Annotated in this window: 57 protein-coding genes, 1 tRNA gene, 2 pseudogenes and 1 riboswitch (1 of these 61 only partly in view); of the genes and pseudogenes, 34 read left to right on the forward strand and 26 right to left on the reverse strand. The window is 63.9% G+C overall.

The window, feature by feature from the left end; translation table 11 throughout:
- Positions 1–81: 81 nt before the first annotated feature.
- Positions 82–270, forward strand: a pseudogene (locus OU426_RS12380) (IS6 family transposase); the annotation flags it as partial.
- A gap of 75 nt (positions 271–345) precedes the next feature.
- Here OU426_RS12380 and OU426_RS12385 read toward each other — a convergent pair.
- The 5 genes from OU426_RS12385 to OU426_RS12405 are packed head-to-tail and all read right to left on the reverse strand — an operon-like array spanning position 346 to position 5,083.
- Positions 346–1,125 (reverse strand): SDR family NAD(P)-dependent oxidoreductase, encoded by a 780-nt coding sequence (locus OU426_RS12385; RefSeq protein ID WP_267634338.1) that lies wholly within the window; start codon positions 1,123–1,125, stop codon positions 346–348.
- A 3-nt stretch (positions 1,126–1,128) separates the two neighbouring features.
- Positions 1,129–1,950, reverse strand: coding sequence for an ABC transporter permease (locus tag OU426_RS12390; RefSeq protein ID WP_267634339.1), 822 nt, complete (start codon positions 1,948–1,950; stop codon positions 1,129–1,131).
- A 9-nt stretch (positions 1,951–1,959) separates the two neighbouring features.
- On the reverse strand, positions 1,960–2,811 hold the full coding sequence (locus OU426_RS12395; protein ID WP_267634340.1) for an ABC transporter permease: 852 nt from the start codon (positions 2,809–2,811) through the stop codon (positions 1,960–1,962).
- A 4-nt stretch (positions 2,812–2,815) separates the two neighbouring features.
- Positions 2,816–3,976 (reverse strand): ABC transporter substrate-binding protein, encoded by a 1,161-nt coding sequence (locus OU426_RS12400; protein ID WP_267634341.1) that lies wholly within the window; start codon positions 3,974–3,976, stop codon positions 2,816–2,818.
- Between the two features lie 21 nt (positions 3,977–3,997).
- Positions 3,998–5,083 (reverse strand): ABC transporter ATP-binding protein, encoded by a 1,086-nt coding sequence (locus OU426_RS12405; RefSeq protein ID WP_267634342.1) that lies wholly within the window; start codon positions 5,081–5,083, stop codon positions 3,998–4,000.
- Between the two features lie 146 nt (positions 5,084–5,229).
- Here OU426_RS12405 and OU426_RS12410 point away from each other — a divergent pair, with 146 nt between their 5' ends.
- Complete coding sequence (locus OU426_RS12410) at positions 5,230–5,997, forward strand: helix-turn-helix transcriptional regulator (RefSeq protein ID WP_267634343.1); 768 nt, start codon at positions 5,230–5,232, stop codon at positions 5,995–5,997.
- Between the two features lie 81 nt (positions 5,998–6,078).
- Here the strand turns inward: OU426_RS12410 and OU426_RS12415 are convergent.
- Positions 6,079–7,430 (reverse strand): annotated as a pseudogene (locus OU426_RS12415) (IS3 family transposase).
- 88 nt (positions 7,431–7,518) lie between these two features.
- Here OU426_RS12415 and OU426_RS12420 point away from each other — a divergent pair.
- Positions 7,519–7,743 carry an MDR/zinc-dependent alcohol dehydrogenase-like family protein gene (locus OU426_RS12420; protein ID WP_267634344.1) on the forward strand — a complete coding sequence of 75 codons (225 nt, stop codon included), beginning with the start codon at positions 7,519–7,521 and terminating at the stop codon, positions 7,741–7,743.
- Positions 7,744–7,782: 39 nt separating this feature from the next.
- On the opposite strand, the gene OU426_RS12425 is transcribed toward OU426_RS12420, so the two are convergent.
- Positions 7,783–8,703, reverse strand: coding sequence for a LysR family transcriptional regulator (locus OU426_RS12425; RefSeq protein ID WP_267634345.1), 921 nt, complete (start codon positions 8,701–8,703; stop codon positions 7,783–7,785).
- A gap of 108 nt (positions 8,704–8,811) precedes the next feature.
- Here OU426_RS12425 and OU426_RS12430 point away from each other — a divergent pair, with 108 nt between their 5' ends.
- The gene (locus tag OU426_RS12430; protein WP_267634346.1) at positions 8,812–9,294 is read left to right on the forward strand and encodes a YybH family protein; all 483 of its coding nucleotides are present in this window, start codon (positions 8,812–8,814) and stop codon (positions 9,292–9,294) included.
- A 33-nt stretch (positions 9,295–9,327) separates the two neighbouring features.
- Positions 9,328–10,305 carry a zinc-binding alcohol dehydrogenase family protein gene (locus OU426_RS12435; protein ID WP_267634347.1) on the forward strand — a complete coding sequence of 326 codons (978 nt, stop codon included), beginning with the start codon at positions 9,328–9,330 and terminating at the stop codon, positions 10,303–10,305.
- A gap of 160 nt (positions 10,306–10,465) precedes the next feature.
- Here the strand turns inward: OU426_RS12435 and OU426_RS12440 are convergent, their stop codons facing one another.
- Together OU426_RS12440 and OU426_RS12445 are read right to left on the reverse strand one after the other, a co-directional pair.
- Complete coding sequence (locus OU426_RS12440; protein WP_267634348.1) at positions 10,466–11,278, reverse strand: SDR family oxidoreductase; 813 nt, start codon at positions 11,276–11,278, stop codon at positions 10,466–10,468.
- A gap of 10 nt (positions 11,279–11,288) precedes the next feature.
- Positions 11,289–12,158, reverse strand: coding sequence for an SDR family NAD(P)-dependent oxidoreductase (locus tag OU426_RS12445; RefSeq protein WP_267634349.1), 870 nt, complete (start codon positions 12,156–12,158; stop codon positions 11,289–11,291).
- 157 nt (positions 12,159–12,315) lie between these two features.
- Between OU426_RS12445 and OU426_RS12450 the strand changes: the two genes are divergently transcribed.
- A complete protein-coding gene (locus OU426_RS12450; protein ID WP_267634350.1) occupies positions 12,316–13,206 on the forward strand; it encodes an AraC family transcriptional regulator in 891 nt (296 codons plus the stop codon).
- Positions 13,207–13,343: 137 nt separating this feature from the next.
- Here OU426_RS12450 and OU426_RS12455 read toward each other — a convergent pair whose 3' ends face one another.
- Positions 13,344–14,138, reverse strand: a complete 795-nt coding sequence (locus OU426_RS12455) for a hypothetical protein (RefSeq protein ID WP_267634351.1) — start codon at positions 14,136–14,138, stop codon at positions 13,344–13,346.
- A 52-nt stretch (positions 14,139–14,190) separates the two neighbouring features.
- On the opposite strand from OU426_RS12455, the gene OU426_RS12460 reads away from it, so the two are divergent.
- The 6 genes from OU426_RS12460 (at position 14,191) to zapE (ending at position 21,218) form a co-directional block, all read left to right on the forward strand.
- Positions 14,191–14,790 carry a TetR/AcrR family transcriptional regulator gene (locus OU426_RS12460; RefSeq protein WP_267634352.1) on the forward strand — a complete coding sequence of 200 codons (600 nt, stop codon included), beginning with the start codon at positions 14,191–14,193 and terminating at the stop codon, positions 14,788–14,790.
- 164 nt (positions 14,791–14,954) lie between these two features.
- Positions 14,955–17,429: a heavy metal translocating P-type ATPase gene (locus OU426_RS12465; RefSeq protein ID WP_267634353.1), complete on the forward strand. Its 2,475-nt coding sequence runs from the start codon at positions 14,955–14,957 to the stop codon at positions 17,427–17,429.
- Positions 17,426–17,845 carry a Cu(I)-responsive transcriptional regulator gene (cueR, locus tag OU426_RS12470; RefSeq protein WP_267634354.1) on the forward strand — a complete coding sequence of 140 codons (420 nt, stop codon included), beginning with the start codon at positions 17,426–17,428 and terminating at the stop codon, positions 17,843–17,845. The genes OU426_RS12465 and cueR overlap by 4 nt, the downstream gene beginning before the upstream one ends.
- A 118-nt stretch (positions 17,846–17,963) precedes the next feature.
- A complete protein-coding gene (locus OU426_RS12475) occupies positions 17,964–19,706 on the forward strand; it encodes a DNA polymerase III subunit gamma/tau (protein WP_267634355.1) in 1,743 nt (580 codons plus the stop codon).
- A gap of 8 nt (positions 19,707–19,714) precedes the next feature.
- On the forward strand, positions 19,715–20,065 hold the full coding sequence (locus tag OU426_RS12480) for a YbaB/EbfC family nucleoid-associated protein (RefSeq protein ID WP_267634356.1): 351 nt from the start codon (positions 19,715–19,717) through the stop codon (positions 20,063–20,065).
- A 67-nt stretch (positions 20,066–20,132) separates the two neighbouring features.
- On the forward strand, positions 20,133–21,218 hold the full coding sequence (zapE, locus tag OU426_RS12485; RefSeq protein ID WP_267634536.1) for a cell division protein ZapE: 1,086 nt from the start codon (positions 20,133–20,135) through the stop codon (positions 21,216–21,218).
- Here the strand turns inward: zapE and OU426_RS12490 are convergent.
- A complete protein-coding gene (locus OU426_RS12490) occupies positions 21,209–22,321 on the reverse strand; it encodes an alcohol dehydrogenase family protein (protein ID WP_267634357.1) in 1,113 nt (370 codons plus the stop codon). The two genes, zapE and OU426_RS12490, sit on opposite strands and share 10 nt — an antisense overlap.
- A 76-nt stretch (positions 22,322–22,397) precedes the next feature.
- Positions 22,398–23,429: an LLM class flavin-dependent oxidoreductase gene (locus tag OU426_RS12495; RefSeq protein ID WP_267634358.1), complete on the reverse strand. Its 1,032-nt coding sequence runs from the start codon at positions 23,427–23,429 to the stop codon at positions 22,398–22,400.
- A 229-nt stretch (positions 23,430–23,658) separates the two neighbouring features.
- Between OU426_RS12495 and OU426_RS12500 the strand changes: the two genes are divergently transcribed.
- Complete coding sequence (locus OU426_RS12500) at positions 23,659–23,853, forward strand: hypothetical protein (protein WP_267634359.1); 195 nt, start codon at positions 23,659–23,661, stop codon at positions 23,851–23,853.
- 42 nt (positions 23,854–23,895) lie between these two features.
- Here the strand turns inward: OU426_RS12500 and OU426_RS12505 are convergent, their stop codons facing one another.
- On the reverse strand, positions 23,896–24,765 hold the full coding sequence (locus OU426_RS12505; protein ID WP_267634360.1) for a branched-chain amino acid aminotransferase: 870 nt from the start codon (positions 24,763–24,765) through the stop codon (positions 23,896–23,898).
- 159 nt (positions 24,766–24,924) lie between these two features.
- Here OU426_RS12505 and OU426_RS12510 point away from each other — a divergent pair, with 159 nt between their 5' ends.
- From OU426_RS12510 to OU426_RS12530, 5 genes are all read left to right on the forward strand, one after another.
- Positions 24,925–25,437: a MarR family winged helix-turn-helix transcriptional regulator gene (locus OU426_RS12510; RefSeq protein WP_267634361.1), complete on the forward strand. Its 513-nt coding sequence runs from the start codon at positions 24,925–24,927 to the stop codon at positions 25,435–25,437.
- The gene (locus OU426_RS12515) at positions 25,434–26,135 is read left to right on the forward strand and encodes a response regulator (protein WP_267634362.1); all 702 of its coding nucleotides are present in this window, start codon (positions 25,434–25,436) and stop codon (positions 26,133–26,135) included. Before OU426_RS12510 ends, OU426_RS12515 begins: the two co-directional genes overlap by 4 nt.
- A 100-nt stretch (positions 26,136–26,235) precedes the next feature.
- Positions 26,236–27,165, forward strand: coding sequence for a histone deacetylase family protein (locus OU426_RS12520; protein ID WP_267634363.1), 930 nt, complete (start codon positions 26,236–26,238; stop codon positions 27,163–27,165).
- The gene (locus OU426_RS12525) at positions 27,162–27,398 is read left to right on the forward strand and encodes an exodeoxyribonuclease VII small subunit (protein ID WP_267634364.1); all 237 of its coding nucleotides are present in this window, start codon (positions 27,162–27,164) and stop codon (positions 27,396–27,398) included. The genes OU426_RS12520 and OU426_RS12525 overlap by 4 nt, the downstream gene beginning before the upstream one ends.
- Positions 27,399–28,259 carry a polyprenyl synthetase family protein gene (locus OU426_RS12530; RefSeq protein ID WP_267634365.1) on the forward strand — a complete coding sequence of 287 codons (861 nt, stop codon included), beginning with the start codon at positions 27,399–27,401 and terminating at the stop codon, positions 28,257–28,259.
- Here the strand turns inward: OU426_RS12530 and OU426_RS12535 are convergent.
- Positions 28,256–29,038, reverse strand: a complete 783-nt coding sequence (locus OU426_RS12535; protein WP_267634366.1) for a hypothetical protein — start codon at positions 29,036–29,038, stop codon at positions 28,256–28,258. The genes OU426_RS12530 and OU426_RS12535 overlap by 4 nt on opposite strands.
- A gap of 279 nt (positions 29,039–29,317) precedes the next feature.
- On the opposite strand from OU426_RS12535, the gene dxs reads away from it, so the two are divergent.
- The 8 genes from dxs to OU426_RS12575 all read left to right on the forward strand — a co-directional run bounded on the left by dxs (position 29,318) and on the right by OU426_RS12575 (position 36,933).
- Positions 29,318–31,243, forward strand: a complete 1,926-nt coding sequence (dxs, locus tag OU426_RS12540) for a 1-deoxy-D-xylulose-5-phosphate synthase (protein WP_267634367.1) — start codon at positions 29,318–29,320, stop codon at positions 31,241–31,243.
- 141 nt (positions 31,244–31,384) lie between these two features.
- Entirely contained in the window at positions 31,385–32,731 is a 1,347-nt protein-coding gene (locus tag OU426_RS12545) for an SPFH domain-containing protein (protein ID WP_267634368.1), read from the forward strand.
- A 124-nt stretch (positions 32,732–32,855) separates the two neighbouring features.
- A complete protein-coding gene (locus OU426_RS12550; RefSeq protein WP_267634369.1) occupies positions 32,856–33,485 on the forward strand; it encodes a L,D-transpeptidase in 630 nt (209 codons plus the stop codon).
- A complete protein-coding gene (locus OU426_RS12555) occupies positions 33,485–34,252 on the forward strand; it encodes a nitrilase-related carbon-nitrogen hydrolase (RefSeq protein WP_267634370.1) in 768 nt (255 codons plus the stop codon). Before OU426_RS12550 ends, OU426_RS12555 begins: the two co-directional genes overlap by 1 nt.
- Before the next feature lie 3 nt (positions 34,253–34,255).
- Positions 34,256–35,326, forward strand: coding sequence for a tRNA 2-selenouridine(34) synthase MnmH (mnmH, locus tag OU426_RS12560; protein WP_267634371.1), 1,071 nt, complete (start codon positions 34,256–34,258; stop codon positions 35,324–35,326).
- Between the two features lie 66 nt (positions 35,327–35,392).
- The gene (locus OU426_RS12565) at positions 35,393–35,761 is read left to right on the forward strand and encodes a hypothetical protein (protein ID WP_267634372.1); all 369 of its coding nucleotides are present in this window, start codon (positions 35,393–35,395) and stop codon (positions 35,759–35,761) included.
- A complete protein-coding gene (locus OU426_RS12570) occupies positions 35,680–36,603 on the forward strand; it encodes a hypothetical protein (RefSeq protein ID WP_267634373.1) in 924 nt (307 codons plus the stop codon). The genes OU426_RS12565 and OU426_RS12570 overlap by 82 nt, the downstream gene beginning before the upstream one ends.
- Positions 36,604–36,645: 42 nt before the next feature.
- Positions 36,646–36,933 (forward strand): hypothetical protein, encoded by a 288-nt coding sequence (locus tag OU426_RS12575; RefSeq protein WP_267634374.1) that lies wholly within the window; start codon positions 36,646–36,648, stop codon positions 36,931–36,933.
- A 118-nt stretch (positions 36,934–37,051) separates the two neighbouring features.
- On the opposite strand, the gene OU426_RS12580 is transcribed toward OU426_RS12575, so the two are convergent.
- Complete coding sequence (locus OU426_RS12580) at positions 37,052–37,186, reverse strand: hypothetical protein (RefSeq protein WP_267634375.1); 135 nt, start codon at positions 37,184–37,186, stop codon at positions 37,052–37,054.
- 436 nt (positions 37,187–37,622) lie between these two features.
- Here OU426_RS12580 and OU426_RS12585 point away from each other — a divergent pair, with 436 nt between their 5' ends.
- The 5 genes from OU426_RS12585 to OU426_RS18135 all read left to right on the forward strand — a co-directional run bounded on the left by OU426_RS12585 (position 37,623) and on the right by OU426_RS18135 (position 41,205).
- Positions 37,623–38,843, forward strand: a complete 1,221-nt coding sequence (locus OU426_RS12585) for a tyrosine-type recombinase/integrase (RefSeq protein ID WP_267634376.1) — start codon at positions 37,623–37,625, stop codon at positions 38,841–38,843.
- A gap of 216 nt (positions 38,844–39,059) precedes the next feature.
- Positions 39,060–39,233 (forward strand): helix-turn-helix transcriptional regulator, encoded by a 174-nt coding sequence (locus OU426_RS12590; protein WP_267634377.1) that lies wholly within the window; start codon positions 39,060–39,062, stop codon positions 39,231–39,233.
- A 111-nt stretch (positions 39,234–39,344) separates the two neighbouring features.
- Positions 39,345–39,653: a winged helix domain-containing protein gene (locus OU426_RS12595; RefSeq protein ID WP_267634378.1), complete on the forward strand. Its 309-nt coding sequence runs from the start codon at positions 39,345–39,347 to the stop codon at positions 39,651–39,653.
- 198 nt (positions 39,654–39,851) lie between these two features.
- Positions 39,852–40,307: an IclR family transcriptional regulator gene (locus OU426_RS12600; protein WP_267634379.1), complete on the forward strand. Its 456-nt coding sequence runs from the start codon at positions 39,852–39,854 to the stop codon at positions 40,305–40,307.
- A 415-nt stretch (positions 40,308–40,722) separates the two neighbouring features.
- Positions 40,723–41,205: an HGGxSTG domain-containing protein gene (locus OU426_RS18135; protein ID WP_420712597.1), complete on the forward strand. Its 483-nt coding sequence runs from the start codon at positions 40,723–40,725 to the stop codon at positions 41,203–41,205.
- A gap of 851 nt (positions 41,206–42,056) precedes the next feature.
- On the opposite strand, the gene OU426_RS12605 is transcribed toward OU426_RS18135, so the two are convergent.
- The 8 genes from OU426_RS12605 to gcvT form a co-directional block, all read right to left on the reverse strand.
- Positions 42,057–42,132: transfer RNA gene (locus OU426_RS12605), tRNA-Ala, on the reverse strand.
- 83 nt (positions 42,133–42,215) lie between these two features.
- Complete coding sequence (locus OU426_RS12610; RefSeq protein ID WP_267634380.1) at positions 42,216–42,668, reverse strand: thioredoxin domain-containing protein; 453 nt, start codon at positions 42,666–42,668, stop codon at positions 42,216–42,218.
- Positions 42,669–42,725: 57 nt separating this feature from the next.
- Entirely contained in the window at positions 42,726–43,043 is a 318-nt protein-coding gene (locus tag OU426_RS12615) for a DUF3775 domain-containing protein (RefSeq protein WP_267634381.1), read from the reverse strand.
- 71 nt (positions 43,044–43,114) lie between these two features.
- Entirely contained in the window at positions 43,115–43,450 is a 336-nt protein-coding gene (locus OU426_RS12620) for an AzlD domain-containing protein (RefSeq protein WP_267634382.1), read from the reverse strand.
- On the reverse strand, positions 43,440–44,183 hold the full coding sequence (locus OU426_RS12625) for an AzlC family ABC transporter permease (RefSeq protein WP_267634383.1): 744 nt from the start codon (positions 44,181–44,183) through the stop codon (positions 43,440–43,442). Before OU426_RS12625 ends, OU426_RS12620 begins: the two co-directional genes overlap by 11 nt.
- 98 nt (positions 44,184–44,281) lie before the next feature.
- Positions 44,282–47,131: an aminomethyl-transferring glycine dehydrogenase gene (gcvP, locus tag OU426_RS12630; RefSeq protein WP_267634384.1), complete on the reverse strand. Its 2,850-nt coding sequence runs from the start codon at positions 47,129–47,131 to the stop codon at positions 44,282–44,284.
- Between the two features lie 86 nt (positions 47,132–47,217).
- Complete coding sequence (gene gcvH / locus OU426_RS12635) at positions 47,218–47,583, reverse strand: glycine cleavage system protein GcvH (protein ID WP_267634385.1); 366 nt, start codon at positions 47,581–47,583, stop codon at positions 47,218–47,220.
- Positions 47,584–47,600: 17 nt separating this feature from the next.
- A complete protein-coding gene (gene gcvT, locus OU426_RS12640) occupies positions 47,601–48,728 on the reverse strand; it encodes a glycine cleavage system aminomethyltransferase GcvT (RefSeq protein ID WP_267634386.1) in 1,128 nt (375 codons plus the stop codon).
- Positions 48,729–48,875: 147 nt separating this feature from the next.
- A riboswitch (glycine riboswitch) is annotated at positions 48,876–48,977 on the reverse strand.
- A gap of 119 nt (positions 48,978–49,096) precedes the next feature.
- On the opposite strand from gcvT, the gene OU426_RS12645 reads away from it, so the two are divergent.
- Complete coding sequence (locus tag OU426_RS12645; RefSeq protein ID WP_267634387.1) at positions 49,097–49,669, forward strand: gamma-glutamylcyclotransferase family protein; 573 nt, start codon at positions 49,097–49,099, stop codon at positions 49,667–49,669.
- 7 nt (positions 49,670–49,676) lie between these two features.
- On the opposite strand, the gene OU426_RS12650 is transcribed toward OU426_RS12645, so the two are convergent.
- From OU426_RS12650 to OU426_RS12660, 3 genes are all read right to left on the reverse strand, one after another.
- A complete protein-coding gene (locus tag OU426_RS12650; RefSeq protein WP_267634388.1) occupies positions 49,677–50,513 on the reverse strand; it encodes a 4-(cytidine 5'-diphospho)-2-C-methyl-D-erythritol kinase in 837 nt (278 codons plus the stop codon).
- Positions 50,503–52,221, reverse strand: coding sequence for a tetratricopeptide repeat protein (locus tag OU426_RS12655; RefSeq protein WP_267634389.1), 1,719 nt, complete (start codon positions 52,219–52,221; stop codon positions 50,503–50,505). The genes OU426_RS12650 and OU426_RS12655 overlap by 11 nt, the downstream gene beginning before the upstream one ends.
- 134 nt (positions 52,222–52,355) lie before the next feature.
- Positions 52,356–54,008, reverse strand: a complete 1,653-nt coding sequence (locus OU426_RS12660; RefSeq protein ID WP_267634390.1) for an electron transfer flavoprotein-ubiquinone oxidoreductase — start codon at positions 54,006–54,008, stop codon at positions 52,356–52,358.
- A 254-nt stretch (positions 54,009–54,262) separates the two neighbouring features.
- Here OU426_RS12660 and greA point away from each other — a divergent pair, with 254 nt between their 5' ends.
- Entirely contained in the window at positions 54,263–54,733 is a 471-nt protein-coding gene (gene greA / locus OU426_RS12665) for a transcription elongation factor GreA (protein WP_267634391.1), read from the forward strand.
- 18 nt (positions 54,734–54,751) lie between these two features.
- Positions 54,752–55,104: the 5' portion of a hypothetical protein gene (locus OU426_RS12670; protein ID WP_267634392.1), read on the forward strand. 676 nt of this gene lie beyond the right edge of the window; only the first 353 of its 1,029 coding nucleotides appear in the window; the start codon lies at positions 54,752–54,754; its stop codon lies beyond the right edge, outside the window.

Here is a 55,104-nt window from a genome sequence, read left to right on the forward strand (position 1 = left end):
CAAGACCTTCCTGTCCGCTGTCGCCCTCGCCGCTACCGTCATGTTCTGGCTTTGACGGTCAATGAGTCTGGACCCTAACGCCTGCCGTTCCGACGACGAGAGCAGGCGATGCTTCGCTTCCGGCGGATGCGAAGTCTTCAGAAATTCGCCACCGTCCACGCTTCCGTGACCAACCACTTCAACCAGGAACGCAGCCTCACCAGCCGACCCCCTTTCAAGCTCAACCGCGCCGCCGCTCTCGCCGTGTGGCGCGGTCTCTGCGCGGGATAAGGGACAGCTTCACTGTCTTTGTGGAGACTGGTTCGAATTCGTCTGGCAGCACCCCTGGGGGCTGTGCGGCCAGGATTAAAGGCTCTCGCCCCCGTCAATCACCAGCGCATGGCCGGTCATGAAGGATGACCGGTCCGAGGCGAGATAGACGATACTGTCGGCGATCTCCTCCGCCAGCGCCCAACGGCCCATCGGTATCTGCCCCGCAACATAGCCTTCCAGGGCCGTGCGGCCGCCCATCTGACGCTCGAAACCAGCGTTGAAACTGGTATCGACGAACCCCGGACAAAGCGCATTGCAGCGCACGCCGAAACGGCCATAGTCGGCGGCAATCTGGCGGGCCATGGCGATGACCGCATGTTTCGTCGTCGCATAGGCGATCATTTCCCGGTCATACTGCACGCCAGAATTCGACGCGGTGATAATGATGGAACCTCGTCCACGCGGCCTCATGTGGGCCATCGCCGCCCGCGCTGCGACGAAATGGGCGCGCACGTTCAGCCGCCATGAAAGGTCCATGTCGTCGGCCGTAACCTGCTCCAGCGCTCCGGGGATCTGAATACCCGCGTGCGAATGCAGGATATCAAGCCTCCCATGGCGAACAGCGGCAGCGTCGATCGCAGCGATCAGTGCCAGATCGTCGGACGCGTCGAGGCCCAATCCCTTTGCCCGCCCGCCAAGCTCCGTGATTTCATCGGCCACACGGATGGCGCGGTCCGGGTCAAGGTCGCTAACGATGACAAAGGCCCCGGCTCGCGCCAGCGCTAGCGCACCCGCCCGGCCTATGCCTGCGCCCGCACCGGTGACGAAGGCGACACGTCCCTGCAGCATGTCGCGTTCGGCCCCGGCACGCATCGCTCAGGAACCCCGGCCTGCGCGACCGCGCTGCAGGATGGTCTGCGCGGTGATCAGAAGCACAAGCGATGCCGCGAGCACCATGGCGCCGATGGCGTTGATTTCCGGCGTCACGCCCCGCCGGATCGAGGAAAATACATAGATCGGCAGGGTTGTTTCTGACCCCGCAACGAAGAAGGCGACGATGAAATCATCGAAGCTGAAGGTGAAGGACAGAAGGAACCCCGCAAGGATCGCCGGAAAAATCTGCGGCAGCGTCACCTGACGGAACGTGCCCCAAGGTGTCGCGCCCAGGTCGGCCGATGCCTCGATCAGGCTGCGATCCATCCCGGCTATCCGCGCCCGGACAATGATGATGACCAGCGCCATTGCGAAAAGCCCGTGCGCGGCGACAAGCGAAATTTTTCCCATTTGCAATTGCGGCGCGCGCTCGGACACCGGCCAGAGCGACGCCAGGATCGGATTCAGCCAGTCAAACAGCGTGACCAGCGCGATCAGAGTCGCGATGCCGATGACGATCCCCGGTACCATCACGGCGACATAGATAAGCGCGTCGAACAGCGCCCTGACCCGACCCTTGACGCCCTGCAGGGCCAATGCCGCCAGCGTACCTGCGACCACCGCGAGAAGCGCCGACAGGAACGCGACGGTCGCGCTCGTCTTCAGCGCCTCCATCACGAAAGGGTTGGACAGGGCCTTGCCGTACCACTGGACGGAAAAGCCCTGCAGCTGTGCCGCATGGCGCCCGGAATTGAACGAGAAGACCGCAATGATGGCGATCGGTGTGTAAAGGAACAGATAGACGGCGAGGGCATAGATGCGCATGTCCGCCCCCTACATCAGTGACACGTCATCGCGCCCACCCGCCCATCGGCGCGTAAGACGCATGTAGGCGGTTACGGTGACAAGCATGATGGCAACCAGCGCAACCGCCACGGCCGCACCGTAGGGCCAGTTGCGCGATTGCAGGAAGAGATCGACAAGCGCGTTGCCCACAAAGAACACCTTGCCGCCGCCGAGCATCTGCGGGATCAGATATTCCCCCATCAGCAGAATGAAGACCAGCATGCAGCCGGTCGCGACGCCCGGCATTGACAGGGGCAGCGTCACCTGCAGAAAACTGCGCCAGGGCGGCGAACCGAGGTCTGCCGAAGCCTCCAACAGCCTTTTGTCGAGCCGTTCGAGGCTGACGTAGATCGGAAAGACCATCAGCGGCAGATAGCCGTAGACGATGCCTAAGAGGACGGCGAAGGGTGTGTTGATCAGGCGTGGGCTGCCAAGTCCCAGAAACTCGATGAAGCGCGGCAGGCCCTGGCCGCCCAACAGGAATATCCAGGCGTAGGACCGGATCAGGATCGATGTCCAGAAGGGCACGATGACCAGGATCAGAAGGAGCGTTCGCCAGCGCGCGCTGGCGCGTATCGCAAGGAAGTAGGCCAGTGGATAGGCGATGACGAGGCAGAGGAAGGTACCCACCGGCGCCAGCGTCAACGTGTTCTTGAACGCCGTCCAACGGGCGCCAAGGTTGAGAAAGTTCTCCAGCGACAAGGCGGCGGCATATCCTCCGGCCGCCGCCCTTTCGCCGAAGGAAAAGATCAGGACAACGATCAAGGGCAGCACAAGCATGGTCACGAACCATGCCGCTGCCGGCAGTAGAAAGAGCGTAATCCTGAGCCTTCCCTGCATGGCCTCAGGCCGACTTGAACCGCGCCATCAGCTCTGCCCGGTTCGGATCGGTCAGCGTCACCGCCGCCCCGAATTCAAGCGCGCTGAGAAGCTCTGCCGCCGGATAGAGGATCGGGTCCGCCAGCACCTCGGGCGGCAACAGCGCATCGACGCGGGTATCGGCTGTCGGATAGCCGTGGAACATCTGCTCCCTCTCGTTGACCGCCGGATCCAGCAGGAAGTTGATCAGCGCATAGGCCGCGTCCAGATGCGGAGCATCCTTCGGAATGGCGTAGAAATCGGACCAGATCTCGCCGCCTTCCTTGCCGAGCACATATTCGATCTCGGGCATGTCGCGGTTCAGCTGCTTGCCGTCGCCGGTCCAGCAGACCGTCATCCAGGCATCGCCGGACCGCATCGAGGGCTGATAGTCCGAATTGATGGCAAAGAGATGCGGTTTTGCATCCAGAAGCAGCCTCTCGGCATCCGCCAGTTCGTTCGCATCGACCGAATTGAAGGAATATCCGTAGTACTTCAGCGCATTGCCGATCGTCGTCAGCTGATAGTCGTGCACCATCGTCCGGCCGGTGAACTCCGCCCGCGTCATGTCCCAGAATTCCTTCCAGGACGTGGGCTTGGCGAGGTCACCCAGATGGCTGGTATTGACCGCAAAGCCCGTCGTCCCCCAGTCCTTGGAAAGCGCATAGACCTTGCCATCGACCGTTCCGGCCTCGGCGAAACGCGGATTGAAGGCCCCGGCGTCGAAATTCGGGATACGGCTCAGGTCGATCGGCTGGATGAGGTCGAGCGAAACATAGGTCGTGATCGTGTAGTTCGTCGGCACGAACACATCCCAGCCGGTGCTGCCCGCTTGCAGCTTCGCGAGCATTTCCTCGTTCGAGCCGAAGACACTGACATCGACCGCCGCCCCGGTCGCAGCCGTGAATGCCTCGAAATTAGCTGGGTCATGGTAGTTTGGCCAGGTGCACAGCGAAACCCTGTCTCCGATGTTGGCCTGTGCCCATGCAGCGCTGCGCGGGCCCGGCATGGCCGAACCCAGCACCGAGGTCGCGAGCCCCAGTCCTGTGACGCCAAGGAAATGGCGGCGGCTGACCGAGCCCTTCCGGTAGCGCTCCAACTCCTCGATGAACTTCTTGCGCGAGATGAAGTCATTACGATCCGTCATGTTCATTCTCCCCGTTGGTTGTCAGTCGTTGGTCAGTATCCGTGCAGCATTTTCGGGCCAGCGGGCAAAACCCGTTTGACCCGGCTCGAAATTGCCCTCCCCGGCTTCCGCTTGGCGTGAGGCTAGGATCAGGAATTCACCGACATCAGGGTTCCGGACGAGATATTCGGTGTGCTCGCCCAGAAAGATGCGGTTGACGACGCTCACCTGTAGCCCCGGACCCGATCGCGCCAGGACGATCTGTTCGGGTCTGATGCTGGCCGTCGCAGCCGTATCCACCCTCACACCATCACCTACCGACCCCGAAAACACCAGCCCGCCCGCGCCTTCAAGCCGCGCCTGTCCGTCGGTCAGAGCGGTCACGCGACCCGTGAAGAAATTCGATTTCCCCACAAAATCCGCGACATAGCGGTTACGCGGCTGATCATACAGCTCGCGCGGGCTGCCGATCTGAACGATGCGTCCCTCGCGCATAATGCAGATACGGTCCGACATAGACAGCGCCTCTTCCTGATCGTGCGTGACCAAGATGAATGTGATGCCCAGACTGCGCTGCAGATTCTGCAATTCGATCTGCATGTCATGGCGCAGCTTCTTGTCGAGCGCCGCCAGTGGCTCGTCCAGAAGCAGGATCTTCGGCTGGTTGATGATCGCACGGGCGAGCGCCACGCGCTGCTGCTGACCGCCCGACATCTCCCAGATGCGGCGCAGGCCGAACCCGGGTAGGCGCACAGTGTCAAGCGCGCGCTCGACCGCCACAGAGATTTCCAGCGCGGAAGGCTGGGGACGCAGCTGGCGCAGCCCGTAAGAGATATTGCCGGCGACGTTCAGGTGCGGAAACAGCGCATAATGCTGGAACACCATATTGACCGGGCGCTGATGGGCGGGAACCTCGTTGACCACTACGCCATCGATGAGAACCTCGCCGAAGGTCGGCTGCTCGAACCCCGCGAGCATTCTCAGCGCCGTTGTCTTGCCGCAACCGGACGGCCCGAGGAAAGACAAGAATTCACCGCGCCCGATGGCAAGCGACAGATCGTCGGCCGCGACGACCGTGCCAAACCTTTTCCCGACGCCGCGGAATTCGGCGATCGGCGCCTGCACCACTGGGTCGGCGTTGGAATCCATCCTAGGTCTCTATGCTTCAAAACCATAGAAATCGTATGAACTTGGCCGTTTGTTGTATATATCACAAACTGCATAGTCCCAGAGAGGCCGAGGCGCCCGTGAACAGGCCTTATGAAATTCAGCTCATGGGTGAGTTGATCGCCGATCTGGGGCAGGAAACCCTTCCCCCGAGGCTCGCAAGCCTCGTGCGCGCCATCGCCTCCTTCGACTACATGGTGATCTTCGGTTATCGCGGCGCCGCGCGCCCCATCGACCTTTTTGACGATTTCCCGGCGGACAAGCGGCAGGTCTTCGTAACCGACTATCAGGACGGGCCCTACATGCTCGATCCCTTCTGCCTCGCCGCTGCGCGGCCGGTCGAGCCCGGTCTTTACCGCATGCGCGATCTCGCGCCTGACCGCTTCTATCAAGGCGAATATTTCCGCAACTATTATGTCCGTACCGGTCTTGCGGAAGAAATCGGTTATTTCGTCGACCTGCCGGGCGGCGCGATGGCTGTGGTTTCGCTAATGCGTGCCGCCCGTAGCTTTACGACGCGCGAAGTTGCGCGCCTGGCCGAGATGTTTCCGGTGATTGCCGCGATCGTGCGACGGCAATGGCATGACCTCTCCTCGCGGTTCGATCTGGGCGCGCGGGGCAACGGGCCGCGTGGGTTTGATACCCACGTTGAGAAATCTTTCCACAGTTTTGGCGGCGATCTTCTGACGCGCCGTGAACGAGAGATCGCGGAGTATACACTGAAGGGCCATTCCGCCGATGCGATCGGCCGCCTTCTAGATATTTCGCCCGGAACGGTGCGCATTCACCGCCGCAACATCTACGGCAAGCTGCGCATCTCCTCACAGGGCGAGCTGTTCTCGGCCTTCATCCGCACGCTGTCGGGTCAGGCCTAGGATCGAGGCTGTCCGTCGTCGAATGCTTTGGAACGGGTGGCCAAATTTTGGAGCGGAGAGCTCGGGCTCATCGGGTTCAGGTTATGCTGCTTGACGCTGATGGTTCAAGCGGCGGTTTTGGATGGTCTGCTGTTTGATGCGCCTCCTTTGAGCCAGGATGGTTTCGCCGCGCCCGAAGTAGACGTCAGCGGGGGTCAGGTTGCCGATGCTCTCGTGGTAGCGGTGATTGTTGTAGTGGTCGATGAAGGCAGCGATGGCGGCCTCAAGTTCGCCCTCGAGGAAGTAGTTTTCCAAGAGAATGCGGTTCTTCAGGGTCTGGTGCCAGCGTTCGATCTTGCCTTGGGTCTGGGGATGCATCGGCGCGCCGCGGACATGTGCCATGCCTTTGTCCTCGAGGTATTTGGCCAGATCCTCGGCGATGTAGGACGAGCCATTATCGCTGAGAAGCCGCGGTTTGTGCAGAACCTTTGCGCTGTCGCAGCTCTGCCGCGGCCAGGGCGATGTCGAGCGTATTGGTGACGTCCTCGGCCCGCATGGTGCCGCAGAGCTTCCAGCCGACGACGTATCGCGAGTAGTCATCGAGGATCGTAGACAGGTAAAACCAGCCCCATCCAATGACCTTGAGGTAGGTAAAATCGGTCTGCCACATCTGGTTCGGCGCCGTGGTCTTGTCATTGAACTCATCTGCCGCCTTGATGACGATGTAGGCCGGGCTGGTGATCAGATCGTGGGACTTGAGTAGGCGATAGACGGAAGCCTCTGACACAAAATACTTTTTCGTGTCGGTGAACCGAACCGCCAATTCGCGCGGCGACAGTTCGGGCTCCTCGAGCGCCAGGGCCACGATCCGATCCCGCACCGCGTCGGGGAACGGTTCCAGACTCGGGAAGTTGAAGAAGACCGGTCCTCCAGACCCTCGGGCCCGTGTTCGACGAGCCGGTCATACCACCGGTAGAACGTCGTGGGCGGGATACCGATCTTTGCCAGCGTGCGCCGGACAGGAAGATGCGATTGCTCCACGAGCCGGATGATTTCGAGCTTTTCAGCTGCTGGGTATCTCATTCTTGGTCGCCCCCAGCCCCGCTCATGCTTTTTTTGAGCAAGCGGTTTTCCAAGGTCGGGTCAGCCACGAGTTCCCTCAGCGCAGTGGCCTCGGCGCGCAGCTCCTTGACCTCGCCCGTGCTGGCTTGGCGGGCGGTGTCGCCAGCCAGCCGCTTCTTGCCAGCGTCAAGGAACTCCTTGGACCAGCTGTAGTACAGGCGTTGGGCAATGCCCTCCTTGCGGCACAGCTCGGCGATGCTGTCTTCGCCACGAAGACCGGACAAGACAATCCGGATCTTCTCCTCAGACGAATGCAGATTGCGCGTCGCGCGCCGGATGTCCTTCACTACCTGCTCGGCAGGCGCCTTCGTCGCCACGGGGTTCTTTCTCATCTCCACCTCCATGTGGGGTCACGATGAGCTGCAAACCCTCCGCTACGCAATCATGCTAAACTGTTCCATGGGCGCTGATGGCGGACAGATGGACATCCCCAACACCGTGAAGCTCAGTTTCTTCAACGGCCAGATGCTGGGTTCGGACGCGCTCCTTCTCAAGGATGCACCGCTGGATGCGGTCGCCAACGGAATTGCCGGCGCTATTGTTCCAAGCAGTCTGGCCAGGGTGTTCCCGGTCGAGGGCATCCGGGAAGCGCATCATCTGCTGGACGGGGGGGCCGCCGGCGGCAAGATCGTCGTGACCAGGTAGGGGTCAGCTGAAACGTCCAAGCAGCGGTTGCCGATGCGCCTATACTTCAGCCTGCGCCAGCATTCCCGGAAGAGTTGCAGCGCAATGATCGAGGAAGAGGCGATTGAGCCGGGACATGTTGCGGGTTCCGGGCGTCACGGCCGAGATCGTCACCGGATCGAACGTCCAGCCGGACAGGACGCGTGACAGCCGACCCTCCCGCAGGGGCGACGCACACAGGATGGAGGGTATCCGGGCGATCCCGCACCCGGCGATCGTCGCAGCAAGGACGCCCGCGAAGTCGTTCATCGACAGATGCGGCACCAATTCGACGGCTACCGCGTTGTCCGGTTTCGCGGCCGATTGCTGCCTCAGGCTCCAGGTCACGGGGCCGGGTCCAACCTCGAAGGCGACGAACCGGTGCGACGACAGGTCCGCAGGCGCCGCCACCGGCGGCTGCCCTTTCAGGTAGGACGGCGCCGCCACCAGATACATGGCGTAGCTTGCAATGCGCCTGATGGTCATCTGGCTGTCCTTCAGCGGGCTGATTCGGAAGGCGACGTCGATACGGTCGTGCAGCAGGTCCACGTAGCGCTCGGTGCTCAGGATCGCGACGCGCGCGTTGGGATATTGCGCTTGGAACGCGACCACGGCCGGCAGGAAGAACGGCTCGACCAGACTGGGCGGCACCGTGATCCTCAGCAGGCCTGAGACGGCAGATTGCTGGTCCCGAAGGGCAAGCGTTCCTGCATCGAACTCCTGCAGCCCACGCCGGCAATAGTCGAAATAGGTCTCGCCAAGATCTGTCAGCCTGACCTTTCGGGTCGATCGTTCCAGCAGCCTGACGCCAAGGCTCTGCTCCAACTCGGCGACACGGCGGCTGATCGTGGACAGGGGTTCGGACAGATGACGCGCGGCCGCTGAAAATCCGCCCTGTTCGACGACGTGGACGAAATAGGCCATCGCGGCGAAGTCCTGCATCTATTATCCCTCAAACGAGATTATGATTCTCGAATTCTACGGCTAATTCCAAAAAAAGGGATAGTGGCAAATTCCTTTGGCTGAGACCAGCCAACAGAGGAAACGCACATGTCTATTCTCGAAAAGATGGGACGGCCGGCCCGGACAGGGCATCTGCGGGCCCCGGCAGACGGCGCTCGCGGCCCGGGGGCGGGTGCAGCCGCCGCGATCACCGACACTCTGCGCCGGTACGAAATGGCGCTCAACGCCAGAGACACCGAAGCTGTGATGGAACTCTACGCAGACGATGGCGTGTTCATGCCGCAGCACTTTCCGTCCGCGGTCGGAGCGGCGCAAGTGCGGGCGGCCTATGACGGCGTCTTCGCCACCATCCGGCTGTCGGTTGCCTTCGACATCGTCGAGGCCGTGCCGGTTGCAGAGGATTGGGCCTTCGCGCGCACCAACTCGACCGGTACGGTGACCGTGCTGGCGACCGGCGAAAGCGGCCCGGAGGCCAACCAGGAGCTGTTCGTGATGCAGCGTATCGAAGGGGCGTGGAAGATCGCGCGGTATGCGTTCTGCACCACGAACCCGCCGCGCGGCGCGGCATGATGCAGGCAGTAACACCATCAGGAGGGCGGCAGCATGAACACGATGAAAGCGGTGGTGATCCACGAGGCCGGCGGCCCCGAGGTCCTGAAACTGGAAGAACGCCCGATCCCTGAGCCAAGGCGCGGCTGGATCCTGATCCGCGTACGGGCCTTCGGGCTCAACCGATCAGAGCTGTTCACCCGGCAGGGCCATTCTCCGAACGTGGCATTCCCGCGTGTCCTGGGCATCGAGGCGGTGGGCGAGGTCGCGGCCGATCCGGACGGCAGGTTCAAAGTCGGGGACCGGGTGGCGACAGCTATGGGCGGCATGGGTCGCGTCTTCGACGGCGGCTATGCCGAATACACCCTGGTCCCCGCCGGACAGGTCCAGAAGCTCGACACGGGCCTTGCCTGGCCCGTGCTCGGGGCGCTGCCCGAAATGGTGCAGACGGCGTGGGGCTCACTCCACACGGCCTTGCGCATCACCGCAGACGAAACGCTCCTGATCCGAGGCGGGACGACCTCGGTCGGGCTGACGGCCGCGATCCTGGCGCGGCAGGCCGGACTTCGCGTGCTGGCCACGACGCGCCGGGCGGACCGGCGCGAGATGCTGCTGGCCAATGGCGCCGACGAGGTCTTCGTCGATGACGGGCAGATCGCCGAGGCGGTGAAGGCCGCACATCCCCGCGGCGTGCAGCGCGTGCTGGAGCTTGTCGGCACGACGACGCTGCTCGACAGCCTACAGGCGGCAGCGCCCGGCGGGGCGGTCTGCATGACCGGCATGGTCGGCAATGCCTGGGAGTTCGAGCGCTTCAGCCCGATGGGGGCGATCCCAACAGCCGTGAACCTGACCACCTACGCCGGCGGCGCCGACGACTTCATCGCGACGCCGCTGCAGCAGGTGATCGACGCGGTCGAGGCGGGTACGTTCCGCGCTCCGATCGGCCGCATGTTCCCCATCGACGAGATCGTCGAGGCGCACCGGACAATGGAAGGAAACGCGGCCGGCGGCAAGATCGTGGTGACGACCTGACAGCGCTGCCAAGCAACAATGCGTGTTGGAACATTGGGGGGAAGAAGTGGCAAGGAATCGGCCACTTTCGGTGTCCGGCGCTGAGACCCACGGGGAAACTCTTTCGAATTCTGAGGAACCGACGGCGATCACACTTTGCCCATCGCCTGATACTGCGCGTTCAGTCCTTCATCAGCTCCTTGAGCCCGCCGATGAAGGCCGCGTCGTCCTTGGCCTTTCGGTCGTCAAGCAAGGCATGGGCATCGGCACCGGCCCGGAAGCGGAGACGGTCTCCGGTTTCGGTCACCGCCTGCCAGATCACCCCGGCAACGATCTCGGGTGCCGACGGGTCGGTGGCCAGCTTGCCGAAGAGGCGCCCCATGGCCTCGGCGGTCGGGGCGTAGTCGGTGAGCGTTTCGTCCATTGCAAAGTCGAAGGACCTGCCACCGAAGTCTGTCCGGACCATGCCCGGCTCGACGATGCGCACCCGGATGCCGAGCGGCTCCAGCTCGTAGTGCAGCGCCTCCGACAGCCCTTCGACGGCGAACTTGGTGCCGTGGTAGAGCGTGCCGAGCGGGAAAGTGATCTGCCCGCCGATGGACGAGACGTTGACGATTGTGCCAGACTGGTTCGACCGCATGTGCGGCAAGACGGCCTTCGTCACCTCCAGAAGGCCGATTACGTTGGTGTCGAACTGGCGGCGGATACGCTCAGCCGAGAAGGCCTCGAGCGGGCCATAGGCGCCGTAGCCGGCGTTGTTCAGAAGCACGTCAATTGCACCGAAGCGGGACAAGCCGTCAGTCACCGCCGCGGCGATGGAGCCCGCGTCGGTCACGTCCAGCCGTGTGACCAGAACGTTGTCGAGTGCCGCCAGGTCGCCCCCGGCGGAGGGATCGCGCATGGTGGCGATGACGTTGCAGCCCTCGGATTGAAAGCGCAGGGCGGTCGCCTTGCCGATGCCGGAGGAGGCGCCTGTGATCAGAATGGTCTTCATGTGGTTCTCCTCAGGCGTTCAGGTCAAGCATCCGCTCGATGCCAAAATTGGTCAGGACAGTGCGCGTCACGTCGTGCAGCACGTCGTTGTAGCGCTCGATCTCGGGGCCGACGCCGGTGTGGTCAACGACCGTGCGAAAGGGTTTCTCCCCGAACGGCACGTCCAGCAGGGCCACCACCGCCTCGGCGATCCGCTCGGGCCGCTGGTCGGGCGTGGCCTCAAGCATCTGGGCAAGGCCAGCCGCGGACATCGCAGGTACCTTTGCGAAATCGCCATAGCCGGTCTCGCGGTCAGGGTCGTTCGGCGCAACCATTCCGTCGAAGAAGGCGGTCGGCATCGCTCCCGGCTCGAGGATGCAGGACTCGATACCAAAACCCGACAGTTCCGTCCGATAGCATTCCACGATCGCCTCCAGCGCCCATTTCGATGCGGAATAGGTGCCGTAGAACGGCGTCGCGATCCGGCCGATCAGGCTGGAGGAGTAAAGGACAGTGCCGCGTCCCTGTGCCCGCATGTGCGGCAGGGCGGCGCGCATCACCCGCTGAACACCCGTGACATTCACGTCAAAGACACGGGTCATGTCCTCGGGCGACATCAGTTCCTGGATGCCGTAGGATCCGATCCCGGCGTTGTTGAACAGCACGTCCAGACCACCCAGCGCCGCAATGGCCTGCGCCACGCCGGCCTCGGTGCTGGCTCTGTCGGTCACGTCCATCTCGACGATCCGCGCGCCCGGCGCTTCCAACTCGGCGACCGTGGCGGCGTTGTGCCCCGCCCGGCTGCGAACGCTGCCCGCGACATCGTGCCCCTTCGCCAACAGCGCCAGCGCCGTGGGCCTGCCGAAACCGCCCGCTATCCCGGTGATGAAAACTTTTGCCATGATCGCCGTCCTCTGCTGTTGATCGAGCAACCATAGTCCGTACGCCCATGGCATTCTTCCCTGTTTGACCGGGATTCTTGCCTGATTCTCCAGAAAGGACAGTTTTCAGTTAGGTTGGGAATTGATCCGTGCTAGACAGAGTGCAGGAGGGACCGGCATGACCCCCAACTCATTGTTGCACCACGTCACCGCGCTGATGGACCGCCACGCGCCATCTCTGCCCGCCCTGGCGCATCCGCCCAGCGGGATGCATTTCCTGCGCCACACCGCGCCCACCGGGCAGGACGCGACCGTCTACCGCCCGCTCCTGTGCCTAGTGCTGCAGGGCGCCAAGGAGGTTTGCACCAGCAGCCGGACCCTGCGCGTCGGTCACGGGCAATCGCTGGTGGTCAGCCACGCCCTGCCTGTGGTCTCGCGCATCACCGAAGCCGCAGCTGACCTGCCCTATGTGGCGCTGGTCTTTCCCATCGACCTCGATCTTCTGCGCGGGCTTGCGCCCGATGTGCCGCCGCGCACGGGCCAGTCGCCGCGCGATCCGTTCTCGATCTCGCTCTGCCCCGGCGACGCAGGGATGAAGGATGCGCTGCTGCGCTATCTGCACCAATGCGAAAGCCCCGAGGCCCGCCGCCTGCTGGCCCCGATCACCGCGCGCGAAATCCACGCGCGCCTCCTGCTGGGCCCCCATGCCGTGCCGCTGCAACGGCTCCTCTGGGTTGAAACGACCGCAAGCCGCATCTTCGAAGCCACGCGCGAGATCCAGTCGGACCTCGCCCGCCCGCTCGTGGTCGGCGACCTTGCGGGCCGGGCAGGCATGAGCAGTTCCGCCTTTTTCGAGCACTTCAAGGCTGTCACGGGCACGTCGCCGCTGCAATACCAGAAGGATCTGCGCCTTCTGCGGGCCCGCGAGGCTTTGCGAAGCACGAACGAGAAGGTCTCAGAGATCGCGTTCGGGGTTGGATACGAAAGTTCGGCCCAGTTCTCTCGGGAATACGCCCGCAAGTTCGGAGTGCCTCCAAGGCAGGACCGCGAACTCCAGGCTGCAGAGTAGCCGTCGGTCATCTGCCGCTCGATTTGGATGGCAGTCGCTCCGTGATCCGATGACCTGCTCAACTCAATTATATTCCATCAATAACAATTATTTACGGACTGGAGAAGGTTGGATATCAGGTCCATTCCCTCCGCCACTTATTCGGCTCGACCGGGTTCATGCCCCGAGCAGGACGGGCAAACGCGCGTTGGCAACATTGGTTCCGTGTTAGCCGGGACGACCCGCCCCAAGTCGCCGAAGGGTTGCCGCTGGCTGGTGCGTCCGAAGCGCCAGGGCGCCCCGAACTTCGCTCCAAGATAGATCCGCAGCGACAGTGCGGCAATTATCGTCAGCAGTTGAAAGCCCGCTTGCTGCAGCGCACTGTCGTCCGCCAGGTCGAGCCAGCGCGCGGCGACGAAAAGGAACGTGCCGTTCACAGCGTTGAATAGGGCGCACACAGCATTCAGATGCCATCCCAGCCACCATCGCGGGTGCAGCGCCTCCCTGTACCGTGAAAAGGCGATCATAGCCGGGCCAAAGGCGAGGCCGACCCAGGACAGGACGATTGCGACGGGATCACGGTTGGCGATACCTGCCGCCAGAACCACAAACCCGAGGACCAAGAGCACCGGCCCCAAGATGCGGAAGGCCATGCCACGAAACCGCGCGGGGTCGGATTTGCACCTGATCGCGGCAAACGCGATCATCGAGACGGTTGCCAGGCAGGTGGTGAGATAGACCATCTGCACGATCCAGCCCGGATCGAAAGGACCTGCGCGAGTAAGGAGGATGGGGGCAACGGAGAATCCGACCATTACGAGCGTTATCAGACAGATAAGGCCCGCGCGACGATGGAGGGCCGCGCCCTTGCGCGATAGCAGCGCGATCCAATAGCCGGCGAGGGCGATCGATCCGATGGCAATATGGAGAACCACCGCCGAAACGGGTGACATTCCGATCTCCGATGATATAGGTTAACGCAGGTAAACTAACACTAAGGTTAACGTGAGTAAACCAAAATCCATATCCACGGCGACCAAACAGGCCATTCTTGATGCAGCATGGGATCTGATCTCGGAAAGCGGCCGGGCGGATGTCGCGATGGCCGAAGTGGCCAAACGCGCGGGCGTCAGCCGTCAAGCCCTGTTCTATGCCTTTGGCGGGCGCTCGGGCCTGCTTCTTGCTATGGTGCGCCACAAGGACACACTGACAGATCACGTGACCCGGCTCAGGCAGGTTGCGGCGACGCCCGATCCGGACCCGGAAGTGCTTGTGCGGTTTGCGGAAATCTGGCTCGACTATCTGCCGGTCATTTATCCGGTCGGCATCCTGCTCGACGCCGCATCGGCAAGCGACCCCGAAGCGGCGGCTGCCTGGGATGATCGTATGAAAGGCGCGCTCCTCGGCAGCTTCACGCGCCTAGCAATAGCCGTCCACGCGCGCCACCCGCTGCCCGGCGAACCGGCGCGGATCGCGGAGGCGATCTGGGCGCAGGTCCACCCAACCATGTTCCGGCGCCTGGTTTCGGATTGCGGCTGGAAAGATCGGGCTTTTCGGGAGCACCAGATCAAGGTTGTCAGGACGCTCGTCGGCCTGGACCGGTGACACGGTCGATCGAGCGCAAGACCACGACGGTGTGCCTAAACCCTTGCCGCTACCTGGTATCTGCGGGCTGATCCGACGTAATGTCCGATCATCCTGAAGGAGCCCTTGACCTTCCAGTATCTGGAAGCCTTATCTGCTCTGTCAGACAAGCATCCGGTACCCTGATGAATGAACTCAAATCCATATCCCTCTCGGTCGAAGGTATGACCTGCGCCTCTTGCGTCGCTCGGGTTGACCGCGGCCTGTCCGCCGTTGAAGGCGTGTCCGGCGTCTCGGTCAATCTCGCGTCAGAGAGTGCGCGGCTGACATTGGCGCGGCCGGAAAACCTCGCGGCAGTTGCGGAGAGGCTCGATGCGCTGGGATACCCGGCGCGGAAGGCCACGGTGACGCTTGCGGTCGAGGGGATGACATGCGCCTCCTGTGTGGGCCGGGTGGAGCGGGCGCTGGCCGCCGTTCCCGGCGTGACCGAGGCACATGTGAACCTCGCGGCGGAGAACGCGCAGGTGACCTACCTTGATGGCGCGATTGAACCGGCCGATCTGATCCGTGCCACAGAAAGCGCGGGTTATGCCGCACATGTCGCGAAGGCTGATGCGGCCGAAGACATGGCGACGCGCAAGGAAGAGGAGGCGCGCTCGCTGAGGGTTAAGGTGCTGATCGCCGCGCTGCTGGCTGTTCCGGTCTTCGTCTTGGAGATGGGCGGCCATATGATCCCCGCCTTCCATCATCTGATCATGGCGACCATCGGGCGCGAGGCGAGTTGGCTTGTCCAGTTCGCGCTGACGACCGCCGTTCTGGTCGGGCCGGGGCGGCAGTTCTACATCAAGGGCGTTCCCGCGCTGCTCAAGGGCGCGCCCGACATGAACAGCCTCGTCGCAGTCGGAACGGGCGCGGCTTATGCATATTCGCTTGTCGCCACCTTCGCGCCGGGCCTCCTGCCCGCGGGCGTGCGCGCGGTCTATTTCGAGGCGGCGGCGGTTATCATCGTCCTGATCCTCGTCGGCCGCTGGATGGAGGCGCGGGCCAAGGGCCGCACCGGCGCGGCAATCCGCAAGCTTCTGGGCCTTCAGGTGCGGACAGCGACCGTGCTTGCGGACGGTGAGCCGCGCGAGGTCGAGATCGAGGCGCTGAAGGCGGGCGATCTGGTCCTCGTTCGCCCCGGCGAACGGATCGCGGTCGACGGCGAGGTCATCGAAGGCGAAAGCCATGTCGACGAAAGCATGATCACCGGCGAACCGCTGCCGGTCGCCAAGGTGCAGGGCACTTCCGTTACCGGGGGCACCGTGAACGGCGCGGGCAGCATCACTTTCCGGGCTACACGGGTCGGCGCCGACACGACACTCGCCCAGATTATCCGCATGGTCGAAGAGGCGCAGGGCGCGAAGCTGCCCATTCAGGGGCTGGTGGACCGGATCACGCTCTGGTTCGTGCCCGCCGTGATGGCGCTGGCTGTCTTGACGGTACTCGTTTGGCTTTTCCTAGGGCCAGACCCGGCCCTCACCTACGCGCTCGTCGCGGGCGTTTCGGTCCTGATCATCGCTTGCCCGTGTGCGATGGGGCTCGCGACCCCCACCTCGATCATGGTGGGCACGGGGCGCGCGGCAGAACTTGGCGTTCTCTTCCGCAAGGGCGACGCGTTGCAGGCGCTGAGCGGGGTTGTCACCGTGGCGCTCGACAAGACGGGCACGGTGACGCTTGGGCGGCCTGAACTGACAGATGTGATCCTTGCGGACGGTTTCGAGCGGGCGGACGTTCTGGCGCGCGTCGCGGCGGCCGAGGCGCGGTCTGAACATCCGATCGCCGAAGCGATCGTGCGTGGCGCGGCGGCGGAGGGTGTGCAGAGGCTCGATGTGCAGGATTTCGCCTCGTTCACTGGCTATGGCGTGCGTGCTATGGTTGCAGTTGAGGACGTGCTTGTGGGGGCCGAGCGGCTGATGGTCCGCGAAGGGATCGCCCTCGGCCCGCTCGCGGAAGCGCAGGCCGATCTTGCCCGGCGTGGCAGGACCGCGCTTTTCGCTGCCATCGGCGGCCGGATCGCCGCCGTCATCGGCGTCGCCGACCCGGTCAAGCCCGCCAGCCGCGCCGCCATCGCCGCGCTCAGGGCGCGCGGGCTCCAGGTGGCAATGATCACCGGCGACAAGCGCGAGACGGCAGTGGCCATCGCAGCCGAGGTCGGGATTGACCGGGTGGTTGCCGATGTGCTGCCGGGCGGCAAGGTCGAGGCGCTTGAGACGTTGAAGGCTGCGGGCCGCATCGCCTTCGTCGGTGACGGGATCAACGATGCCCCCGCCCTTGCCCATGCCGATGTCGGCATCGCCATCGGCACCGGCACGGATGTCGCCATCGAAAGTGCTGACGTGGTGCTGATGTCTGGCGACCTTCGGGGTGTGGTGAACGCTTTTGAGGTTTCGCGCCGCACGATGGCCAATATCCGCGAGAACCTGTTCTGGGCCTTCGGCTATAATGTCGCGCTGATACCGGTCGCCGCGGGGGCACTTTACCCGGCCTTCGGCCTTCTCCTCTCGCCGGTCCTAGCGGCGGGGGCCATGGCGCTGAGTTCGGTCTTCGTCCTGACCAACGCTTTGCGCCTCCGACGCATCGCGCCTGCGATGGACGAACGGTCGGGAGGCGCACGATGAATATCGGTGATGTGGCTGAACGCTCGGGCCTCCCGGCCAAGACCATCCGCTTCTATGAGGATATCGGCTTGGTAAAGCCCATGCGCGCCGCGAATGGCTATCGTAGTTTCCGTGACAGCGATCTGCACAAGCTGGCGTTCCTCGGCCGCGCCCGGACGCTTGGATTCAGCATCGAGGAATGTCGCCTGCTTCTGGAGCTGTATGAAGACAAGGGCCGCGAAAGCGCGCAGGTGAAGGCGCTGGCCGAAGATCATCTGAAGGCGATAGACGACAAGATCGCCCAGCTACGCTCGATGCGGGCGACGCTGGCGCATCTTGTTCAGTGCTGCGCGGGCGATGATCGGCCCGACTGCCCGATCCTCGACGATCTCGCCCAACCGTCTCAAGCACCCGGGCGGGACGCTCATCGGGCCTGACAGCCCTCTTCGCTGCGTCTAAGCGATGAGCCCTGTCAGGGGCGAAGAGCGGCCTGCCCGGTTTACGCCACCCAAGCACTTCTCTAGACTGCCCCGGACCCTACCTTCCGAGGCGCGCATGACCGACGACACCGGGACCCGCTATCAGGTTCTCGCTCGCAAATACCGGCCCGAAACCTTCGCCGATCTCGTCGGTCAGGAAGCGATGGTGCGCACGCTGAAGAACGCGTTCGCCGCCGACCGGATCGCGCAGGCCTTCATCATGACCGGCATCCGGGGGACGGGAAAGACCACGACGGCGCGGATCATCGCCAAGGGCCTGAACTGCGTGGGGCCGGACGGCAATGGCGGCCCGACGACCGATCCTTGCGGCCAGTGCGAGCACTGCCGCGCGATCATGGAAGGCCGCCATGTCGATGTGATGGAGATGGACGCGGCCAGCCGCACCGGCGTGGGTGACATCCGCGAGATTATCGATAGCGTCCACTACCGGGCGGCCTCGGCGCGCTACAAGGTCTATATCATCGACGAAGTGCACATGCTCTCGACGAACGCTTTCAACGCGCTGCTGAAGACGCTGGAAGAACCGCCCGCGCATGTGAAATTCATCTTCGCCACGACCGAAATCCGCAAGGTTCCGGTCACCGTCCTGTCGCGCTGCCAGCGCTTCGACCTGCGCCGGATCGAACCGGAAGTGATGATCGCGCTTCTGCAAAAGATCGCGTCCGCCGAGGGCGCCCTGATCAGCGACGAGGCGCTTGCGCTTATCACGCGCGCCGCCGAAGGCTCGGCGCGCGATGCGACCTCGCTTCTCGATCAGGCGATCAGCCATGGCGCGGGCGAGACAACCGCGACCCAGGTGCGCGCCATGCTGGGGCTTGCTGACCGGGGAAGGGTTCTCGACCTCTTCGACATGATCCTGAAGGGCGAGGCGGCGGCGGCGCTCGCCGAACTCTCCGCGCAATATGCCGACGGCGCCGATCCGATGGCGGTCCTGCGTGATCTGGCCGAGGTTACCCACTGGATCTCGGTGATAAAGATCACGCCCGAGGCCGCCGACGACCCGACCGTGCCGCCCGACGAAAAGGCGCGCGGGTTGGCCATGGCTGGCGCCCTGCCGATGCGAGTCCTGACCCGCATGTGGCAGATGCTTCTGAAGGCGATCGAGGAGGTGGCGCAGGCCCCGAACGCGATGATGGCGGCCGAGATGGCTGTGATCCGCCTCACCCATGTGGCCGACCTGCCCGACCCCGAACAACTGGTCCGCCGTCTTTCCGAGGGCCCCGGCCCCACGGCGCCCGCGCCCACCGGGCGCGGCCCCGCCCCGGGCGGTACAATGACCCATGCCGCGCCCCGCGCCGCGACAACCGCCATGCCGACCGCGTCTGGCGCGGCCACCGCGCTTGCTGTCGCCCCCGATGTCGCGCTCGCCCGCTATGCGACTTTCCCGGCCGTTGTCGAACTGATCCGCGCCAACCGCGACGTGAAACTTCTGATGGAGGTCGAGACCCATCTGCGCCTTGCCCGCTACGCGCCGGGGCGGATCGAGTTCGAACCGACGGCGGACGCCCCCCGCGATCTGGCCGCAACCCTCGCGCAACGCCTGCAAAGCTGGACTGGCACGCGCTGGGGCGTCTCGGTCGTGGCCGAGGGCGGCCAGCCGACCATTGCCGAAGTCCGCAACGCCGCCTATCTGGAGGCCGAGACAGAAGCGATGCAGAACCCCACCGTCCAGGCGGTCTTCGCCGCTTTCCCGGGCGCGAAGATCACCGCGATCCGCACGCCCGAGGAGACGCGGACCGAAGCGGCGTTGACCGCGCTGCCCGAGGTCGAGGACGAATGGGACCCGTTCGAGGAATAGGAGAGAACATGCTTAAGGGATTGGGCCTCGGCGGCCTTGGCGACATGGCCAAGATGATGAAGGCCGCGCAGGAGATGCAGGGCAAGATCGGCGAACTGCAGGAAAGCTTCGACCGGATCATGGTCGTGGGCGAGGCGGGCGCGGGGCTGGTGACGGCGACCTGTTCGGCGAAGGGGGAACTCAAGGCGCTCGACATCAACCCCACGATCTTCGACCCGACCCAGAAGGAAGTGGTCGAGGACCTGATCCTTGCCGCGATCAAGGATGCTCAACGCAAGGCGGGCGAACGGGCACAGGCGGAAATGAAGCGCCTGACCGAAGGCTTCGGCCTGCCACCCGACTTCAAGCTGCCGTTCTGACCCGGCGCACGATACCGGGCACAGTGACAGGCGCGGCGCGGGTTGCTATCAGCGACCCATGACGGACGTGCGCGAAAGCCTGACAGAGATCTACGACCGCAAGGTGGCGGAGGGTGCGATCCGCCCCGACGCTGCCCAGCGTGCGCTTCTGCCCGAATTCGAGCGCATCCGGGCGGCGCTGGAAGAAGAGGGGCAGAAGAAGAAGGGCTTCCTGGGCGGCCTCTTCGGCAAGCCGCCGGTGGCGCCGAAGGGGCTCTACCTCTGGGGCGGCGTCGGGCGCGGCAAGTCGATGTTGATGGACCTTTTCCACGAGGCAACCGCGATCGACGCCAAGCGGCGTGTGCATTTCCACGCCTTCATGCAGGAGGTGCAGGCCGCCCTGCACGCGGCGCGGAAGACCGGGGTGGACGACGCAATCCGCCCCGTGGCGGTGGAGATATCGTCGCAGCTGCGGCTTCTGTCGTTTGACGAGATGCAGATCACCGACATCGCCGATGCGATGATCGTGGGCCGGCTTTTCCAGATGCTCTTCGAACGCGGCACCTGCGTAGTGACGACCTCGAACCGGGTGCCGGACGATCTTTACAAGGACGGGCTGAACCGGCCGCTGTTCCTGCCGTTCATCGACCTTCTTAAGGCGCGGATGGCGGTTTGCGAGATCGAGAGCGAGACGGATTACCGCCAGCACCGGCTGGAAGGCGCGCGGACCTATTTCACGCCCGCGAACACCGCCGCGCGGACCGAGATCGACCGGATTTGGCGCGAACTGACCGGCGGAGGCGGCGACGGGCCGCTGGTTCTTACCGTGAACAACCGCCCCGTTACCCTGCCTGATCACCGCTCAGGCGTCGCACGCGCCTCGTTCTGGGATCTCTGCAGCCGGCCGCTCGGCCCCGCCGACTATCTGGCAATTGCAAGGGCGGTAAGGGTGCTGATCGTCGAGGAAATCCCCCATCTGTCGGCCGAGAATTACAACGAGGCCAAACGGTTCGTGACGCTGATCGACGCGCTTTATGAGGGCAAGGTCCGCCTGATCTGTTCGGCCGCCGACGAGCCGGAGCGGCTCTATGTCGAGGGGACCGGCTCGTTCGAGTTCGAACGGACGGCAAGTCGGCTGAGAGAAATGCAGGCAGCAGACTGGGGTCAGGCCTGACCGGCAGACGGTGGAATGAGAACCAGCTTGCCGACATGGCGCTTCTCCAGGAAGTCCTTCTGCGCCTTTGCGATGTCGCAGAGCGGGTAAGTCGCAGCCACAAGTGGCCTGATTTCATTCCGTTCGATATAGCCGATCAGGTTTGGAAAGACGGGCTCGTCCCAGGCCGTCGTGCCGATCAGCGTCAGGTCCTTCAAGTAGAGATCGCGCATGTCGAGCGATACGATCGGACCGGCGATGGCGCCGGACGAGACATAGCGGCCGCCCCGGCGCAGTGCCTTGAGCAGCCGCGGAAAGCCTTGTCCTGCGACATTGTCGATCACGACATCCACGCTTTCGGTGCCCAGTACCTCCGCGGGGTCGGCGTCCCTGTCGAGCAGACGATCGGCGCCAATCGAGCGCAGGTCGTCGTGCTTGCCGCGCGCCGCGACGGCTATCACCCTGGCGCCGCGCCGGCGGGCAAGTTGCACCGTCGCAGAGCCAACCCCACCGGAGGCGCCCGTCACCAGAACCAGTTCGCCCGCGCCGACACGCGCGCGATGCAGCATGTTCTCGCTCGTGCCGTAGGCACAGGGAATGCTGGCGAGCTCGGCATCGGTCCAGTCGCATTCCACGACGAAGACCTCACTTGCCGGAACGGTCACGAACTGGGCGAAGGCGCCGTCGAAATCTGCAGCCAGCCAGCGCGTCGCCGGATCATGGAATCCGTTGATCCTCATGCACGGCCTGACCAGCACGCGGCGGCCCAGCAGCCCCGGATCGACACCAGCGCCAAACCCGGCGATGCGTCCCGCGCAATCGGTCCCCTGGATCATCGGAAACGGTGTTGCGCCCTGCCAGCCGCCTGCTTCAGCGGAGCCCTCGCCTGCCGGCTGGAGGCTTTCCGCGGTCGACGCCGTGACCGTACTCGCATACCAGCCGACCCTTGTATTGATATCGGTATTGTTCACGCCCGCGGCGAGGACATGGACCAGAACCTCGCCGTTCTTCGGTAAGGGGCGCCGCACGCATCGGTAGAGCAGTTGGTCGAAACCGCCCTGACCCGCCGTGACCACCGCCATCATCGTTGCCGAGACGCCGTCGGGATCGAACCTGTCCGCCATAGCCTCCCCCTTTTTGGCCGTCGTAAGGCGCTTCAGCATCGCATGGCGCCGCAGGCATGTCAGGAAGCTAAATGCCTCAGGCCAGCATGTCCCGCACCATCGGCGCGACGCGGGTGCCGTAAAGCTCGATCGAGCGCATGAGATGCTCATGTGCGAGCGTGCCCGAGGAATATTTCATCTCGAACCGCGCAAGACCCAGCGCCTTCACAGTCTGGACAATCTTTTTCGCCACCGTCTCGGGCGCCCCGACATAGAGCGAGCCGTGATCGGCCTCGCGCTCGAAATTGTCACGGCTTGTGGGCGGCCAGCCGCGTTCGCGCCCGATCCGGTCGTGCAGCGCCTTGTAGCCGGGCCACAGCTCTTCGCGCGCGCGCTCGTCGCTTTCGGCGACATGGCCCGGCGAATGCACGCCCAGGGGCTGCGGCGCCTTGCCGATCTGGCCGTAAGCCTGATGATAGAGGTCGACGAAAGGCCGGAACCGCGCCGGATTGCCGCCGATGATCGCCAGCATCATCGGCAGGTCGTGGCGCACGGCGCGGATCACGGACTCGGGGCTGCCACCAACGCCGATCCAGGTCTTCAGAGGATTGGGACCGAGTGGCGGAAAGACCCGCTGGTTCTTCAGCGCCGGGCGGGTCCGGCCCTGCCAGCTGACGGCGGGTTCGCGGATAAGACGGGCGAAGAGGTCGAGCTTTTCCTCGAAGAGCAGCTCATAGTCCTGAAGGTCGAAACCGAAAAGCGGGAAGCTTTCGGTAAACGACCCCCGGCCAAGGATCACTTCGGCGCGGCCTCCCGACAGGGCATTGAGCGTGGAGAACCGCTGGAACACGCGGATCGGGTCGTCTGACGACAGGACGGTGACAGCCGTCCCCATGCGGATGCGCGAGGTGCGGGCGGCGACCGCGCCGAGGATGACCTCGGGCGCCGAGATCGCGAAATCGTCGCGGTGATGTTCGCCAAGGCCGATATAGTCGATGCCCACCTGATCGGCGAGCACCGCCTCTTCAACGACATTGCGGATCACCTGATCCTGCGGCAGGCGATTGCCGTCGGCGCCGACGGTCACATCGCCGAACGTATCCAGCGCGAGTTCGATGGTCTGGCTCATGGGCGCACCTCTTTCTGCACCAAGAGCTATGCTGTCGCGCAGCGGACGGGAAGTGCGCTTGTGCGCACAGGCGCGGCGCGAGTCTGCAGACAGCCGCGAATGACCGCTGGCCGCGCGACCCGGATCAGCGGTTTCATACCCGTGTTACCATCCAGGGTAGAAAGTCTTGTGGCAGGCGCGATTCGGGCGCAAGCTGACCCCACGACCGTTCGCCACCCGGGAGGAGAGAATGAGCCGCCACCTAGCCGATCACCGCGCCCAAAGCGACGGCGGGCGCCTGAAGCATTTCTACCGGATCGAGAAGACCGGCGATGCCGACGGCATCCACCCGTCAAGCCGCGCGCTGCACAAGCGCCCCTTGAGCCGCGACAGCGCCAAGCGCGTCGAAAATTTCACGCGGATCGAGCGCGAGACCACTGCATGACGTAGCTGGATGGGCGCTTACGCCCATCCGCCGACATCAGGATCACGCGCGGACCAGACGCTCATATTCGGTCGCGACGCGTTTCACGATCTCGCCGACCTCGAAATTGTAATCACCGATCTGGCCCACAGGCGTAACTTCGGCCGCCGTGCCGGTCAGCCAGCATTGCTCGAACCCTTCCAGTTCCTCGGGCATGATATGGCGTTCGTGCACCTTGATCTGCATGTCCTTCAGCATCTGGATCACGGTCTGGCGGGTCAGTCCGTTCAGGAAGCAGTCGGCCTTCGGCGTATGCACTTCACCATCCTTGACGAAGAAGATGTTGGCGCCGGTCGCCTCGGCCACATAGCCGCGATAGTCGAACATCATCGCGTCCGAACAGCCCTTGGCCTCGGCCGCGTGCTTGGACATGGTGCAGATCATGTAAAGGCCTGCGGCCTTTGCCTCTGACGGGATCGTCGCCGGGTCGGGGCGGCGCCATTTGGCGATGTCGAGTTTCGCGCCCTTCATCTTGGCGTCGCCGTAATAATTGCCCCATTCCCAGGCCGCGACCGCCATCCGGACCGGATTGCGCTTGGCGGCCACGCCCATATCTTCGCCCGCGCCGCGCCAGGCTACCGCGCGCACATAGGCGTCGGTCCAGCCGTTAGCCTTCAGGACCGCCTCTTTCGCGGCCTCGATCTGATCAACCGAATAGGGGATCGTCATGTCCAATAGTTCGCCTGAGCGGATCAGGCGGGCGGAATGTTCGCGGCTCTTGAAGATCTTGCCGTTGTAGCAGCGCTCGCCTTCGAACACGGACGAGGCATAGTGCATCGCATGGGTCAGGATGTGGACCTTGGCGTCGCGCCACTCGACCAGTTTCCCGTCCATCCAGATGTTGCCGTCACGATCTTCATAGGAACCGGCCATCATGTCCTCCGCCCGATTTTTCGAATGTTGCGCATCTTAGGTCCGAACCGGACATAATGTTGCGCACTTTGCGACTCTCGCTAGCGATTCATTCTTGGAAAGTCAACATGACTGACATAATATCCCCGAACCGTTCGGGATGAAACAACTGGGGCAGACATGTCGGAACCGGGCGCCGGCGCCAAGCAGGGCGGGGAAAACCTGCTCTTCCTCACTGACGAGCAGCTCAGGAAAGGGATCGAGGCGATGTTCTTCGCCTATCGCGCCTTCACGGCCGATCCAGATCGCATCCTGGAAGGGCTCGCCTATGGCCGCGCGCACCATCGCGCCGTGCATTTCATCAACCGCCAGCCGGGGCTGACGGTGAATACGCTCCTGTCGGTTCTGGGCGTTACCAAACAGTCGCTGAACCGGGTGTTGCGCACCTTGATCGAGGACGGGCTGGTGGAAACCCGCGTCGGCCGCAAGGACAAGCGCGAGCGTCATCTCTATCTGACGGAAAAGGGCGCGGGTCTGGAGCGGGAATTGAGCGAGGCGCAGCGCGCGCGGATGCGCGCGGCCTATCGCGCGGCGGGGCCTTCGGCGGTGGCGGGTTTCCGCGAGGTGCTGGAGGCGATGATGGATCCCGACCTGCGCCGCTATTACACCACGATGAAGGACGGCAACGCATGACGGCGGGAACCGAGGTTCATCTTCTGATCGTCGATGATGACGAGCGTATCCGGGGGCTTTTGCAGAAGTTCCTGATCAAGAACGGCTTTCTGGTGACGGCCGCTCGCGATGCCGCGCATGCGCGGCGCCTGATGGCGGGGCTGGAGTTCGACCTGATCGTCCTTGACGTGATGATGCCGGGCGAGGACGGGATCAGCCTGACGCGGGAGTTGAGGACCAAGCTTTCAACGCCGGTTCTGCTTCTGACCGCGAAGGGCGAGACATCGGACCGGATCGCGGGGCTCGAGGCCGGGGCAGACGATTATCTGGCCAAGCCCTTCGAGCCGAAAGAGTTGCTCCTGCGCATCAACGCCATCCTGCGCCGCAGCCCGGCGCCGGTGCAGGTCAAACTGCCGAAGGTTCTGAATTTCGGGCCGGTGCGCTATGACGCCGACCGCGGCGAGATGTGGCGCGGCGAGGAGCTGGTGCGCCTGACCGCGACCGAGGCGCAGCTGATGCGCATCCTCGCGGCGCGGCCCGGCGAGGCGGTCAGCCGGACGGAGCTGGTCGATGATCTGGGGCGCGGCGGCGGGCTGGCGCAGGAACGCGCCATCGACGTGCAGATCACCCGGCTGAGGCGCAAGTTCGAGGCGGATCCCAAGATGCCGCGCTATCTGCAGACCGTCAGGGGCGCAGGCTATATGCTGGCGCCTGAATAGCGCTCCTCGTCGCCTCCGGCGCTCGTCGCGCGACGCAGCGAAGAGGGACGGCACGGACCGATGAGCGGCCTGGCCAGGCTGTTCGGAACAGAGTGAGACGATGACGATCTTCCTGACCCACGAGGCGGGCCTCGCCCACGAAACTCCGTCCGGCCATCCAGAACAGGTGGCACGACTCAACGCGATCTATGGCGCGCTGCGGACCAACGAATTTGCCGGTCTCGACCGCCGTGCGGCGCCCCTGGCCGATGAGACCGAAGTGCTGCGCTGTCACGACAGGGCACATCTCGACCGGGTGCGCGCGGCGCGGCCCGCACAGGGCTGGGCGGCGCTCGATGGCGATACGTTCATGGCGCCCGGTTCCTTTGAGGCTGCGCTGCGCGCCATCGGCGGGACCGAGGCCGCCATCGACGCGATTCTTGCGGGCGAGGCGCCGAACGCCTTCCTTGCCATGCGCCCGCCGGGCCATCATGCCGAACGCGACCGGGCGATGGGCTTTTGCCTCTTCTCGACCGTCGCCATCGGGGCGAAATATGCGCTCGACGCGAAAGGCCTTTCCCGGGTCGCGGTTCTGGATTTCGATGTCCATCACGGCAATGGCACGCAGGATTGCCTGTGGGACGAGGGGCGCGCGATGTTTGTCTCCTCCCAGCAGATGCCGCTTTATCCCGGCACGGGTTACGCGAACGAAAGGGGCGCGCACGGCCAGATCGTCAATCTTCCGCTTGTCCCGGGTTCCGGCGGGCGCGAGATGCGCGCCGCCTGGGAGGGCGCGCTGCAAAAAGTCGCCCTGTTCAAACCCGAACTGATCCTAGTCAGCGCCGGTTTCGATGCCCATCGTGACGACCCGCTCGCGAGCCTGAACTGGACCGAGGCGGACTTCGCCTGGCTCACGCACGCGATCTGCGATCTGGCCGACGATTGCTGCGGCGGGCGGGTGGTATCATCGCTGGAGGGCGGCTATGATCTGGCGGCACTCGCGGCATCAGTCGCGAGCCATGTCCGGGTACTGATGGAGCGGGGCCGATGAGCGATATCGCAGCGATGACATTCGAAGCGGCGATGGCAGAGCTGGAACGCGTGGTCCGCGACCTCGAATCCGGCAATGTCGAACTGGAAAAGTCGATCGCACTTTACGAACGCGGCGCGGCGCTGAAGGCCCATTGCGAGGCCAAACTGAAGGCAGCCGAGGAACGGGTCGAGAAGATCACGCTGAATGCTGACGGCATACCGACAGGAACCGTTCCCGCAGAAGGGCTCTGAGTGTTTCCCGAACGGCTGGCACAGGTACAAAGGCTGACCCAGACCGCGCTTGACGATGCGCTGGCCTTTCATGCCGACGTGCCCGTCGTTCAAGCGATGCGCTACGCGCTGCAGGGCGGCAAGAGGTTGCGCGCCTTTCTGGTTCTGGAAAGCGCGCGCCTGCACGGCATCTACGATCCCGATGCTTTGCCCGCTGCGGCGGCGGTCGAGGCGCTGCATGCCTATTCGCTGGTTCATGACGATCTTCCCAGCATGGATGATGACGATCTCAGGCGCGGGCAGCCGACCGTCCATGTGAAATGGAATGAGGCAACGGCGGTCCTTGCGGGTGATGCCCTGCAGACGCTGGCGTTCGAGCTTTGCTGCGACCCGATTCTCGGGGCGCGGCGCATCGAACTCGTCACGGCGCTAGCAAAGGCGGCGGGGGCAGAAGGGATGGTGCTCGGCCAGGCGCTCGACATCGCGGCCGAAACCGCGGGCGCGCCCTTGACGCTTGACGAAATCACGCGGCTTCAGGCCGGCAAGACCGGGGCGCTCATTACCTTCGCGGCGACGGCGGGCGCCATCCTTGCGGGTGCCGACACCGCGCCTCTGGAAAGATACGCCCGCGCTCTGGGCCTCGCCTTTCAGATCGCCGATGACATCCTCGATGTGGTGGGTGACCCAAAAAAGGCCGGAAAAAAGCTGAGGAAGGATGCTGGCGCGGGCAAAGCGACCTTCGTGTCGCTTCTTGGGGTGGACGGGGCTCGAGCCAAAGCCGCCGAGTTGATCGGTCAAGCGGAAGCTGCACTCACACCGTACGGCGCCCGGGCGGAAGCGCTACGCCAGGCCGCCCGTTTTGTCGTGGAGCGGCAAGCCTAGTTCATCGCGCTTTCGTTCTTGAGCGTATCGATCAGCGCCAGTACCGTCGTCGGTTCGATCTCGACGGCCGCGCCTGCGCCCGGGTCCGGCAAATCCAGCACGACTTCATCAAAGGCAAGCGCCATCTTTTCTGCCGACTTCTTCGTCAACGGATCGGAACTGCGCATGAGTGTATCGAGCTGCCCGCGTGCGACCATCAGAAGTCCCCAGCATTCCTGATAGGCGACGAGATCCGTCGTGCCGGACGGGTCGAGCATGGTCGCGGCATCTTCAGCGGTTCTGACGACCGCCGACAAAACGTCTTCATCCGATGGTTTCAGGGTCTGCTTTGCCTTCTGGACGGCGCCGAGCACGCCAAGATAGGCGGCGTTTACCTCTTCCTGTGTGCCTGCAGCTTCGAGTGCGATAAGCAGCGGCTCCAGATCGGGGACACCCGCTTCTTCGAGGCCGTCCTTTATCGAGGGAAAATTATCCCGACGCGGGTGAGTGAAATGGGAACCCTCTGCGCTGATCATTCCCCCCTGAAGGAAAAGCTGCCCAAGAAGAAGGTCCCGCTCGATCCCGAGCAGGCCCGTAATGAGTGCGACTGTACTGTCGTCGGCGGCGGCACGCTGAATCAGCGCGACCGAATCGTAGCTCGGATGATGCGGCGCAGACCCGCCGGAAGCAGTTCCCGCCATACCAAGTATCACGCTGACAACTGTGCAGCATGCCCTTAGCGTGGAAGTACGGGCAGCAAAGAATGAATTCTGGGTGTAGTCCTCATCGCGATCAAACATAGAGACCTCGTCCGAATGATATGGGCTCGAAGATTCAGGCGCGTCGCCTTCTGCTTACCGCTTCCACCATCCAATCAGACCAAGCAAGGCGCCCGACCCCGCTATGGATGCACTTGATTAAGTCAACAATTGGTTGCCCATATGGCGTTAATTCGGACGACCGTACCGCCGCAAACGCGAACCAGGCAGCCTGAACCGGGATTTTCCGCCCCAGACCAAGAGATTGTTCCTTTGCCTCTTTTCGTCTAGATCGGCCAGGGTCGAACCAGAGGTCCTCAGATGTCCGTAGTGCACGATAAGCTTCTTACGCCGACTCTCGATCGTGTGCATACGCCTGCCGATCTGAAGGGTCTTAGCGACCGCGAACTGGCGACTCTGGCAGACGAACTACGTGCCGAGACCATCAGCGCGGTGTCGGTCACCGGCGGCCATCTGGGCGCGGGACTGGGCGTTGTCGAGCTGACGGTCGCGATCCATGCGGTCTTCGACACGCCGCGCGACAAGCTCATCTGGGACGTAGGCCACCAGTGCTATCCGCACAAGATCCTCACCGGGCGGCGTGACCGGATCCGCACGTTGCGCATGAAGGGCGGGCTGTCGGGTTTCACTAAGCGCTCTGAATCGCCCTATGACCCGTTCGGTGCGGCGCATAGCTCGACCTCGATCAGCGCCGCGCTGGGCTTTGCTGCCGCGCGCGACCTCGGCGGCGATCCGGGTGACGCGATCGCCGTGATTGGCGATGGCGCGATGAGCGCGGGCATGGCCTATGAGGCGATGAACAACGCTGGCCATCTGAAGAAGCGGCTTTTCGTCATCCTCAACGACAATGAAATGTCGATCGCGCCCCCGGTCGGCGCCATGTCGGCTTACCTTACCCGACTTTACACCGAAGGCCCGTTCCAGGAGCTGAAAGCCGCCGCCAAGGGCGCGGTCAGCCTGCTGCCTCCCCCCTTCCAGGAGGGCGCGCGACGCGCCAAGGAAATGCTGAAAGGCATGGCTATCGGCGGAACGCTTTTCGAGGAACTCGGGTTCTCCTATGTGGGGCCGCTCGATGGCCACGACATGGACCAGCTCCTCTCCGTCCTGCGCACGGTGAAGGCACGGGCGACCGGGCCGATGCTGATCCATGTGCTGACCAAGAAGGGCAAGGGTTACGCCCCAGCCGAACGGGCCGCCGACAAGGGTCATGCGACCGCGAAGTTCGACGTGGTGACGGGCGAGCAGAAGAAGGCGCCGTCGAACGCGCCTTCCTATACGAAGGTCTTCGCCCAGTCGCTGATCCGCGAGGCGGAACGCGACGACAAGATCGTGGCGATTACGGCGGCCATGCCGGACGGCACCGGCCTGAACCTCTTCGCTGAACGGTTCCCCCGCCGTTGCTTTGATGTGGGCATCGCCGAACAGCATGCCGTGACCTTCGCGGCCGGTCTTGCCGCGGGCGGCATGAAACCCTTCTGTGCGCTCTATTCCACCTTCCTGCAGCGCGGCTATGACCAGGTCGTGCATGACGTGGCGATCCAGCGCCTGCCGGTCCGGTTCCCGATCGACCGGGCCGGCCTCGTTGGCGCCGACGGCGCTACCCATGCAGGCGCCTTCGATGTGGCCTTCCTCGCGAATCTGCCCGGTTTCGTCGTGATGGCGGCGGCCGACGAGGCCGAGCTGGTCCATATGGTGGCCACGGCGGCGGCCATCGACGACCGCCCTTCGGCCTTCCGCTTCCCGCGTGGCGACGGCACCGGCGTCGAGATGCCGGAACGCGGCGAGCCGCTTGAAATCGGCAAGGGCCGGATCGTCGCCGAAGGCGGGCGCGTCGCGATCCTGTCGTTCGGCACACGGCTCGCCGAAGTGCTGAAGGCCCGCGAGAACCTCAGCCAGCGGGGCCTTGCCCCCACCGTCGCCGACGCCCGCTTCGCCAAACCGCTCGACCGCGAGCTGATCCTTCAGCTCGCGCGCCACCACGAGGCGCTGATCACCGTCGAGGAAGGCGCCATCGGTGGCTTCGGCAGCCATGTCGCGCAGCTCTTGGCCGAGGAGGGCATCTTCGACCGGGGCCTCAAGTTCCGCTCGATGGTGCTGCCCGACATCTTCATAGACCAGATGAGCCCCGAAGACATGTACGCGGTCGCGGGCATGAATGCGCCGGAGATCGAGGCGAAGGTGCTGGAAGCGCTCGGCATAACCCAGATCGGCGAACGCCGCGCCTGACGCGGCCGATGCAGCGCTGCAACAGTCGCGGCATCCTGGTCGCGACCGATTGAACCCGCGCCAAATGTGCATAGGTCATCCCCGGGGGGCTTCAACCCAGGGGTGAAACAGAGGGCAAACCAATACGGCCCGGCGTTGATCGTGACCTTCTTCGGCCTTCTGGCCGTCGGTCTGATCCTCGCTATCCTCTTTCGCCGCGTCGTCAGCACGAACATGGTCCATATCGTGCAGCGCGGCCATGCGACGACGCCTTATGGCACCGGGCTGTCGGACGGTAACGTCTATTATGCCTGGCCCAGCTGGATCCCGCGTTTCGGCGTGACGGTCATCCAGCTGCCCGTCTCGAACTTCGACCTGTCGCTGCATGATTACGAGGCCTATGACACCGACCGCGTGCCCTTCGTCGTGCATGTCACCTCGTTCTTCCGCATCGCCGATACCGCCCTTGCGGCGCAGCGCGTGGCCAGCATCGACGAGCTGAAGGAACAGCTGATGCAGATCGTGCAGGGCGCGGTCCGCAAGGTGCTGGCCGGCGACAAGATCGACACGATCATGCTGGAACGGTCGAAGTTCGGCCTCGCCTTTACCAGCGAGGTGGTCGAGCAGCTCAAGCAATGGGGCGTCGAGCCGGTGAAGTCGATGGAATTGATGGATATCCGCGACGGCGAGGGCAGCAAGGTGATCTTCAACATCATGGCCAAGAAGACCTCGCATATCGAGATGGAGAGCCGCCGCGAGGTCGCCGAGAACAAGCGGGCCGCCGAAACCGCCGAGATCGAGGCGCAGCGCGAGATCGACATGCGCAAGCAGGAGGCAGAGCGGGCCGTGGGCGAAAAGACCGCCGAGAAGGACAAGGCGGTGGGCATCGCCAACGAGGTCGCGCGCCAGGAAGTGCTGACCCAGGAAAGGGAAACCCGCGAGCGTCACATGGCGGTCTCGCGCGTCGACGAGGTGCGCCGCGCCGAGATCGAGCGCGACAAGCAGCTCGTCGCCGCCGAGCAGGATCGCCAGACCACAGTCATTATCGCCGAAGGCCAGCTTGCCGCCCAGCAGCGCGAGGCCGAGGGGATCAAGGCAATCGGCGAGGCAAAGGCCGCCGCCGAGCGCGCGATGCAGCTGGCTCCCGTCGAGGCGCAGATCGTGCTCGCCAAGGAGATCGGCGAGAACGCGGGCTATCAGCAATATCTGATGACCATCGAGGGCATCAAAGGGTATGTCGTGGTCGGCGGCGAGCAGGCCAAGGCGCTGCAGGCCGCGGAGGTGAAGGTGATTGCCAACACCGGTCGCGCGGGCGAGGGGATGGGAACGGTGATGGATCTCTTTTCCTCCAAGGGCGGCACCAATCTTGCGGCGGCGGTCGAGGCATTTTCGCAAAGCCCGCTTGGCGGCGCGGTGATGGAAAAGCTGCTTGCAGCCAAAGGTACCGCCGCACCGGAGGCGGCGACCGTCGCTGCCCCGGAACCGTCTGCGCAGCCCGCGGGCGCCTGAGGCACCACAAGCGGGGCCGGGTGGCATGTCGGTCACCCGGCCCTGAATTTTTCCAGACCCGCCCGACCCGCCCCTTGCGCAAGCCCCCGTCTTTTCAGATGTTTGTCGGCAAGGGAGAACCCACATGCCCGACCGCCGCACCCTGATCCTGTCCGGCGCCGCATTCGCGGCTGCCCATCTCGCCGCCCCGGCCCTTGGCCAGGCGCTGGCCGCGCCGAAACTGACGCCGCTCGATGCCGAACATCTGGGCAGTGCCGAGGCGCCTTTGCCGGGCGTAACGATCGCGCCCGACCTTTGGCCGGTGATGGTGCGGGTGAAGCCCGATTTCGCGCCGGGCTCGATCATCGTCCTGTCGTCGAAATACTTCCTCTACTACGTCACCAAGAAGGGCCATGCGATCCGCTACGGGGTCGCGGTCGGCAAGGCGGAGCTGCAGTTCCGGGGCGCGGCGGATGTTGGCGCCAAGACCGAATGGCCAAGCTGGAAGCCGACGCCCGAGATGGTCGAGCGCAATCCCAGGGCCTATGCCAAATATGCCGAGAAGGGCATGCCCGGCGGCCCTGGCAACCCGCTGGGTGCGCGGGCGATCTATCTTTACCAGAACGGCCATGACACCGCCGTGCGCATCCATGGCACGGTCGAGCCGAACTCGATCGGCAAGTCGGTCTCGAACGGCTGCATCCGCATGTTGAACGAACATGTGACCGACCTTTATGCCCGGGTAGAGCTTGGCGCGCCGGTGACGGTCTTCTGATGCAGGACCGCGCTCTCAGGCTGCTGATTTCCCAGCCTCTCTCGCCTGCGGGAGACGAGACTGCGGCCAGTGCCGAGATCGACCGGGCGCTCGCCGTGGGCCGCGCCACCGAGGCGGATATAGCGGTGCTGCCGGAGCTGATGCTGCCGGGCTATGGGGTCGAAGACATGGCGACCCATGCCCAGGCGCTGGACGGACCCTGGATCGCAGACCTGTGTCAGCGGGCGAAACAGGCGGGTTGCGGGCTGATCCTCGGCTATGCCGAACGCGAGGGTACTCAGCTCTTCAACAGCGCAGTGGCAATTTCTGCAGCAGGCAAGGTCATTGGCCATCACCGCAAGGTCCAGCTTTTCGGCGCGCGCGAGGCGCGGCTTTTCGACGAGGGCGACAGCCTGTCAAGCTTCGATCTGGGCGATCTGCATGTCGGGCTTCTGATCTGCTATGACGTCGAATTTGCCCATCATGTCCGGGCGCTGGCGTTGCGCGGTGTTGATCTGGTGATCGCGCCGAGCGCGAATTACGATCCCCTTGTCACCGACCGGCTTTTGCCCGCTCAGGCGATCACCAACGGCGTGATGATCGCTTATGTGAATTTTGCGGGCACCGAGGGCACGCAGTTCTATTGCGGCGAAAGCGCCGTCGTCGATCAGCGCGGCGCCTTTCTGGCGCGGGCGGGCGCGGCGCCGGGGATGTTGATCGTCGATCTGCCGGTGCCGGAACTGCCGACCGCCATCGCCACCCATCTGACCGACCACCGCGACTTCTGATCCATGGCGCTTAGCCTCACCTCGCTGACCCAACTTGAGACGGAAGGGTTCGACACGGTGATCGACGTGCGCGCGACAGCCGAATATGCCGAGGATCACCTGCCCGGCGCGATCAGCCTGCCTGTCCTTGATGATGAGGAACGCGCCCGCGTCGGTACGATCTACAAGCAGGAAAGCCCCTTCCGCGCCCGCAAGGTCGGCGCGGCGCTGGTGGCGCGCAATGCCGCCAGCCATATCGAGGGGCCTTTGGCGGAGAAGCCAGGCGGATGGCGGCCGCTCGTCTATTGCTGGAGGGGCGGGCAGAGGTCCAATTCCTTCGCCTCGATCCTTGCCCAGATCGGCTGGCGGGTCGAGGTGCTGGAGGGCGGCTACAAGGCCTGGCGGGCGCTGGTCCTGTCTGAACTGAATGACCGGCCCTTCGCGGCGCCTTTGTGGGTGCTTGACGGCAATACCGGCACGGCCAAGACCGAGGTGCTGGCCCGGCTGGCGACGCTCGGGGTCCAGACCATCGACATCGAAGCGCTGGCCAACCATCGCGGCTCGCTCTTCGGTCATCGCGAAGGCGGCCAGCCGGGTCAGAAGGCCTTCGACAGCCATCTGGCCATGGCGATTGCCCGGATCGACACGGCAAGGCCTGTGGTGGTCGAGGCGGAAAGTTCCCGGATCGGCGATCTGAACCTGCCGAAGCAACTCTGGAAAGCCATGTGCGCCGCCCCCCGCATCCGCATCGCCGCCCCGCTTGAGGCGCGCGCCGCCTACCTGACCCGCGCCTATGCCGACCTGACGGCGGACCCCGAAAGGCTCGCCCGCGTGGTCGAAAGTCTGCGCCCCGTCCAGCCTGCCGAGCGGATCGCGGACTGGCTGACACTGGCCCGGGCAGGGGATTTTCAGGCCCTCGCGGCGGGCCTGATGCGCGACCATTACGACCGACGGTATGAGAAACACCGCGCGCGGTTCGGCCGCGAAGAGGAACGCGAGATAGCAACCGACCGGCTGGATCCGGACGCCATCGATACGCTAGCGCAGCAGATCGCTGACACCCTTTTGACTGTAGCACGTCCGAACGACATGTGAATTGACGAACAAGCTGCCAGCCCCCAATTCAGGTTGCATTGACCCTGAGGAAGGCGCGAGGCGGCAATGCTCAACCCCCTTTCTCTAGCAATCGTTGCCGGCATCGTGGTCGCGTCACCGGTTGCGGCCTGCGTCGCACGGCGGTTCGTGGGCGAGGCGCAGCCCGAGGGTCAGCCCGCCTTTCCGGTCGTCGTGACGGTCAATTGCAAGGAGGGTGCTGTCAGCGGCCAGGTCGAATCGCAGTTCGGCACCAACCCGATCATCGGCGGGCAGTCGGAAGAGGCGCGCCTCGCGATCGAGATCGATCAGGACGGGTTCAAGATTTCCTTGTCCGCCGAACGCTCGGGCTCGGCTTGGCGCGGCAGATTCGCTGCCGGGCCGCGCAATGGCACGCTCGAACTGTTTCCGATCAGACCACCAGTTACGCAGACCTGATCGCGGAACCGCCGGCGCGCACCGATCTCGACCCTCAGGCATGGTCCGAGGATCTGGGCTTTATCGAGGGCGAGATTCCGCTGCACCACGCGGATGCCTTCCACAGCCTGCCGGAGGATGAGTGGTATGAAGCGACGCACCGCCTGCGCCGGCGGCTACCCGCGCTCAGCGACGCGGATGTGCCGGTTGCGCTGCGCCAGCTTCTGGCGCTTGTCGGAGACGGCCATACATCGCTGCAATTGCCCGCCGATGTCGACCGGCTGCCCATTGGCCTCTTCCGGTTCGAGGACGGGCTGAGGATCATCCGGACAACGGCAGGACAGGAGGATCTTCTGGGCGCGCGCATCCTCGCCATCGGCAGGGTCGCCGCCGATGAGGCAGAGCGCCGGGTCGACGCGCTCGTCCCGCCCGAGAACCGCTGGGCGCCCCTGGTTGCGACCCCCCATTTCATCGTGCGGCGCGACGTGCTTGACTATTTCGACCTGATTGAACCGGAAGGCGAGGCACTTCTTGATCTCGAACTGCCGGACGGCACCCTGCGAAGTGTCTCGGTAGCCTTTGGGCCGAGACCTCAAACGGGCGCATGGCGCCATGCCGGAGGGGCACCGCCGCTCTGGCAACAGGCCCCCGACGAAAGCCTTTTCTGGCGACCACTCGACGACGGCACGCTCTATGTGAACTTCCGCGGCTATGATGGGCTGGGCAAGAAGATTGTCGAACTTATGGCCGAGATCGACCGGGCACAGCCGGTGCGCGTGGTCTTCGACATGCGCGACAATGGCGGCGGTGACTTCAAGCTGTTCCGGCGGATCGTCCTGCCGGAAATCACCGGGCGCGACTGACTCAACCGCAGCGACCGGCTGTTCGTCCTGATCGGGCGCGAGATGTTTTCCGCCGCGATGACCAATGCCGCCGACCTGAGCCTTCAGACCAACGCCACGCTGGTCGGCGAGCCGATCGGCGAGCGGCCCAATTCCTATCAGGAACCGAAGCGCCTGATCCTGACGAACTCGCATCCGCGACACGACGTGTCGGTGGCCTATTACCAGACGCTTTCTGGTCTGGGCGACCCCGATGCCCTTCATCCCGACATGAGTTGCCCGCCGACCTGGGACGCTTTGTCGAAGGGCATCGATGATGAGCTTGAATTTGTGCGGTCAAGCGGCCCGTAAGTCGGCCCCGTGGGGCGCGCTTCAGCGCGCCGCCTGTTCCGGCGCGGATGACGTCCGATGGAGATGTGTAGCTTGTTCTGACCGTCGTCGTGATGTTCGGGACGGGTCAGATTGGAGGCTATGCGGGGGCAACCTGCCGCAGTTTCGCGACCTGTCTCTTCTTCGACGGTATCTCACCTTCCACAGGTCCGCCGATGTGCGGATGCATCTGCAACTCGCCTTCCTTCACCACCTGCCGGAAATTGGCGGTCATCTACACGCGGCTTGCGATGGCTCCTTGGAAAGAACGACTCAGCCGATCCTTCCTCGCGCCCCAAGCGCGACGGACCTGTTCACCTTCACCCGCGTTAGTTCGGGAGCTTGGATCACCGCGCGACGCGACCCTCAAACAGCGCACGGGTGATGCCCGGGCCGGTTTGTCGGTGGCCGCACGAAGATGCACTAAAGCGCCCGAACAAAATCCCTATTGTGGGGGCGATCGGTGGAGAAAACCCTCATCTCACAAGATTTATACAGATACCTTATAGATTTGTTTGAATAATCTGGTGGAGCAGAGGTCTGCCATTTCATGTTCCGCTACGCGCCTAGGAGTTCCATTTAACACCGCATTTCCAATACGATAGGACCCTTCCAAAGTCCGATACATTCCGGCATAATCCGGCTACTTCCCCCAATTATTGGGGGAAGAAATGGGGGAAGGCATGGCTACGCACCTCAATCGCCGACCGGAAAAGGCCCTGACCGCGCAGGAGGTCAGGAACGCGACTACCCCGGGCAAGTATTTCGATGGCCACGGCCTCTTCCTGCGCGTTGATCCGAATGGCTCGCGGTTCTGGGTGCAGCGCATCACCATTCGGGGCAAGCGCAGTGAAATCGGGCTGGGGTCGCCGTCCTTGGTCTCTCTGGCCGAGGCCCGCGCGGCGGCACTGGAAAACCGCAAACTCGCGCGCGCCGGTGGCGATCCGTTGCAGGCAAGACGCGAGGCGCTAGCTGTCCTCACGTTTGAGGAAGCTGCCCGCAAGGTGCATGAGCTTCATAAGCCGACCTGGCGCAATGCCAAACATGCACGGGATTTCCTTACTTCTCTGGAAACCTACGCTTTCCCAAGACTTGGCCGCTTGAAGGCAACGGATGTGAATACGGCGGACGTTCTGGCCGTGCTCATGCCGATCTGGACCGAAAAGCCGGAGACCGCTCGCCGGGTGCGCCAGCGCATCGGGACCGTGATGAAATGGACCGTCGCCCAAGGTTGGCGTCAGGACAATCCGGCCGAAAACATCACTCAGGCCCTGCCCAAGACCGCCAAGCGTCAGTCACATCGAAAGGCGTTGCCCTACGCTGAGGTCGCGGGCTGTATCGACGCCGTGAAAGCTTCTGGGGCGGGGCGGGCGACAAAGCTGGCGCTGGAATTCCTTGTCCTTTGTGCCGCGCGTTCGGGCGAGGTTCGGGAAGCGCACTGGCGAGAAATCGACTTGAAGGCCAAGGTTTGGGAAATCCCTGCCCAGCGGATGAAGGCGAAGCGGGCGCATCGGGTGCCCCTGTCGGCGCGCGCCGTTTCCATTCTTGAAGAAGCCAAGGCGCTGGGTGACGGTTCCGGGCTGGTGTTCCCGGGCACAAAGAAGGGCCGCCCGCTGTCTGACATGACGCTATCGAAGCTGGTGAAGGAACTTGGGTTCGATGCTGACGTACATGGCTTCAGGACAAGTTTCAGGACATGGGCGCAGGAACGCACGAACTTCCCGCGTGAGGTGGCCGAGGCCGCGTTGGCGCACATGTCCGGGGATGAGGTCGAGCGGGCCTATGCGCGCAGCGATCTGTTCGATAAGCGGCGGAAGATGATGGAAGCTTGGTCGGGACACTTGGCCGGACCTGTCGGCAATGTTGCCTTCATGCAACATTTCCAAAAATGAGAACTTTATAGGAACTCTTCGGCTTTCAGTGACCAGAACTACCCCGCATATTGTGGCCTGAGGAAGTGTGCCCGCCGGAAGAGGTAGTCTCTGACGGACATTCTATCCCAAAGTCAGACGTTGGAAGCTTTCGCGCGGCGCGAGGGTGATGGCTGTCTTGCTGTTCTCATTTGAGGTCAGCAAGGCGGCCTTTTTGTTTTGGAAAGGAGGAGCGCGATGCGCATCCTGAGAAGGAAAGAAGTCGAAGCCTGGACGGGGCTTTCCCGTTCGACGCTTTACCAGATGATGTCGGAAGGTCTCTTCCCTCGGCAAGTGAAGATCGGCAAGCGCGCCGTCGGATGGCCTGAGAGCAAAATCGCGGAATGGCTCGCAAGTCGCGACGCCACCTGAAATGAGAAACCGCCGCACGGGCAAGCGCACGACGGCTCAATTCTCATTCGCTGACGAGATGAGTTTAGACCTTCGACCCCGCTTGCTCAAGGCTGCAAGAGGCATGTGCACATGAAAGTAATTCGACGCTGGGGCAAAGCCCGGTTCACCGTCCACGAAAGCGATGGCTCAACGCGAACGATTGTCGTGCAGGGGCGCGACCGCTGGGCGCTGGAATGCCTGATCGCGGCAGGGCAGACAGGCTGCACGCCGATTGATCACCCCGGCCCAAGATGGTCCGCGTACACATTCGACCTGCGCCACGAACACGGGCTGGACATTGAGACGCTGACCGAGGAACACGACGGGCCATTTCCTGGCCACCATGCAAGATATGTCCTTCAAGTGCATGTATCGTTTGAAGGGGAGGTGGCGGCATGAAACCGGTTGCCTTCCCTGCGCGCCCAGCGCCCCGCCCAGCGCCCGTCCTGCGCCTGATGCGCCGACATGGCTTGCCCGAACCTTCGGCCCGTCTGATGGCATTTCTGGCCTATGGCGAGTCCGCCCATGACTAGGGCGGGCCGAAGCCACAAGGGCAAGCGAAGCGCTGAAGGGCAGTATGCGCCGCTGCCCTACGCCATGCTCAAATCCGAAGCGTGGCGGTCCCTGTCCGGGGCCGCCGTCAAACTCTTTCTCGAACTGCACACCCGCTATAACGGCGGCAATAACGGCAAGGTGCGCCTGTCCCTGAATGAGGCGACCGAGGCGCTGGGCCTTGGCAAGGCGACGATCCATCGCGCCTATCACGAATTGCAGGGCAAGGGCTTCATCGTCCTTCAGACTGCTGGCAACTGGTATGGCCGACAGGCGCACGAATGGCAGCTGACAACGAAGGCCCTGGAAACGGGCAAGGGCAGTGTCGCGCCGACAAATGACTGGCGGTCATGGTCGCATAAAACAGAACGCGGTTCCAATACGGACCCGTCGCGCCCCGGCATGGGTCCGCCACAGAACCGAAGGCCCTTCACAGGGTCCGCCACAGAACCCGTCAACGCGGTTTTGGCGCGCGGCCTCGGTTCTGGAATGGAACACTAATAGTTACCACTGATAGGAGGGACGGTGCATGCAATGGTGCCTGCTATGTCCGGAGTATCCGGCGTTGGTCCTGGGCCAAGAAGTCAGCTCTGCACGGCTCAGCAAAAACAACTGGTTGACCCGTCTGTCGCCCCCCGAAAATAGGGGGCAGAGCCATGCCTGCACCTGATCCTGAAGGTGTCTGGATAGAAGGCAACCGGTTTGGTGCGCTTTACGTATCCTATGCCAGTCCGCTCTGGGGGCACGGCTCGCGCGACAGAAAAAAGCGGGCGATTGCGATGTTGATACGGGCGTCACGGGGCGATTGGATATGCAGGTGGTGCCGCAACGACTTGCCGTGCTTCAAACGGGTTGACTCGCGCTTCTGCAGCGAGGGTTGCCGGAAGCGAGCTGCCCGCTGGCGGAAAGGGTCACGATGACTGGTGCCGATCTGAAAAGGGCTAGGAAGGCGGCTAAGTTATCGCAAGCCGCCCTGGCCCAACGCGCGGGTATTGGTCGACATGCGGTGAGCTATTGGGAAATCCGTTCTGACTTGCCGAGAAATGGCTGGGCGATTTGTCGTATGCTGGCCGTCTTGGGCCTTTCCGAGCTGCCGTATTTTGCGGAACCGGTAGCGCGCGCGAATCGAGTCTTAGATGACAAAGGCGACCAATACGCACACGCGCGACATGGGGTCTTAGACTTGCCGGATTTCCAGCCCATACAGCTGCGCTGCGGAGCTATTCGGAAAGCAGGAAAGCCATGCCGTCACAAGGTCCAGCCGGGCAAGAAGCGATGCAAGTTTCACGGTGGCTGCAGCACGGGGCCGAAATCAGCCGAGGGCAGGGCGCGGATTGCCGAGGCGCAGCGAAAGCGCTGGGCAAAGTGGCTTGCGGACAGGGCGTCAGACGTTTGTTAGCGGCGCTTAGCCGTAACCCTAGGAATACCCTAAGGTACTTCGAGCTTCACGGCCCTTTGGGCAGTGCCGGTTCGCTGGAACTGTTCACGAGCATTTCCGCGTTGGCCTGCGGGAGGCTTGGTTGAGCGCGAAGGAAATGCGATAAGCCGCTGTCTGCGGTGCCTGCGGCCTGTCAATGCGAAGGGCAACCTGCAAGCCTTTCAGCAACCTCAGTTGCAGGTCGTAATATTGCCGATGGTCGTGCATTCTACGGTTGGCTTTGGCGCGGTCGCAGCCATGATTAACGCGGATCGCGCCCGCGCGTCAGCCCGAGCATTTATCTTTTCTTGCTGAATGCACTGGGCCATCTCGGGCGTGCCGTCAGAAAAGCCGTAACTACTGCATATTGGCCTGAAATATGCCGCCTGAGTTTCTGGTGAGGCCGAGTTGAACCAAGCCGGGCTTCCGGGCCTGCCGACCGATCCGTCAGGGTTAACGCAACCGGCACAGAATATCGAGAGTGCCGCCGCCAGAATTCGATTGATCAACATCTGCTTGCCCACGATTTACTGCTGGGTTGGAGCATATGCCTGACAGAATACGGATGACAACCCGAGTTGTGAGACCGCTTCCCTCTTGAAGTCTGCCATCAGCCATAACTGCGAGACTCGCTCAGCGATGGCGTACTCGATTGCAGAGAGCCCGTGCGCCATCTAGGTCGTTTCAGGAGATGAGAGGCTAGAAGCCGAGAGAAGCCGCCGCGATCCGGCAAATTCCGGCGCAATCCTAAGGCTATTGGGGGAATTTTCGAGGGAAACGCCTCATGAGAAATTCAAATTTCACAATATAAACAATGACTTATTGTGATTTATTGGTGGAGCAGAGGGGGATCGAACCCCTGACCTTATCATTGCGAACGATACGCTCTCCCAACTGAGCTACTGCCCCGTCCGTGACGGGCTATTTGGCCGAGGGGCAAGGCAATGTCAAGGCTCCGGTCAGATGCGGGCGTAAGTCGGCGACGCGTCTGGTCATGCCGGAACATGCGCCCGCACAAAAGCGAGAATGTCGGCCGCGGGGCGGGCGCCGGCGAGGCGGGCAACCTCGCGTCCGCCTTTCCACAGGATTAGGAGGGGGATGCCCCGGATTGCCAGCCGCTGCGACACGCCCGGGTGATCCTCGGTGTTGATCTTGGCGAAGCGGACCGAGGGTCCGGTCGCGGCGGCGGCCTTTGCGAACTCCGGCGCCATCATCCGGCAGGGGCCGCACCAGGGCGCCCAATAGTCGACGATAATCGGCAGGTCATCACCCCGGACCGCCTTGTCATGGGTCGTCGCGTCAAGCTCGGCGACCTTCGGGCCAGCCAGTGCCGATCCGCAGATCGCGCATTTCGGTCCGCGCGACAGGCGGTCGGCGGGCAGGCGGTTCATCTGGCCGCAGGCGGTGCAGGTCAGTTTGAGCGAAGGGGCGGGCGCGTCGGCCATGACATCCTCATATTCTGTTTAAGGAATATGTTGGGGCCGGTCGCGTGTTTTGCAAGATCAGAGCAAATCTTCTTCTTCCGCCGTCACGTCGATGCCTAGGGCGTCCAGCCCCGCTTCGAGGTTCTCGGCCAGATGCGGCATGCCCATCAGGTAATCCTCGGTGGGCGTCGTGGCCTCGGCCATCGCGGTGGCGACCGCCTCGTCGAACTCCTCGGGCTCGAAGGCGCCGCGGCCAACCCAGGCGACGGCAGTAAGTTGCGCCTTCTCGTCCTCGTTCAGCCCGGCGATGAAGTCGCGCAGCTCGGCTTCGGCGGGCGCGCCCTCGCGCGCGAGAAAGACGACCTGAATGACCGTGGCGGGGGTTATCTCCAGCATGATCGCGCCCTTTCGTTCCTGTGGGCTCAGGAAATCATGCCACAGGAAGGCCCGCCTTGTCAGAGATCAAATCAGGACGAGGTGGCAAAAAGCCAGAAGGCGCCGCCGTAGGCTATGGCACCGGCCAGCGTGGCGATGACGACGGACCGGGATATTGCATAAACGAGAAGCACTGCGCCGACGCCTGCGCCGAGCGTCAGCGGCGCGGGCCCGGAGAGGTCTTTCACAAGCGGCAGGGCGGAGGCGACGAACAGCGTGCCGATGGCTGCGGGGCCGGTCGCTGCAAGGAAACGCGTCACCGGGCTGCCGGGCGGCAATTCATGCAGGTTGGCGCGGGTCGGGAAGTAGCGGAAGGCCCAGTTGCAGGCGCCGACGATGACGGCGAGGGAAAGGATCTCAAGGCGCACCGCCGTCTCCCCTGCGGTTCAGGACACCTGCCACGGCGCCCGCGATCATACCCGCGAGAAGCCCTGCCGTGCCGGACCAAGCGAGCGTCACGGCAATGGTCGCCACTGCTGCGATTCCGATTACCGGAAGCTGGGCACGAGACAGCACCGACAGGAGGAGGGCGAGGAAAAGCGCGGGCAGCATGAAGCCGAGGCCTGTCTCGACGGCGGGCCAGGCCGCGAGCGCGCCGCTGCCCGCATAGGCGCCCATTGCCGTGCCAGAGGCCCAGGCCAAGTAGGCGCCAAGGCCGAGGCCGAACATGAAAGGTTCCGAAAAACGCCGTCCGCGCGCGAGCGCGCCAAGCGCGGTGCCGAAAACCTCGTCCGTCAGGCCCCAGGCCCAGGCCCAGGCATGGCGCCGCGAAGCGCCGGGGCCTGCACGGCGCATCAGCGTCGGGCCGTAGAGCAGATGCCGCAGGCCCATGGCGATGAGCGTGAAGGCAGAAACGAGGAACGGCGCGCCGCTGCCGATCAGCGCCAGCGCCACGAATTGCGCGCCGCCGGAATAGAGAATGAGCGACAGGGCTACCGCCTCGGCCAGCGTCAGGCCGATGCCGCGCGCGGCAACGCCGAAGGCAAAGGCGATCGGCACATAGCCAAGGACGATGGGCAGCGAGGCCCAAAGACCTTCCAGGAAGGTTCCGGCCTGCGGGTCGAGCCTGCCGGTAGGTCCGGTTATGTCTGGTGATGTCATCGCGCCTCGTCCGCGTCGTTTCGCGTGACGCTAGGGGGCGCAGGGGGGAAGGTCAACGGACCGCCCGCCCCGTTTGGGGCGGGCAGCTCAACCTCCGTTTACTCCGCCGCTTCGGCGTAGCTTTCGACCGGCGGGCAGATGCAGATCAGGTTGCGGTCGCCATAGACATTGTCGACCCGGCCGACGGGCGGCCAGTACTTGTCGACCCGGAAGGCGCCCGGCGGGAAGCAGCCCTGTTCGCGCGAATAGGGTCGGTCCCAGTCGCCGATCAGCGCGTTCACCGTATGGGGCGCGTGCTTCAGCGGGTTGTTTTCCCGGTCGATCTCGCCCTTTTCCACCGCGTCGATCTCGGCGCGGATCGCGAGCATCGCGGTGACGAACCGGTCAAGCTCTGCCTTCGTCTCCGATTCCGTCGGCTCGACCATCAGCGTGCCCGCGACCGGCCAGCTCATCGTCGGCGCGTGGAAGCCGTTGTCGATCAGGCGCTTGGCGATATCGTCAACGGTGATGCCGCAGCTGTCGGCAAAGGCGCGGGTGTCGAGGATGCACTCATGCGCGACCCGGCCCGACTGGCCCTTGAAGAGGATCGGATAGGCACCCTCAAGCCGCTTGGCGATGTAGTTGGCATTCAGGATCGCCACTTTCGTCGCCTGCGTCAGGCCCTGGCCGCCCATCATCAGGATATAGGCCCAGCTGATCGGCAGGATCGAGGCCGAGCCCCAAGGCGCGGCCGAGACCGGCCCTTCATGTCCGCCCGTCACCGGATGGCCCGGCAGATGCGGGGCGAGATGCGCCTTCACGCCGATCGGCCCCATGCCCGGGCCGCCACCGCCATGCGGGATACAGAAGGTCTTGTGGAGGTTCAGGTGGCTCACGTCGCCGCCAAGATCGCCCGGCCGGACGAGGCCGACCATCGCATTCATGTTGGCGCCGTCGATATAGACCTGTCCGCCATGGTCATGTGTGATCTTGCAGACCTCGCGCACAGTTTCCTCGAAGACGCCATGGGTCGAGGGGTAGGTGATCATGCAGGCCGCCAGATCGCCGCCCGCCGCTTCGGCCTTGGCGCGGAAATCCTCGACGTCGATATCGCCGTTTTCGCGCGCCTTCACCACCACGACCTTCATGCCCGCCATCTGCGCCGAAGCGGGGTTGGTGCCATGCGCCGAAGTGGGAATGAGGCAGACCTTGCGGTGCGCCTCGCCCCGCGCCTTGTGATAGGCCTGGATGGTCAGAAGCCCCGCATATTCGCCCTGCGCGCCGGAGTTGGGCTGCAGGCTCATCGCATCATAGCCGGTGATGGTGCAGAGTTTCGCGGACAGATCCTTGAAAAGTTCCGCATAGCCCTCGGCCTGATCGGCGGGCGCGAACGGGTGAAGGTTCGAGAACTCCGGCCAGGTGATCGGCATCATCTCGGCCGCCGCATTCAGCTTCATCGTGCAGGAGCCCAGCGGGATCATCGCCCGGTCTAGCGCCAGGTCGCGGTCGGCGAGGCGGCGCATGTAGCGCATCATCTCGGTCTCGGCCCGGTTCATGTGGAAGACCGGATGTGTCAGATACTCGCTCTCGCGCAGAAGCGCGTCGGGAATGCGGTAACCCGGCGTGACCCGGTCATCCTTCTTCTCGATCCCGAATGCGCGCCACAGCCGCTCGACCGTCTCGGTGCGTGTGGTCTCATCAAGCGAGATGCCGACTTTCGTGGTGCCGACCTTGCGAAGGTTGATCCGTTCCTTGCGGGCAGCTTTCAGGATGATGCCCTGCATGGCGCCAACTTCGACGGTGAACGTGTCGAAGAAATGCTTGGGGGCGATCTTGTAGCCCGCCTCCTCAAGCCCCTTCACCACGCGCACCGCCTTGCGGTGGATGCGCTGGCCGATCGCCTGCAGCCCCTCGGGCCCGTGATAGACCGCGTAGAACGAGGCCATATTGGCCAGCAGCGCCTGTGCGGTGCAGACGTTAGAAGTCGCTTTCTCGCGGCGGATATGCTGTTCGCGGGTCTGCAGCGACAGCCGGTAAGCCTTGCCGCCCTGCGCGTCGATCGAGACGCCGACGATCCGGCCCGGCAGGTCGCGCTTGTGCTTGTCCTTGCAGGCCATGTAGGCCGCCGACGGCCCGCCATAGCCCATGGGCACGCCGAAACGCTGGGTCGACCCCACGGCGATGTCAGCACCCATCGCGCCCGGCTCTTTCAGGATGGTGAGCGCCATGATGTCGGCGATCATGATGCCGATGGCGCCCTGCTCATGCAGGCTCGCGATCTGCTTGGTGAAATCCATCAGATGGCCGTGCGTGCCCGGATACTGGAAGATCGCGCCGAACACTTTGGACGCGTCCAGATCGTTCGGATCGCCCACCATGATCTCGATGCCCAGGGGTTCGGCTCGGACGCGCATCACCTCGATATTCTGCGGGTGGCATTCCTGGTCGATGAAGAAGAGGTTCGATTTCGACTTGGCGACGCGGTGCGCCATGGTCATCGCCTCGGCCGCGGCCGTCGCCTCGTCGAGAAGCGAGGCATTGGCGATCTCAAGCCCGGTCAGGTCGCAGACCATGGTCTGATAGTTCAGGAGCGCTTCCAGACGGCCCTGGCTGATTTCCGGCTGATAGGGCGTGTAGGCCGTGTACCAGGCGGGGTTTTCCAGGATGTTCCTCTGGATCGCCGGGGGGCAGACCGTGCCGTAGAAGCCCTGGCCGATCATCGAGGTGAAGACCTTGTTCTTCTTGGCCACCTGCCGCATGAACCACAGAAGCTCACGCTCTGACTTGGCCTTGCCGAAGTCCAGTGGCTTTTCCTGACGCAGCGACTTCGGGATGGTCTGGTCGATCAGCTCGTCCAGATCCTTCACGCCCAGGACCTTGAACATCTCGTCCATTTCGGCAGGTGAGGGGCCGATGTGGCGGCGGTTGGCGAAGTCGTAAGGCAGGTAATCGGTGGGTTTGTAGGTCATGGTCAGCTCCAAAGGGAAAGACGTCCGGGGCAGGCAGGGCCAACAACCGGCCCCGGACGCGTGATCGGGCGGCGCGATCGCGCCCGTCAGCCGATCAGGTCTTTGTAGGCGTCTTCGTCCATGTACTGGTCGAGCACCGACAGATCGTCGATCTTCATCTTGAAGAACCAGGCGGCACCCAGCGGGTCCTCGTTTACGAGGCCGGGGTTGTCGACGAGTTTGTCGTTGACCGCGACAATCTCGCCATCGAGCGGCGCGAGGATGTCGGACGCGGCCTTGACGCTTTCGATCACCGCGCAATCGTCGCCCTTGGCGACCATCGTCTCGACCTCGGGCAATTCGACGAAGACGACGTCACCCAGCTGTTCGGCGGCATGTTCGGTGATGCCAACGACGACGACATCGCCATCGACGCGCAGCCATTCGTGGTCTTCGGTGTATTTCATGGTCATGGGTAGCTCCTGTTGGATCAGCGTTTGTAGGATGTCGGATGGAAGGGCATCGGCGCAAGCGTCGCGGGCAGGCGCTTGCCGCGCACATCCGCATAGACCGTGTCGCCATCCTTCAGTGTGGCGGGCAGATAGGCCATCGCCATCGGACCTTCGATCGAGGGGCCGAAACCGCCCGAGGTGATGGTGCCGATCGGCTCGCCACCTTCGGTGCCGGCATAGACGACGGTACCTTCGCGCATCGGCGCCCGGCCTTCGGGGCGCAGACCGACGCGACGGCGCGCGGGGCCTTCGGCCAGTTCGCGCAGGATGCGCGCCTCACCGGGGAAGCCGCCTTCGCGGGCGCCACCGGCCTTGCGGGCCTTCTGGATCGCCCAAGTCAGATTGCCCTCCACCGGGCTCGTCGTTTGGTCGATGTCATGGCCATAGAGGCACATGCCCGCCTCCAGCCGGAGCGAATCGCGCGCGCCAAGACCGATGGGCGCGACGCCCGGCCGGGCGAGCAGCGCGCGGGCGAAGGCCACGGCCTGTGCTTCGGGCACCGAAATCTCGTAACCGTCCTCGCCGGTGTAGCCCGAGCGTGAAATCCAGAGGTCGACGCCCGCCCAGGGCAGGATCGCCACATCCATGAACTTCATCGCAGCCACTCCGGGCACCAGCCCCTCCAGCGCCGCCTCGGCCTTCGGCCCCTGCAGCGCCACCAGCGCGCGGTCGGTGATCGCAATCACCTCGCAGACGTCGGACAGATGCGCCCTCATATGGGCGATGTCCTGATCCTTGCAGGCGGCGTTTACCACGACGAACAGGTGATCGCCCCGGTTGGCGAACATCAGATCGTCAAGGATCCCGCCTTCGTCATTGGTGAACAGGCCATAGCGCTGGCGCCCCTCGGCCAGGCCCGCCACATCGACCGGCACCAGCCGCTCGAACGCCAGCGCCGCATCCTCGTAGCGGCCCGACTTCGGCTTCAGGATCACCTGCCCCATGTGACTGACGTCGAACAGACCGGCGTCGGAACGCGTGTGAAGATGCTCCTTCAGGACCCCCATCGGATATTGCACGGGCATTTCATAGCCCGCAAAAGGCACGATCTTCGCGCCCAGTTCCACATGCAGATCGTAAAAGACCGTACGCTTCAGGTCGGCCATTGCCGCCCTCCCCTTGTCACGCCGGTCACTAGAGCTCCGGCACCGTTTCCGGACAGGCTTGTCCCGTCCGCTCCGATGCCCCCTCTGTCCTTTCGCCTGAGATCGTTATCCCTTCGGCGGGCCATATGGCCACTCTCCAGAGTTCCGCTGCCAGGACGGTCCTTTGCGCCTGAGAGTTTACCGGGGCGGTTGCTCCTTCGGCACCGGCACAGGCGTGAACGCCTGACCGGATTCTCCCGATCCTGACGCGGCTTCGTTAGCCGACAAAGGGGGCGATTGGCAAGAGGTATGCGACTGTATGCGACACTTCAGTTGCCCGACACGACGCGGGGCTTGCCTGACGGCTCGGACCGGGCGATCACTCCTGCATGGATCAAGACCGCCTTCCGGCCTTCTTCGGCTATGGTTCGCTCGTGAACCGCGCGACGCACGATCATGTGCCGGGCGAGCCCGCCCGGCTCGAGGGCTGGCGCCGGGTCTGGCGGCAGACGCGGTTGCGCCCATACGCTTTCCTGTCCGACGAACCTGCCGCGGATTGGGCGATTGACGGCCTGATTGCAGGCGTCGGCGCGGGCGATTGGGCGGCGCTCGACCTGCGCGAAGCCGCCTACCGCCGCCATACCCTGCCCGACGATAGCCTGATGCCAACACCCGGCTGGGTGGAACGGGTCGAGATTTATGCGGTCGATCCGGCGCATGCGGACCATGAAGCCGCGCATCCGGTCCTTCTGTCCTATCTGGATGCGGTGGTTCAGGGGTTTGACCGCGAATTCGGGCCCGAAGGTGTGGCGCGGTTCTTCGCCACCACGGTCGGCTGGACGTCCCTGATCGACGATCGCGCGCAGCCGCTCTACCCGCGCCACCAGCGCCTCGCACTGCGTGAGCGCAAGCTGGTGGACGATCATGCCGACGCCATGGGCCTGAAGCGTTGCCGCCTGTAACCTTCGCTCAGACCAACGCCGCCGCGGACTGGACCCACCATGCCGGCTCCATGACAGCAATACGCGCGCGGGCGGCATCGGCCTGCGCCTTACTGTCGAACAGTCCGAAGCAGGTTGCGCCCGATCCCGACATTCGCGCCAGACGACAGCCCGAAGCCGAGGACAGCGCCGCGAGAACCTCGCCGATCACAGGCGCGATCCGGAGGGCGGGTGCTGCAAGGTCATTGCGCTGCGTGGCGAGAAAGACGGCAAGCGACGCAAGATCACGGAACGCGGGCAAGGGGTCCGGCATCGGCGCCCCGTCGCGGCGGTCGAGAGTGCGGAAGACCGCCGGCGTCGGGACATCGACGCGGGGATTGACGAGAACCATCCAGAAGCGCGGCAGGCACGCAACCGGGTCCAGTCGCTCGCCCACCCCCCGCATGCGCTGGGGGCGCGGGTCGAGGCAGACGGGCACGTCGGCTCCGAGCGCCACGGTCGCAGACATCTCCGGCAGCGGCTGGCCTGTCAACCGAGCGAGGGCACGGAGTGTCGCCGCCGCGTCCGACGAGCCGCCACCGATGCCCGAGGCAAGCGGCAGATGTTTTTCGAGGACCAGCCGCGCGCCCCGGACCCCGATCATCCGCGCGGCCTTCATCACCAGATTGTCCGGCCCCGCGGTCAGTCCGGCCGCCATCGGCCCGGTAATCTCAAGCGTGAGATCATCTGCCAGCTCGGCGCGGACAAGGTCGCCGACGTCCGCGAACACGACCAGACTGTCCAGCAGGTGATAGCCGTCCGCCCGCCGTCCGGTGACATGAAGCGTCAGGTTGATCTTGGCGGGTGCGAAGCTCTCAATTGCCATTCTTGGTGACGGCAAGCGGCTCCGATCCTTCTTCCTTCAGGACCAGATCCAGCCCGACCTCCAGCTTGCGGCGGATGCGGTTCGCTTCTTCCTCGGTATCGGGCTTGAAGGACAGCGCGCGCTTCCACTGAAACTCCGCCTCGCGCTTGCGCCCCACGGCCCAGTAGACATCGCCCAGATGGTCGTTCACCACTGGATCGACCGGCATGAGCTGGATCGCCCGCTCCATCTCGGCCTCCGCTTCCGGGTAGCGGCCGAGCCGGTAGAAGGCCCAGCCCAGACTGTCGCTGATCGCGCCGTCGTCAGGCCGCGCCTTCGCGGCCTTCTCGATCATCGCAAGCGCCTCGTCGAACTTCACCTTCTTTTCCAGGAGCGAATAGCCGAGATAGTTGAGAACCGAGGGTTGATCGGGGCTGAGGTCGAGCGCCTTGCGGAAATCCGCCTCAGCGGCCTCCCACTGATCCAACCGCTCCTTGCAGATGCCGCGGGCGTAATAGAGGCCCCAGAAATCCTTCGCCTCGCCCTCGACCAGCGCCAAGGCCCTGTCATAGGCCTCGGCCCCTTCGCTGAATCGTTCATTGCGGCGCAGCACATCGCCGAGCGAGGCCCAGATCGCGATCCGGTCCGGCGCGGCGCGCGACAGTTGCTGCAAGACCTCGATGGCAGCATCCGTCTTGCCTTCGGCCAGAAGCGCCTCCGACCGGCCGAGTTCAGCCGCCAGATGATCGGGGCTTGCGGGGTCTATCGCTTGATAGACCTCGATCGCCAACTCGTGCTGTTCCTGCCGTTCGAGCATGTCGGCGGCAACCAGCGCCGCCTCGCTCAGGTCAGGGCGCAGGTACAGCGCGGTACGGGCAAAAAGCAGGACGTCGATCTCGGACGATACGTCCCCTGGCCGCAGATCGTTCGCGAGTGCGGAGGCGACGGCGAAATAGACCTCGGCAATCCCGTCCATCGGCGAGCGGATCAGGTCGAACGGCACCGATTTGCCAGCGGCCAGATCGGCGCGCAGCGGCGCGATCACCGGGTCCGTCGTTTCTGCTCCGAAAATCTTGTCGATCAGTTCCAGCGCATCCTTGTTGCGCTCAAGTTGGCTCAACACCTGCGCATGCGCGACAAGCGAGCGGCGGGTGGCGTTGATCGGCCCGGACTCGGCGCCCGACAGGATCTTGTCCGCCCCTTCGAAATCGCCGACGGACGCCAGCGCCAGCGCCTTGTTGTACAGTGCAAGCGATTTGATCTGCGGCTGTTTCACCAGCCCGTCGAAGGCGGCCAGCGCATCCGACATCTGGCCATTGCCGAGGACCGACCAGGCGCGCAGGAACCCGTCGACCAACGGACCGGAGCTTTTGCCCGCATCAAGTGCCGCGATCACGCCCGGATAGTCGCCCGCGCGTACTTTGGTCGCCAGGATCGCCATATCGGCAATCGGGCTTTTGACGCCTGCGCTATCAAGCGCCTCGGCCATGGGTCGCCCCTTCTCGAAGGCCCCGATCCCCAGCTGTGCGAGAAGCGCGTTCTCCTGCAGCTCTGCGTTGGTCGGGTCGCTTACGAGTGCCTGGGTGAAATAGGCCGCCGCCGCCCTGTAATCAGCGTGGATGCTCGCCACCCTCCCGGCGAGGTAGGCGCCAGCTCCCCCGTCGGCCACAGCGGCGGTGCCACCGGCGGCAAGCAGGGCAATCAGCGAAACGGAACGCAAGAGACGCAAGGCTCACTCCCTCATTCAGGCCGAGGAAGCCTAGTCTGCCGCCTCGCCCAAGGCAATGCGGGTATCCCGCACCTTTTCGCGATCCAGAGAGCCGATAGGGTTGGGCGCGCGGGAAACCGCGCGCCGGTGATCCGTCACATGTTGGGATAGTTCGGCCCGTCGCCGCCCTGCGGGGTGGTCCAGACGATATTCTGGCTCGGGTCCTTGATGTCGCAGGTCTTGCAATGGACGCAGTTCTGGAAGTTGATCTGGAAGCGCGGGCCATTGTCACCTTCCAGCACTTCATAGACCCCTGCCGGGCAATAGCGTTGCGCCGGTTCGTCATACTCAGGCAGGTTGACCGATACCGGAACCGACGGATCCTTCAGCCTCAGATGGCAGGGCTGGCTTTCGGAATGGTTGGTCGCGGCGAAGGCGACGTTGGTCAGCCGGTCAAACGACAGCGTGCCATCTGGTTTGGGATAATCGATCCTCGGGAAATCCTTGGCCTTGCCGGTGGCCTTGGCGTCGGACTTGCCATGGCGGAGCGTGCCGAAGAAGGACATGCCGGTGATGATGTTGTTCATCCACATGTCCATGCCGCCAAGGACCAGCGACGGGATCATGCCCCAGCGCGACCACATAGGCTTGACGTTGCGGACCCGCTTCAGGTCCTTGCCGATCGCGCCACCCCGGACTTCGGTCTCGTAATCGCTTAATTCGTCGCTTTGTCGCCCGGCCGCGATCGCTTCATGCGCGGCCTCTGCCGCCGCCTTGCCGGACAGCATCGCATTGTGGTTGCCCTTGATGCGCGGCACGTTCACAAGGCCCGCGCTGCAGCCCAGAAGGGCAACACCCGGCGCAACCATCTTGGGGATCGACTGCCAGCCGCCCTCGCTGATCGCCCGCGCGCCGTAGGCCACGCGCTTGCCGCCCTTCAAGAGTTCCGCAACCATCGGATGGTGCTTGAAGCGCTGGAATTCCATGTAGGGATACAGGTGCGGGTTTTCGTAGTTCAGATGGACAACGAAGCCCACATAGACCTGGTTGTTTTCAAGGTGATAGATGAAGGATCCGCCGCCTGCATTCTTGCCAAGCGGCCAGCCCATCGTATGGGTGACGGTGCCTTCCTTGTGCTTGGCCGGGTCGATCTCCCAGATTTCCTTCATGCCAAGGCCAAATTTCTGCGGGCAATGGTCTTTCGACAGGTCGTATTTGGCGATAACTTCCTTGGCGAGAGACCCGCGCACGCCTTCCGACAGGAAGACATATTTGCCATGCAGCTCCAGCCCCGGCTCGTAGCTCGGGCCGGGCGTGCCGTCTGGGTTCTTGCCGAACTCGCCCGCGACGACGCCCTTCACTTCGCCGTTCGCGCCATAGACCAGCTCGGACGCCGCCATGCCGGGGAATATCTCGACGCCCAACCCCTCGGCCACCGTCGCCAGCCAGCGGCAGACATTGGCCATCGAGACGATGTATTTGCCGTGGTTCGACATCAGGGGCGGCATCGGCCAGTTCGGAATGCGCATCTGGCCCGCGGGCCCGAGGATGTAGAAATTGTCTTCGTGTACCTCGGTCTTGATCGGCGCGCCCATCGTGCGCCAGTCGGGCAGAAGCGCATCGAGGCCCGAGACATCAAGGACCGCACCCGACAGAATATGCGCGCCGACTTCGGAGCCTTTTTCAAGCAGAACGACGGACCGGTCGGGATCGAGCTGCTTCAGCCGGATCGCCGCCGACAGGCCCGCCGGGCCGCCCCCGACGATCACGACGTCATATTCCATCGCTTCGCGCACGATCTCTGTCATGGGTATGTCCTCACGCGGTCCCGGCCAAAGGCCGACTGTTTGTCACCAGCCCCTGTAGCTCAGCCATAGGGCTCTGGCAATTCCTGCGCGCGCAACTTTCTTGCGGTGACGTGACGGATTCGCGACAAAATATGCCGCAAGGAGGCGGCAGGTTTGCGCAGCCGCCGATGCCCGGCCGCGACTATTGACTTTCGGTTCCCAACACGGGTTAACAACCTACTGAACGGCAAGATTGATCCTAACCGACGGACGATATGGAAAAGATCCCGATGACGCGGGCCGGGTATGGCGCGCTTGACGACGAACTGAAGGTCCTGAAATCGGTGGAGAGGCCCGCCGTGATCCGCGCCATCGCCGAGGCGCGCGAACATGGCGACCTGTCGGAGAACGCCGAATATCACGCCGCGCGCGAGCGTCAGAGTTTTGTCGAGGGCCGGATCAAGGAACTTGAGGCGCTTCTGTCGCTGGCCGAGGTCATCGACCCGTCGAAGCTTTCGGGATCGATCAAGTTTGGCGCGACCGTGACCGTCGTCGATGAGGACAGCGACGAGGAAAAGACCTATCAGATCGTGGGCGAGGCCGAGGCCGATATTGAACGCGGCCTTCTGAATATCCGCTCACCGCTCGCCCGGTCGCTGATCGGCAAGGATGTGGGCGATACGGCGGAAGTCCGCACGCCCGGCGGCGAAAAAAGCTACGAAATCCTGAGCATCCGGTATATCTGATCGCTCAAGGAGGCGTTGATGTCCGATCAGTCCAATGATCGCACCGGCCCGCAGGGGCTGGACCTCGGGCGTTTGCAGCCGCCGCCGGCGGAGCGCCGGATCGCGCCCGCCGACCTGATCGCGGGGGCAGTCACGCTGGTGTGGCTCGCGCTTGTGGGGCTGTTCTTCCTCTTTTCCGGCGGTACGGATGCGGCGGGACGCTTCAGCACGCTGATGGTGCTTCTGGCCATCGTCCTGCCCGTCGCGCTGATCTGGATGGCCGCCGCGACGGCGCGCGCGACCAGCACGCTCAGGACCGAGACGCAGCGCCTACAGGCGACGCTCGACATCCTGCGCACCACGCTCGTCCAGCAATCGATGGCGCCGCGCCC

The organism is Frigidibacter sp. RF13, from assembly GCF_026626305.1.
GTDB lineage: Bacteria > Pseudomonadota > Alphaproteobacteria > Rhodobacterales > Rhodobacteraceae > TMP-24.

Bases quoted from the DNA above. Each gene is read 5' to 3' on its own strand.
- OU426_RS12385 (WP_267634338.1), bottom strand. From the start codon at position 1,125: ATGCGTGCCGGGGCCGAACGCGACATGCTGCAGGGACGTGTCGCCTTC.
- OU426_RS12390 (WP_267634339.1), bottom strand. From the start codon at position 1,950: ATGCGCATCTATGCCCTCGCCGTCTATCTGTTCCTTTACACACCGATC.
- OU426_RS12395 (WP_267634340.1), bottom strand. From the start codon at position 2,811: ATGCAGGGAAGGCTCAGGATTACGCTCTTTCTACTGCCGGCAGCGGCA.
- OU426_RS12400 (WP_267634341.1), bottom strand. From the start codon at position 3,976: ATGACGGATCGTAATGACTTCATCTCGCGCAAGAAGTTCATCGAGGAG.
- OU426_RS12410 (WP_267634343.1), top strand. From the start codon at position 5,230: ATGGGTGAGTTGATCGCCGATCTGGGGCAGGAAACCCTTCCCCCGAGG.
- OU426_RS12420 (WP_267634344.1), top strand. From the start codon at position 7,519: ATGGACATCCCCAACACCGTGAAGCTCAGTTTCTTCAACGGCCAGATG.
- OU426_RS12425 (WP_267634345.1), bottom strand. From the start codon at position 8,703: ATGCAGGACTTCGCCGCGATGGCCTATTTCGTCCACGTCGTCGAACAG.
- OU426_RS12430 (WP_267634346.1), top strand. From the start codon at position 8,812: ATGTCTATTCTCGAAAAGATGGGACGGCCGGCCCGGACAGGGCATCTG.
- OU426_RS12435 (WP_267634347.1), top strand. From the start codon at position 9,328: ATGAACACGATGAAAGCGGTGGTGATCCACGAGGCCGGCGGCCCCGAG.
- OU426_RS12440 (WP_267634348.1), bottom strand. From the start codon at position 11,278: ATGAAGACCATTCTGATCACAGGCGCCTCCTCCGGCATCGGCAAGGCG.
- OU426_RS12445 (WP_267634349.1), bottom strand. From the start codon at position 12,158: ATGGCAAAAGTTTTCATCACCGGGATAGCGGGCGGTTTCGGCAGGCCC.
- OU426_RS12450 (WP_267634350.1), top strand. From the start codon at position 12,316: ATGACCCCCAACTCATTGTTGCACCACGTCACCGCGCTGATGGACCGC.
- OU426_RS12455 (WP_267634351.1), bottom strand. From the start codon at position 14,138: ATGTCACCCGTTTCGGCGGTGGTTCTCCATATTGCCATCGGATCGATC.
- OU426_RS12465 (WP_267634353.1), top strand. From the start codon at position 14,955: ATGAATGAACTCAAATCCATATCCCTCTCGGTCGAAGGTATGACCTGC.
- cueR (WP_267634354.1), top strand. From the start codon at position 17,426: ATGAATATCGGTGATGTGGCTGAACGCTCGGGCCTCCCGGCCAAGACC.
- OU426_RS12475 (WP_267634355.1), top strand. From the start codon at position 17,964: ATGACCGACGACACCGGGACCCGCTATCAGGTTCTCGCTCGCAAATAC.
- OU426_RS12480 (WP_267634356.1), top strand. From the start codon at position 19,715: ATGCTTAAGGGATTGGGCCTCGGCGGCCTTGGCGACATGGCCAAGATG.
- OU426_RS12490 (WP_267634357.1), bottom strand. From the start codon at position 22,321: ATGGCGGACAGGTTCGATCCCGACGGCGTCTCGGCAACGATGATGGCG.
- OU426_RS12495 (WP_267634358.1), bottom strand. From the start codon at position 23,429: ATGAGCCAGACCATCGAACTCGCGCTGGATACGTTCGGCGATGTGACC.
- OU426_RS12500 (WP_267634359.1), top strand. From the start codon at position 23,659: ATGAGCCGCCACCTAGCCGATCACCGCGCCCAAAGCGACGGCGGGCGC.
- OU426_RS12505 (WP_267634360.1), bottom strand. From the start codon at position 24,765: ATGGCCGGTTCCTATGAAGATCGTGACGGCAACATCTGGATGGACGGG.
- OU426_RS12510 (WP_267634361.1), top strand. From the start codon at position 24,925: ATGTCGGAACCGGGCGCCGGCGCCAAGCAGGGCGGGGAAAACCTGCTC.
- OU426_RS12515 (WP_267634362.1), top strand. From the start codon at position 25,434: ATGACGGCGGGAACCGAGGTTCATCTTCTGATCGTCGATGATGACGAG.
- OU426_RS12520 (WP_267634363.1), top strand. From the start codon at position 26,236: ATGACGATCTTCCTGACCCACGAGGCGGGCCTCGCCCACGAAACTCCG.
- OU426_RS12525 (WP_267634364.1), top strand. From the start codon at position 27,162: ATGAGCGATATCGCAGCGATGACATTCGAAGCGGCGATGGCAGAGCTG.
- OU426_RS12535 (WP_267634366.1), bottom strand. From the start codon at position 29,038: ATGTTTGATCGCGATGAGGACTACACCCAGAATTCATTCTTTGCTGCC.
- dxs (WP_267634367.1), top strand. From the start codon at position 29,318: ATGTCCGTAGTGCACGATAAGCTTCTTACGCCGACTCTCGATCGTGTG.
- OU426_RS12550 (WP_267634369.1), top strand. From the start codon at position 32,856: ATGCCCGACCGCCGCACCCTGATCCTGTCCGGCGCCGCATTCGCGGCT.
- OU426_RS12555 (WP_267634370.1), top strand. From the start codon at position 33,485: ATGCAGGACCGCGCTCTCAGGCTGCTGATTTCCCAGCCTCTCTCGCCT.
- mnmH (WP_267634371.1), top strand. From the start codon at position 34,256: ATGGCGCTTAGCCTCACCTCGCTGACCCAACTTGAGACGGAAGGGTTC.
- OU426_RS12565 (WP_267634372.1), top strand. From the start codon at position 35,393: ATGCTCAACCCCCTTTCTCTAGCAATCGTTGCCGGCATCGTGGTCGCG.
- OU426_RS12575 (WP_267634374.1), top strand. From the start codon at position 36,646: ATGTTTTCCGCCGCGATGACCAATGCCGCCGACCTGAGCCTTCAGACC.
- OU426_RS12580 (WP_267634375.1), bottom strand. From the start codon at position 37,186: ATGACCGCCAATTTCCGGCAGGTGGTGAAGGAAGGCGAGTTGCAGATG.
- OU426_RS12585 (WP_267634376.1), top strand. From the start codon at position 37,623: ATGGGGGAAGGCATGGCTACGCACCTCAATCGCCGACCGGAAAAGGCC.
- OU426_RS12590 (WP_267634377.1), top strand. From the start codon at position 39,060: ATGCGCATCCTGAGAAGGAAAGAAGTCGAAGCCTGGACGGGGCTTTCC.
- OU426_RS12595 (WP_267634378.1), top strand. From the start codon at position 39,345: ATGAAAGTAATTCGACGCTGGGGCAAAGCCCGGTTCACCGTCCACGAA.
- OU426_RS12600 (WP_267634379.1), top strand. From the start codon at position 39,852: ATGCTCAAATCCGAAGCGTGGCGGTCCCTGTCCGGGGCCGCCGTCAAA.
- OU426_RS18135 (WP_420712597.1), top strand. From the start codon at position 40,723: ATGACTGGTGCCGATCTGAAAAGGGCTAGGAAGGCGGCTAAGTTATCG.
- OU426_RS12610 (WP_267634380.1), bottom strand. From the start codon at position 42,668: ATGGCCGACGCGCCCGCCCCTTCGCTCAAACTGACCTGCACCGCCTGC.
- OU426_RS12615 (WP_267634381.1), bottom strand. From the start codon at position 43,043: ATGCTGGAGATAACCCCCGCCACGGTCATTCAGGTCGTCTTTCTCGCG.
- OU426_RS12625 (WP_267634383.1), bottom strand. From the start codon at position 44,183: ATGACATCACCAGACATAACCGGACCTACCGGCAGGCTCGACCCGCAG.
- gcvP (WP_267634384.1), bottom strand. From the start codon at position 47,131: ATGACCTACAAACCCACCGATTACCTGCCTTACGACTTCGCCAACCGC.
- gcvH (WP_267634385.1), bottom strand. From the start codon at position 47,583: ATGACCATGAAATACACCGAAGACCACGAATGGCTGCGCGTCGATGGC.
- gcvT (WP_267634386.1), bottom strand. From the start codon at position 48,728: ATGGCCGACCTGAAGCGTACGGTCTTTTACGATCTGCATGTGGAACTG.
- OU426_RS12645 (WP_267634387.1), top strand. From the start codon at position 49,097: ATGGATCAAGACCGCCTTCCGGCCTTCTTCGGCTATGGTTCGCTCGTG.
- OU426_RS12650 (WP_267634388.1), bottom strand. From the start codon at position 50,513: ATGGCAATTGAGAGCTTCGCACCCGCCAAGATCAACCTGACGCTTCAT.
- OU426_RS12660 (WP_267634390.1), bottom strand. From the start codon at position 54,008: ATGACAGAGATCGTGCGCGAAGCGATGGAATATGACGTCGTGATCGTC.
- greA (WP_267634391.1), top strand. From the start codon at position 54,263: ATGGAAAAGATCCCGATGACGCGGGCCGGGTATGGCGCGCTTGACGAC.